Below are 57,671 nucleotides of genomic sequence, written 5' to 3'. Positions count from 1 at the left end.
TTGAGTTTTAGTGGAAATTTTATGCAGCAAGGTGTTGCAGATATGTTGCAATTGAACATTGTAAAAGGTGATAAAGACGGATTAAAAGATAAAAGCTCAATATTAATTTCTGAATCTACAGCTAAAGCTTTATTTAATAAACAAAACCCAATAGGTAAAATTGTAAAGTTAGACAACAGAGATAATTTTTCTGTGGTTGCTGTTTATGAAGATTTACCAGAAAGTTCTTCTTTTTCTGATACACGTTTCATTGCGCATTGGGATTTTTATTTAGCCTCTCAAGGTTGGATAGAAAATTCTAAAACACGATGGGGTAACAACTCCTTCCAAATGTTTGCTCAAATTAACGACAATACAACAATGGAAGGTGTTACTGCAAAAATAATTGATGTTAAAAAGAAAGCTTCTCCAAACGAAGTAGAATTTAATCCACAGATATTTTTATTACCAATGAAGGATTGGTACTTACGTTCTAATTTTGAAAATGGTGTACAAACAGGTGGTAGAATAGAGAATGTATGGTTATTTGGAATTATTGGTGCTTTTGTGTTATTGTTGGCGTGCATCAACTTTGTAAATTTAAGTACTGCAAGATCAGAAAAAAGAGCTTTAGAGGTTGGTATAAGAAAATCTATTGGTTCTAAAAGAGGACAGTTGGTATCTCAATTTTTAAGCGAATCTTTTCTTATTGTAGTTTTAGCTTTTGTTGTTGCAGTTGGATTAACCTTATTGTTTTTAAATGGTTTTAATGAACTGGCAATGAAAGAAATTACTTTTCCTTGGTTGAAAGGAAAGTTTTGGTTGGCTTCATTTGTTTTTATTATCATCACATCTGTTTTAGCAGGAAGTTATCCAGCCTTATACCTATCCTCTTTCAACCCTGTAACTGTGTTAAAAGGTACTTTTAAAGTGGGGCGTTATTCATCCTTACCAAGAAAAATATTAGTTGTGGGTCAATTTTCGGTATCTGTTGCCTTGATTATTGGAACTTTGGTGGTAATCAATCAAATTGATTTTGCAAAAAATAGACCTGTAGGTTACAATAAAGAAGGATTAATACAAATACCGACATTTAGTTCAGATTTTACTGGAAAAGCAGAAACCATAAGAACCCAGTTTTTAGCTTCTGGAGCAGCTGTTGAAATGGCAACTACAAGCAGCCCAACCACACAAGTTTGGTCTAACAGAAGTGGCTACATTTGGGATGGCAAGCCAGAAGGTTTTCAAGAAGATTTTGCACACACTTCTGTGTCATATGATTTCGTAGAAGCTTTGGGTTTAAAAATTATTGAAGGTAGAGCCTTCTCTAGAGATTTTCCCTCAGATTCTACAGCCGTAATTTTAAATAAGACTGCTGTAGATTATATGGGAATCACTGATCCTATTGGAAAATTTATTAGAGATGATAGCGAAAATGATCCTGCACCACCTTTGAAAATTATTGGAGTGATTGATGATATGATTGTGCAATCACCTTACACACCTGTAAAACAAGCAATGTATGTTTTTGATGCTTATGGAAACTTCAGTTACTTTAATGTAAGATTGAATCCAGAAAAAAGCACAAGTGCAAACCTTGAAATTATAGAGCGAGTTTTTAAAGAAAACTTTCCAAATCTTCCTTTTATTTATCAGTTTGTTGATGAACAATATGGACGAAAATTCAGATCCCAAGAAAGAGTGGCAAACTTATCACAAGTATTTACCATACTTGCCATTTTTATCAGCTGTTTAGGGTTATTTGGATTAGCCTCTTTTGTGGCAGAACAACGTACCAAAGAAATAGGAGTTCGTAAAACTTTAGGAGCATCTGTAAGCCAACTTTGGATGTTACTATCCAAAGATTTCTTAAAACTAGTATTCATTTCACTTATAGTAGGTTCACCTATAGCATATTATATGATGACCAAATGGTTACAAAAATTCCCATACAGAACAGATATTTCTTGGTCAGTTTTTGTAATGGCTTGTTCAGGCGCAATTGTTATTACGTTGCTTACAGTTAGTTATCAGGCTATAAAATCAGCAACAACAAACCCTGTAGATTCTTTACGAACAGAATAGATTTCATCAACCAGAAAACAACAAATATGTATAGAAATTATATAAAAATAGCAATCAGGAATTTATTTAAAAATAAGGTGTATTCACTTATTAATATTTCTGGTTTAGCCATTGGTATTACTACAACTCTTATGATTGGTTTATGGATTAATGATGAGTTAAGTTATAATAATCATTTTGAAAATAAAGCTACAATTGCACAAGTTTTACAAAATGGGACTTACAATGGTAATACAGAAACAGGAACTGCAATTCCAAGGCCTTTGGAATTTTCTTTGCGTAAGGATTACAATGATAATTTTAAATATGTAGTTATGTCTTCTTGGACATTACCTAGATATCTAGAATATGGAGAAAAAAATCTAAACTTTCAAGGTAATTATATGCAAAAAGATGCTCCAGAAATGTTGAATTTGGAAATTATTGCTGGAATTAAAAATGGAATAGATGACCAAAAGTCAATTATGATTTCTGAATCTACTGCTAAAGCGTTGTTTGATGATGAAAATCCAATTGGTAAAATTGTAACCCTAAATAGTACTGATGATGTATCTGTAAGCGCTGTTTATAAAGATATACCAAGTAACAATAGTTTTTCTGATTTAGAATATTTGGCTTCTTGGGATTTTTTCTTGGCGACAAATAAATATGCAGAAAATGCAAAAACGCAATGGGCAAATGACTCTTTTCAATTATTTGTCGAAATAAATGAAAACATAACTATGGATGCAGTTACATCAAAAATTATTGATGTAAAAAAATTAGCATCCACAGATGAAGCAGCATTGGACCCTCAACTATTTTTATTCCCAATGAAAGATTGGTACTTGCGAAATAATTTTGAAGGGGGAAAACAAGTTGGAGGAAGAATTGAGAATGTCTGGACGTTTGGAATTATTGGTGCTTTTGTGTTGCTTTTGGCGTGTATCAATTTTGTAAATTTAAGCACTGCAAGATCAGAAAAAAGAGCCATTGAAGTGGGAATTCGTAAATCGATTGGTTCAAAAAGAAGTCAATTAATTTCGCAATTTTTAAGTGAATCTTTCTTAATTGTGTTCTTATCATTTGTATTATCAATTGGGTTAGTGTTATTGTTTTTAAACGGCTTTAATAATTTGGCGAGTAAAGAAATTGTGTTCCCTTGGTATAATAAAAGTTTTTGGCTAGTTTCCTTAATTTTTATTGCAATTACTTCATTATTATCAGGTAGTTATCCAGCTTTATTTTTATCGGCTTTCAATCCAGTAACTGTGTTGAAAGGAACTTTTAAAACTGGACGAAATTCTTCTTTACCAAGAAAAATATTGGTTGTAAGTCAATTTACAGTATCAGTAGCATTAATAATTGGGACTATTGTTGTAATGAATCAAATTGATTTTGCAAAAAACAGACCTACAGGCTACAACAAAGAAGGGCTGATACAAATACCTGTAATGTCATCAGAATTTAAAGGAAAAAGAGATGTAATGCGCAACCAATTCATAGCTTCTGGAGCAGTAACAGAAATGGCAGGTACAAGTAGCCCAATGACCGAGATTTGGTCTAGTAGAAGTGGTTATACTTGGGATGGAAAACCTGATGGGTTTCAAGAAGAATTTGCACAAACTTCTGTTTCTTACGAATTTGCAGAAACGTTAGGGTTAAAAATAATAGAAGGCAGAGGTTTTTCTCGTGAATTTCCATCAGATTCTACAGCAGTGATTCTCAATAAATCTGCTGTTGCATATATGGGATTAGAAAATCCAGCAGATAAATATTTAAGAGATAAATATAATGCTGTTTCTTTAAAAATAATTGGAGTAATTGATGATATTATTATACAATCTCCTTATTCGCCAGTAAAGCCATCTATATATTTATTTGAAAAAGGAAATTATGTTAATTACTACAATATAAGAATGAATCCAACCAAAAGTGTTGCAGATAATTTAGCGATTATTAAAAGCACTTTTAAAGCAAATTTTCCAAACTTACCTTTTGTTTATCAATTTGTTGACGAGCAATATGGACAAAAATTTAGAGCAGAAGAAAGAATTGCAAGTCTTTCTAAAGTATTTACTTTATTAGCCATTTTTATTAGTTGTTTAGGTTTATTTGGGTTGGCATCTTTTGTGGCAGAACAACGTACAAAAGAAATTGGAGTTCGTAAAACTTTGGGTGCTTCAGTAAGCCAATTATGGATGTTATTGTCAAAAGATTTCTTAAAACTAGTGGTAATTTCTTTAACTATAGGTTCTCCAATTGCTTATTTATTGATGACCAAGTGGTTGCAGAAATTTCCATATAGAACTGATATTTCTTGGACTGTTTTTGTGCTGGCTTGTTCAGGAGCAATTATCATAACTATCATAACTGTGAGTTATCAAGCTATAAAATCAGCGACATCTAACCCTGTAGATTCTTTACGAACAGAATAAAAAATAAAATATGTTTAAACACTATTTCAAAATATCAATAAGAAGTTTAATAAAGAATAAAACATATTCTTTAATTAATGTATTTGGGCTTACAGTTGCAATGGTGTGTTTTATTTTTATAGCATTGTACGTGAAATTTGAATTGAGCTATGATAAGCATCATCATAACATAGATAATATATATAGAGTACTAAACAACGAAACTGAATTCGAATCAGAGGCTAAAGATGTTTACATAGCGTCACCAATGCCATTATTTAATAGATTACAAAAGGATTTTCCTGAAGTTGAAGAAATAACAACAATGGCTACTAAAGAAGCAACTCTTGGCAGCAATGAAGAGTTATTTCTAGCAAATGGACTTTTTTCAGATGAAAATTTATTTGACATTTTCGATATTGAGTTAATTTCTGGGCAAGACAAAAAAGCTTTAAAAGACCAGAGCTCTATTTTATTGACACAAACTACTGCAAAAAGAATTTTTGGAAAAGAGGTTGCTATAGGCAAAACAGTTTCTTTCAATAATAAAAATGCGTTAATAGTAAAGGGTATAATTGCTGATGCACCCAAAAATCAACATTTTAAATATGATTTTATAGCATCAAGAAATCTTTATCCAAATTACGAGAGAGATGTTAATGATTGGTTTAGTTGTGAACAAGCTGGTTATATTCTGTTAAAAGAAGGGCAAGATTATAAAGCTCTAGAGGATAAAATGATAAAGTATGAAAAGGTCTTAAAACCTGCTTACAAAAATGCAGGATTTAGTTTTTTTCCAAAATTTACGTTGCAGCCAGCAAAAGATATTCATTTATATTCAAATTTAGATGATGAGTTTGAAATAAATAGTAATATAAACTACATCTACTTTTTTTCTTTTATTGGATTTATTATTCTGCTTTTGGCAGCCATCAATTACGTTAATTTAGCAATATCAAGATATACAGAAAAATCAAAAGAAGTAGGCATTCATAAAGTGCTTGGAGCCAAAAAAGGCAACTTAATTTTTAAGTATGTTAATGAGTCTATAATACTTACAGTGTTAAGTTTCTTTGTGGCAATTTTACTTGTAGTTGCATTACTTCCATTATTTAACCAGTTTTTGGGTAAAGAAATCGTATTAAACTTTATTGATGATGCTTGGTTTCTTATGTTAATGTTTTTAACTGCACTGTTAATTGGTGTCATTTCAGGAATTTATCCCGCATTTTTTTTAGCAAAAATAAACTTGGTAAAATCGTTAAAAGGTAATGTATGGCAATTTAAAGGCAGACAATTTTCACTTAAAGATGTATTAGTAATTGGTCAATTTATTGTGGCAATAGGTTTGATAATAAGTAGTTTTGTAGTATATAAACAACACAATTTCTTAACCAAAAAAGAGCTTGGATATACCAAACAAAATATACTTTATATGCCATACAAGCAAAAAGGATTGATGGCTAAAAAAGATTTAATTCGTAACGAACTGCTAAAACACCCTAATATTACTCAAGTTTCTATAAGTTCTCAATTGCCAATTAATATTACAAGCAATGGTCCTGTAGAAAATTGGGAAGGAAACTATCAAAAAAAATCAATGAATTTTTACAGATCTTATGTTGATTATGATTTTATAGATCTTGTTGATATAGAAATGGTTCAAGGTAGGTCTTTTTCTAAAAACTATGCTACAGATTTTAAAGACGCTTACCTTATAAACGAAGCAGCAATGAAAAAACTAGGATGGAAAACTGCTGTCGGAAAAGAGTTTTTTCGCGGAAATGTGATTGGCGTTGTAAAAGATTTTCACTTTCAGTCATTGAGTTCAGAAATACAACCACTTTTTATGACAATTAGAAAAGATGAAGATACCTACAAAGGAAATATAATTGTTAAAACCAACGAATCTGACTTCACTAACACAAAATTGTTTGTAGAAAAAACAATGAAATCTATTGTTTCATCAGAATATATAGAAGTGAATTCTTTGGAGGATACTTATAATTATTTTTATGAAGCAGAAAGTAAGTTGGGATATGTATTTAATATATTTGCGTTCATCGCTATTTTTATAGCAGGTATGGGATTATTTGGCTTGGTTTCTTTTCATATTGTAAAAAGAACCAAAGAAATAGGAATACGAAAAATATTAGGATCTACATCAATCCATATATTATGGATATTATCAAAAGAGTTTATCAAACTCATCGCTATTGCCTTATTAATCGCAATACCAATAGCTTATTATTCAATGAGTAATTGGCTCCAAAATTATGCCTATCGTATAGAAATAAATATTGCTATCTTTTTGTTGGTGGGTGCAATTGTACTTGTAATATCACTTCTTACTATTTTGATAAAGGCCTATAAAGTAACTATTTCAAACCCTGTTAATGCTTTGCGAACCGAGTAAAAAACTAATCAATGTTTAAAAATTATATAAAAATTTCATTTAGAAATCTTTGGAAGAACAGAACGCTTTCACTTTTAAATTTAATAGGTTTAAGTATTGGGATTTCTAGTGTATTAACATTACTGTTTTCAGTATATGCCTATTATATTGCTGATGAACCTATACCCAATAAAGATCAAATTATTTATTTAAAAACCGTTTTAAAGAATGGTGATGATTACAATGAAGCTCCATATCCAATGATGGAAAAAGTCTTGAGCACAATTCCTTCAATTGAAGCTGGAACTCATATGCACAGTTGGGGAAATATTTGGTTGGAAAATGATGGTGAAAATTTTCAACACAGAACAGATTATGTAGATTCAGAATTTTTTACTGTTTTTGATTTACCACTGAAATATGGAAATTCAGCAACCGCTTTAAATCAAAAAAACTCCATAATTTTAACAGACAAAGTAAGTCAGCAAATTTATGGAGATATCAATCCTGTTGGGAAAACCTTAATTGGTGCAGATTCTCTAAATTTAAGAGTAACTGGAGTTTTAGAGTCTATAAGCCCATATTCCTCATTAAGACTTGGTGTGGTTTTACCAAATACATTACTTGAAAATAATGCTTCTTTTCAAAAACAAAATAATTGGGGAAATAGTTTCTCACCAGTGTATTTTAAAATAAATCCCGATGTTGATACATCAACATTGAAAATCCAAATTGAGGCATTAGTACAAGAGCATTATACAGATCCAACTGTCATAGATCGAATGGAGATTATACCATTTACAGAACTGCGTACAGATGCTATTCCAGTAGTAGATATTATTATTAGTAGTTCTATTGTAGCATCATTTTTTATCTTACTCATTATATTAGTAAATCTTTTAAACTTAAATACTTCTACAATGTTAAGTAGAACCAAAACTATTGCCATTAGAAAAGTATTGGGGAGCAGTAAAAAGAGCGTGATTTTTCAATATCTCACTGAAAATGGAATGTTGGTAATGATATCAATATTAGTGTCAGCTATTCTATTTTTAGGAATCAATTTACCTAGATTAAATGATACTTTTGGACCTGAATTTGGTAGAATTTCATTTGATATCACAAGAGATTATCCTGTAGTGATAGGTATAGTTATTGTTGGTGTTTTATCCACTATAATGGTTTCTATATTTCCAAGTTTACGTTTCATAAAAATTCCAGTAACACTTGGCATAAAAGGTAAAATTAATCAAGTAAAAAGTAATTTTTTATTACGTAACTCGTTCATCATTCTTCAATTTAGTATTGCTATTTTATGTATTTGTGTCTCTATTATTTTAAATAGGCAAATCAGCTATATGAAAAATGCTGATTTGGGTTTTGATCGTACAAATGTTTTGGTTGGGAATATCGATTTGGATTACGAGAATATAGATGTGGCAAAATCAAAGTTCAATGCTTTATTGAATGATTTAGAAGCTAGTCCTTATGTAAAAAGTGTGGCTACAAGTCAGTCTATTCCATCAGACTATAATTTCAATTACTCACCCTATTATGATCCAGAAAAGAGTTTAGATGTTAGAATGAGACGTTCTTATGCAGACCATAATTATTTTAACAGCTTACAAGTTCCTATAATTGAAGGGAGAAATTTTGATAGAAATTTAGATCAACCAGACGAATATCCTGTAATTATTAATGAAGCTGCAATGAGAGCTTTTGGCTGGAATTCAATTAAAGGGAAAAGACTAAAATTTAAAGGAAGTAATTTTGTGGGTATGCCAATTATTGGCTTGGTAAAAGATTTTCATTATCAAGATTTACAGAATAGAATTGAGCCTTTAGTGCATATTTATAGAGAAAAAGAGGCTTTAGCAAATCATCGATTTTTAACGGTGAGTGTTGTGGAAGGTCAAGAAGCTTATGTAGAGAATTTAATTACTACTGCTTTTGAATCTATTCTATCAAGAAAACGATATGTACAAGAACGATTAACAGATAAAGTTAGTGGTCAGTATCGATTGATTGAAGGTATTTTACAATCTGTAAACATTACTGCTATTTTAGCAATTTTTATTTCTTGTCTTGGCTTATTTGGTCTAATTTCTTTTACAGTAAAACGTAAAGTAAAAGAAATTGGTGTGCGTAAAGTATTAGGAGCAAGTATTTCTAGAATTGTAATATTACTCTCTAAAGATTATATCATTTTAGTAGGTATTGCTGCAATCGTCGCTTTTCCTTTAGCAGGATATTTAATGAATTCGTGGTTAAACAGTTTTGCATTTAGTATTTCCATTCAATGGTGGATGTTTGCTTTAGCAGGGATCATAGCATTAATTATCACTTCATTTACTTTAGGTATTAGAGTTGTCAGAGCTGCAATTGCCAATCCTGTACATAGTTTAAAAACAGAATAATTTTACAATAGTTTTATTTAAAGGTGTTCGTTTATGAACAAAATCTGTACCAAAAACGAACACCTTTAAATAATATTTATTATGTAAGTATTTGATATTTAGCATATTGAATTTGTGGCATCATCTTCACTATACTTTTAAGTAGTACAAGTAGAAATAATGTAAGAATTAATCAAAAAATAATGAGCACTTTAGTTAACATACAACAAGCTTCAAGAACCATAAAATCTGGGGGAAATTCCATCAATTTATTAGATAGTATTGATTTAAAAGTAAATGAAGGAGATTTCATTTCTTTAATGGGGCCTTCTGGTTCAGGGAAATCTACCTTGTTAAACTGTATAGGAATGTTAGATAATTTTACAGAAGGAAATTATACCTTTTTAGATGAGCCTGTGCATAAAATGAAAGAAAAAAACCGAGTAAAATTATATCAAGAATATATAGGTTTTGTATTTCAAGCTTATCATTTAATTGATGAATTAACAGTAGAGGAAAATATTGAAACGCCTTTATTATATAAAAATGTAAAATCTAAAGAACGCAAAGCTTTAGTAGCAGATATGCTAGATAGATTTAATATTGTTGGGAAAAAGAAATTATTTCCAGAACAATTAAGTGGAGGTCAGCAACAATTGGTGGGTATTGCAAGAGCTTTAGTAGCAACTCCCAAATTAATTTTGGCTGATGAACCTACAGGGAACTTAAATTCAAAACAGAGTCAAGAAATTATGGAACTTTTCGCAAAGTTAAATAATGAAGGAGTTACCATTATTCAAGCTACACATTCAGAAGAAAATGCTTCTTACGGTTCTCGAATTGTAAATTTATTAGATGGCAGCATTGTAAAATCTTAAAAGTTAACAGCGATGAAAATAAATTTATCTTTAGTGATTGTTTTGTTATTTTATAGTTCTATTTTTTCTCAAAATCAAGAGAAGAAAAAGTATAGTTTAGAAGATTGCATTCAAATAGCAATTGAAAATAATTTAGACTTAAAATCATCTAAATTTAATGAAAAATCAGCAAAAATAAATTATAAACAAGCTAAAACAGATTTATTACCTAGTTTAAATGGAAGTTATAATTTAGGAGTGAATAATGGTAGAAGTGTAGATCCTTTCACTAATGATTTTATCGAACAAAGATTAGTTTTTTCTAGTGCTAATTTAAGTTTGAATGCTACTATTTTTAATGGTTTTCGATTGTTGAATACACTAAAGCAAAACGGATTAAATGCAAAAGCATCAAATTTAGAAGTAGAGCAAAGCAAACAAGATTTAATTTTATCTGTAACATTAGCATATTTACAAGTTTTGAATGCTACTGAAGTTCTAGCTCTTAATATAGAACGATTAGAGGTTACAAAAAAACAGTTGAAAATTCAAAAAGATTTATACGATCAAGGAAGAGAGAACCCTGCAGATTATACAGATTTATTAGGACAAAAAGCATCAGATGAAACAAATATATTATCCTCTAAAATAACACTCAACAATGCCAAATTAGAGCTGTCAAGGTTAATGAATTTAGAGAACAACACTAATTTAGAAGCAGAAAAAATTTTATTAAATGTAGATGGATATAAATTTACATCAGATGATATTTATAATGATGCACTACAAAATTTAGCAACCTTTAAAGCTAGTGAGTTAAGGATTGAAGCAGCACAAAAAGGAGTAAGTATTGCAAAATCTCAATATATCCCTGAAATCTCATTATTTGGGCAACTAAATACCAATTACTCAAGTGTTGCAGAAATGTTTACAGAAACAGGCTCATCTATTGTAAATACAGGAGATTTCGTTACTATTAATAATCAAAATATACCTGTTCAAACCAATCAGAAATCATTTAATGCCCAACAAATTAATTATCTAGATCAGTTTGATAATAACTTAAATTCTGTTGTTGGTGTTTCAGTAAGAATTCCTTTTTTCAATGGTTTTAGAGCAAAAAATAATGTAGCTTTAGAAAAAGTGAGAGTTGAAGAATCTCTGGTTCAATTAGAAAGAACACAATTAGAAATTAGAAATGCGATTAGACAAGTTCATTTTGATATGGAAGCTGCTTATGCTAGGTTTCAAAGTTTAGAAAATCAAGTTAAAGCCTTCCAAAAATCTTTTGAAGTAAATGAAGTACGATTTAATAATGGTGTTTCTAATTTTCTTGCATACATTACAAGTAAAAATAATCTTGAAAATGCTCAAATAAACTTATCTATAGCTAAATATGATTATTTTTTGCGAGTAAAAGTTCTTGAATATTACAGAGGTAATAATTTTAAAAGCTAGCTTTTAGCTGATTATCAGACTTAAACACAAATAAACGTTAAATTTTTGAAGCTAAAAATTTAATGTTTAATATTTTAATATATTTGTTAAACAAAATATGTTCTTATGAAGTCATCAAATTTTAAGTCTATTCTTTTTTTATTTATTATTTTGATTTGCCTAAATATTAATGGGCAGAACTTTCAAGGTAAAGCTATCTACATGCAAAAATCTAAAATGGAACTTGGAAGATGGGGAGCAAGAATGAGTGAAGCACAGAAAAAACAAGTTGCAGCTCGTTTAAAAAGTAGGTTAGAAAAAACATATACTCTTACTTTTAATATGAAAGAGTCAATGTTTTTAGAAGATGATCAAATTGATGCTATTTCTGGAGCAACTGATTCTTGGGGAGGCTACTTTTCTAGAGGAGACCAATATAAAAATGTTAAAGAAGAAAAATTAGTACAAGCTCAAGAGTTTTATGGTAAGCGTTTTTTAATAAAAGATAATTTACACAAGATTGATTGGACTATGGGTACTGAAACAAAAAAAATAGGAAATTATACTTGTTATAAGGCAAAAGCCTTTGTGCCTAATAAAGAGTTAAGTTGGTATAGTTTTTCTTGGAGTGATTTAAGAAAAAAAGAAAAAAAAGAAGACGAAACTGAAGAATCACAAGAAAATATGACAGTTGTAGAGGCTTGGTACACACTTCAAATTCCAGTAGCCCAAGGTCCAGCAGAGTTTTGGGGTCTACCAGGTTTAATTTTAGAAGTAAGTTCTGGTAATACAACTTTATTATGTACTGAAGTTGTTATAAATCCAAAAGAAAAAATAGAAATAGAAGCACCAGAAAAAGGAACTAAAACTAACAAAGATGATTATGTAGCCATAGTTCAAAAGAAAATGTTGGAAATGCGTAACAATAGAATGGGCAGAAGAAGAGGTCGTTAAAATTAAAACTCTTTTGCACCAAACTCACTTTTAATAAATTTTGATTTATTTTTATTCGAATTAAAATTGTAGGATAAGTTTAGCATAACCATATCTACTTCATACACATAATTTGTAGTTGTAAAAAACGAACCTTGTTTTGAGGTAGTGATTCGTTGTTCATTAGTATTTAAAAAACCTAAATCTATGTTTTGCCATTGTATAGTGGCAGTCAATCTATTATCTAAAAATGTCTTTTGAAACGTCAGGTTTGGCGAATAAAACCTGGAATCTTTTCCTTGTGCAGTAACTCTTTCTGATAAATAATTTAATGTGAATTGCAAAGATGTACTTGTATTAAATTGATATGTAGAATTTAGATTTACAGAATATTGAGTAGCATTATTATTTATTTTTTCAGAAAAAATAGTTCCATTTTCTTTATAAACAAAATTGCCATCAATATCTAAATTATAGATATTAAATCCGATAAAATTACTCCATTTTTCTGTAGGTTTTAATTGAGCTCCTAATTCTAAACCAAAAGATTTGCCTCTGCCCACATTTGAGTAAATTCGATCTAAAATACTATCATTAAATACTTTATTTACTCTATTTACCAAGTTCTTGACATTTCTGTAATAAGCAGTTGCATATACAGAATTTCCTTTTTTATAACGTTTTGAGATTCCAATTTCAAGCAAATCTACAAATTCAGGTTTTAGGTTTTTATCTCCTTGTTCTAAAGTTTCAGAATGCTCTCTTTCACGAAAAGGATTCATTTTAAAAGTAGTAGTTCTTTGCACTCTTCTACTATATGCAGCTTTTAATTTCGTTTTATTTTCCATTGAATATTGCACACTTGCAGAAGGGAATAATTGTAAATAATCAAAAGGAATTACATCAGGTATTAATTGATTATCTCCTTGAATTGTTAACTCTCTATCCATTTTTTCCAAACGAACACCAGCAGCATATTCCCATTTTTCTTTTTTACCTGATAAATTAACGTAACCAGAATGTAAAGTTCTTTTCAAATCGATGTCACTAGTAAATTCAGGCACAGGATCAAAAACTCCTGTGTTGTTGTTTCTTCTGGTGTAATCAAAATCTCCTTCGTGATCTAAAAAACGATATTGATATCCTGTTTCTAATTTTCCAAAAGAAAACTTTGCAAATTCATAATCTACACAAATAAAGTACCAAATAATGGATTGTCATTGGTATTAAATTCATCTTGAATAATTTCTGAAGTATTTGGAAAACCTAAATTTCTATTGGTTGTTGGGCCACCTAAAAGTGTGTATTCATATAAAAATGAGGCAGATAATTTAGATTCATCAGCAAATTTATGAGCATAATCAAAGCTTCCTAAAGCAAAATCACTCTTTCTAATACGTAAGTTTTCATTAAAGTATTGAAATGTGTATAATCTATTATTGCTATTTGCAGGTTGTACAGCATTATTATCAAAATATACAATGTCTGCTCTTCTGTCTTTGCTTCTTTTTCCTGCAAAAAAACCTAAAGAAAATTCATTATTTTCGTTCGGAGTATAGTCTAATGTAATATTTCCACTAAAATTTTCTTCATCAAAAGAACGTTCTCCGTCAGAAGGAAAACTCGTTTTTATGTCATTTTGAATGGTAAAAACATCACCTTCACGTCTTCCAGATTTGTCATTTCTTTGGTAGCTAGCACCTAAAGAAAAATTCCATTTGTCTTTTCTGTAATTGTAAGTGGCATCAATTCCATAACGTTTTGCGCTTTCAGAATTGTTATAATCTTCAATAGAAGGTACTCCAATTCTTGTATTTATTTGTGCAAAAGTTCCGTTTAAAGCTCCTTTTTTGGTAAAAATATTTAAAATTCCTGCTTTTCCTTCAGGATCGTATTTAGCTGATGGTGCAGTAATTACTTCCACTTTATCAATGGCATTTGCAGGCAACTGATTCAGAATTGTTGCAGGATTTCCTTGTACAGGTTTTCCATTTAGTAGAATTACAAAACCTGTGGTGCCTCTCACAGCAATATCTCCAGTTCCATTTATTGAAACTGATGGTAAATTTTTAATCACATCTGTTCCTGTTCCTCCTTGACTGTTCTGGAATTTTGTAGCATCAAAAACTTGCTTATCAATTCTACTTACAACTGCAGCTCTTTCTGATTTTATAACGACTTCGTTTAAAGAATTACCTAACGATAATTTTAGAATTCCTAAATCTTTTTTAGTTCCAGAAAAAACAATATTCTGAACTTTTTTAGGCTGATAACCAATAAATGAAACTTCAATACTGTAATTTCCTTTCTTTAATTTATCAAAAGAAAAAACACCATTTGAATCAGTAATTACTCCTGTAATTAATTTTTTTGGAGATTTTTTATATAAAGCAACAGTTGCATATTCTAGTGGAGTTGCATCATTGGCATCAATAATTTTACCTGTTAATTGTGCAAAATTGATTTGACTGATGAGTAATAAGACTACAAACAGAAAGTAATCTTTAAAGCTTATTTTCATAACATTTTTTATTCTGATGCTAACATTTCTGGAGTAACCACTGTTCTAAAACCCATGTGGTCAGAACCAGAATCTATAGCTACTCCCATTTTTGCAGAAATTCTATAACTCGCACAATAAGAAGCATGGCACAAAAAAGAGCCACCTTTCATTACATGTTCTGTTTGATAAGGATTACTAGGGCTGTATGACTTTTTTGCACCTTTTGGATTTAAAATAGGTTTAGAAGTATCTAGTTCTTGGTAATGATTTACATTAAATAAATCGCTAGTCAACTCCCAAACATTCCCAGTCATATCATACAAACCAATACTATTGGGAGCATAAGATTTTACTGGAGAAATAAGTTCAAAACCATCTTTAGATTCATTTTTTGTAGGAAAAACACCTTGCCAAGTATTTGCATTAGAATTTAAAACAGTATCATCATTTCCCCAAGTAAAAATAGCATCTGTATTTTTTCCTTGGGCAGCAGCTTCCCATTCAGCTTCAGTTGGCAAACGCCTATTAGCCCATTTACAATAAGCTAAAGCATCTTCTAAAGCTATATGAACTACAGGGAAATTATCTTTTCCTTCGATTGAAGATTCTGGGCCTGAAGGATGTTTCCAATTTGCACCAATTTTCCAAGTCCACCATTGTGTGTAGTTTTGCATATTTACAACAGCGTTTATGTTTTTATTGAAAATTAAACTTCCAGGTTGTAAAATAGAATCGTGAGGTTTTGGAGTTCCTGATGGGACTTGTTTTTTCATTTCTCCCCAATCAATTTTGCGTTCTGCAACAGTTACGTAGTTAGTTTCTTTTATAAACTCTTTAAATTGTTTGTTTGTTACTTCTGTAGCATCTATGTAAAAACCATCTACTGTAACTTTATGTGCAGGTTTTTCTCTTGGCATTGCATATTTGTCATTATCTTTTGCTCCTTGTAAAAAAGTTTTACTTTCAATCCAAATCATGCTTTTTGGAGTATTAATTTTTGATGTTATAGCTTCTGATTTGTCAGAGTTTTTTGTTTTAGGTTTATTTTCTTTTTTACAATTATAAAAACATACGATAAGCAATATTAAAATAAGGTTATATGTGGTTAATGTTTTTATAGAATATAAATTGATAGGCTTAAACATATTAGGAAATTATTAATTGTTGTAAATCAAATTTATTTAATTTAGAGACAAGTTTAATTAAATAAAAATAAAGTTTTGTAAAAAGGAAACAAATTATTAAAACTTGTTTTAATCTAATTCTTATTAATAAACAATTATATTTTTGGTAATCTATATTTAGAATTTTTATTGATTATATCAATTTCATGATAAAGTGATTTTTTTCTTACAATTCATTAACTAAATCACTAAATTTTTATAAATGGAACTGAAGAATCTATTAAACCCAATATCATCAACTAAACAAACAATAATATTGGACTGTTTTTTCTATTGTTATTTGCAAAAAACAACAAAAATGATAAAATGGAACATAACCTTATTCTTGACATAAGGTTAGATTCTAGCATTTTTAATATTTATGCAAAATAAATATAAATTCCAATAACGATTACACAAACAGCAATACCAGTAACTTTAAGATATTTCCAAGGCGTAATATCTACTTGGTTTGTATAGACTTGTTCGTAGGCAACTTCTCTTGGTTTAAATTTACCAATGAGTAACATGATGATAATATTCAACACAAACAAAATTGCCATAACATGTAAAAAGTGAGGATAATTTACCTCTCCAACCATTGGTTTTATTACAAACTGACTAATAATATATAATACAGCACCAGAAATAACACCTATTTTGGCTGCAATTGCAGGCACATATTTAGTAAGATAACCAACAACAATAATTGTTAAGATTGGAATACTATAAATTCCATTAGCTTCCTGTAAATATCCGAATAAACCATCAGAAGCATACACTAATAAAGGTGCAATACACATTGATACCAACGCTAAAATAATTCCGAACTTTTTACCAGCCCAAACCACTTCCATTTCTGTTGCATCTTTTTTAAAATAGGTTTGATAAATGTCTATCCCAAATAAAGTTACAGAACTGTTTAATGCTGAATTAAATGAACTCAAAATTGCACCAAATAAAACCGCAGCAAAGAAACCAACTAAATAATCTGGTAAAACTTCTGTTACCAACATTGGATATGCTTCATCTGGATTGTCTAATGTTGTACCAAACATATGAAAAGCTATAACACCTGGAAGCACTACAATTAATGGTCCTAATATTTTAATAAAAGAAGCCAACAGTAATCCTTTTTGCCCTTCTTTTAAGTTTTTTGCACCTAATGCTCTTTGAATAATAGCTTGATTTGTTCCCCAATAAAAAAGTTGTACCAACATCATTCCTGTAAAAATAGTTGCAAACGGAATTGAAGAATCTTCTCCTCCAATAGAATTAAATTTCTCTGGATTTGACTCAATTAACGTTGACATTCCTTCAGAAATACTCCCATCTCCAATAGCCATTAATCCAAAAAACGGAATCAGTAAACCTCCAATTAACAAGCCAATAGCATTTATTAAATCTGATACTGCAACAGCTTTTAAACCTCCAAAAATGGCGTAAATAGAACCAATAATTCCTATTCCCCAAACAGTAATCCATAATGCTGTATTTTTTGAAACTCCTAGCATTTCTGGGACAGAAAACATAGAATTTATAGCTAAAGCACCAGAATATAAAACGATTGGTAAAAGTATTACTGCATAACCAGTTAAAAATAACCCAGAAGTTACGGTTTTTGTCATTTTATCATATCGTCTTTCTAGAAATTGAGGTACAGTTGTAATACCACCTTTTAAATATCTAGGTAATAAAAAAACTGCTGTAACAACCATAGCAATTGCAGCTAGAGTTTCCCATGCCATTACTAGAATACCTTCTTTAAAAGCAGCTCCATTTAAACCAACAATTTGTTCTGTGGATAAATTTGTTAATAGTAAAGATCCTGCAATTACTATTCCTGTTAGGCTTCTACCTCCCAAAAAATAACCATCTGAAGAATTTTCATCAGTGTTTCTAGTTTTTAGATAGGCAATTACAGCAACTAAAACTGTAAAACCTAAAAATGTGATGATTTGCATAATATGGTTTATTTATTTATTTGACATAAAATTAAGTTTACAACTTATAAAACTAGGGTATATAATGGATAAAAAAAGGGGTAATATTATTTAAAAATTACTTCTTTAACTCCTTTTTGGTAATTTTCTCTTCTTAAGTTGATAAAAGTTTGCTTCATTTCATATAGTTTTTCAGGATTTGATTTTGCTAAATTATTTTGTTATCTTTTATTTTCTTTTATATTATAAAGCTAATTAGTATCTTATAAAGATATTAATTGTGACGTCCTGAAATAATGATACAGGATTAATATATTATAAAGGTAGTAATTTTAGGTTATTACCTTTTCTTTTTTGTATTGTTTTCTTTTCAATGTTTTTTGATTGTGCATTTGTTTAGGAGTTAACATATAATAAACGTGAGTTCAACTTACTCATGTCTAGGTTAGGTAAATATCTTTGAATTTTAATACTAGGTTTTTTTATCAAGAAAAGAATAAGCTGTTAAACCTGCGATTAAATTTCCTAAAAAGTTATCAAATAATCGATGTCTAGAATGTTCTATTTGGCAAGTATTTTTTAGCACATCGTTCACAGATTCTATAATCGCTCTTTTTTTAATATAAATTTTATCCATAAAATCGAGTGCTTTTTTCTTCATATTCTTTCTTAATTTGGTTACTAAAAGAATACCGTCAACAAACAATTTATCAAATAAATCTTTACCCAAATATCCTTTATTACCATATATTTTTCCAAATATTTTATCGTGAAAGTTTTTATTTTTAAGTGGATATCTATCATCTACATTTGCTTTAGTAATCGATAAATCTATAATTTACCCCTTGTTATTACTTACTAAATGTAATTTAAAGCCGTAAAACCAACCTAATGTTCCATAACTTTTTTCAGCAATTCCTTGAAAAACTTTGTTCTGTTTTTCTCTTTTGTAATGACATACTTTAAGAGTTGTAGAATCGATAAAAGAAATACCAGAACATTTGCCTAAACCACAAAGCTTTAAATAAACAGCTAAAGGTTAAATCACTGATTTTTGTAATTCAACAAAACGATTATAAGAAACTAAATCAGGGAAGTAATCATCCATATGTTTAGATACATAATAAAGATGAAAGTGCTATAGATTACGATGTGATTTTAAATGAAAAATAACCATAATAGTCATTACCTCACTTTTACTCATTTTGAATTTTCTATTACGTTTTTTTGTGGTTGAACTATCAGAAATATTATTTTTATCTAGAATTGAGTTAAATTCTTTCATAAAATCATCCAAAGAACAGAAAATTTCTATAATTTTATCATCAGAAATCATGAGCAGAGTATTTATTAATAAATTGAAAATCAGTACTTTGATTTACTAAATATTCTGCTTTTTTCATACTAATAAATCATCTGTTTTACATCGAACTCATGTTATTTATTATCTGTAGATTATTGAGCATCTTATATTTATGTAAATAGTTAACTTCTTCAAAAAGAGTTTTACCGTAAACATCGCTCCCTATAGAAAGATTTATATCGTAATTAATAAAACGTTCTATTAATTTTTTTTGATGTTTTATAATATTACTAAATCTTTCTTGGCTAAACTGTAACTGATTATCTACTCTTATGTTTGCGAATTTTTTTGAAATAGAAGCAGTAGTTATTATACTCAAATTATTTTCTTTTGCCTTTAATAAATCTTGATTAGATAAAGTGTAGTTTCTTAAAGTTTCAAAATCTCCATTCCAGGAATATCCTGGAAGATGAGCTACTACATTAACACCAATATTTACTGCAACTTTAAAATCAAAAGCTGTTTCTATGTGAGCGAAAACTCTTAAATTATTTGCTTTGGCTTTTTTTACTACATATTTTGCTACTTCTGGCGATAAACCCTTACCACCTAATTTATTTTTATTCTTGTGTAATGAATCGTAACGATTTGAAAATAATAGCATTATTTTAATAACATCTGGCTTGGTTTTCAGCAAATTGTTCCATTTATTATCTACATCTTTTATATTATCGAAAAACCAGTAAGCATCATTTTCTGCTAATCTACTATCTCTTATTTCATCTTTCCGTTTTTTTAATTCAGTACCTATAAAAATTCCCATTGCTAATGGTTCATATATTGTGTAAGGATGACCAAGTGTACAAGTTATTCCGCCATTTGAATACCTAACTTGTAATTTAGATGCTATCACTTTTTCTTTTACATCTATTCTTCTCCTTTTTGTGAACCACCTAATACTTGTATGTATAATATTCCTTGATTTTTATATTCCTTTAACAAATAATCTATACCATAATTATTAGAAAGATTGTGTGTATGTGTTTCACCATAAGGAGGTAAAATAAATTTATCATTTAGATTAATTATTTTATGTATTGTATCTGGTTTATAGAACGTAAATTTCCCGTTTTTAATGAATATGTTTTCTTTTTGAAATTTTATACCATTAAACCAAGATGCATTTTTAATTTCTATATTTTGAGAATTGGAAGAAAAACTTATTGTAAAAAATAAAAGTATGATTATATTTTTCATATTTTAATTTATTTGTCAAACTTCATTTTTTTAGCTTCTTTGTTTATTCGTCTAGCACCGAGCCAAGAAGTTAAACCAGTTGCCAGCATTACAATCCACCAAAAATATTTCATCTCAAAAAAACGAACACCTATTTCTGCCCAAAAAGCACAATACAATCCTACCACTGACCAACTCATAAAATAGAAATGTTTTCTTAACCAATTTTTCTTTTTTCTAATTGCTGCTAAAACCCCAATAATAGTAGTTATTAAACTTGCAGCTGCAAAAAAATGAAACATCGAAATTCTGCCAAAATTATAAATCATAAAGGCTGTAACGTTTACAATAAGCATACTAATTACATAGTAGTAACCTACTCTTTTGTGCTTTTTCGTACCTTTTTTATTTAATAAAACCATTGTTCCAAAAACCATTGATAAGATTGCAAAAATGGTATGTATTAAACCAATTGAACTGTTAATGATGTGAAATTCTTTTAAAAAATCCATAATAATTGTTATTTAAATATTTATTCTATATAGTATTTTAAAAGTGTATTAAATATATTTTGCAATGCTTTTATATTTTTTCTTTTAGATTGATCAACACCATTACACATCATAAAAATGCCTATTTTTTTATCTTTCATTAGAACTGTATTTGATAAGATTCCAGGATCACCACCACTATGATTTGGATTACCTTTGTTCGATATTTCCCAGAAAATTCCTGAATTACCAATTTTATCATTATTCTTTGTAAATATTTCTTTGTAAGAAGTATTGTTTAATAGAGTTCCATTGCCATTAAATCCTTTTAAAACTTCTTGAAGGTATTTACTAAAGTCATTAGAACTTGTTATTAATGCTCCATCAGCGTTTGTAATTAAATCATAATCTGGGACTATTAATCCTTTACCATTAAAGTATTTTATTGCATATTTAGAAACGTCAAGGTTGTTTAAATCCCAACCTGTATTATTCATTTGTAAAGGATTGAAAATAATCTCTTCTGTGAATTTTTCATAAGGCAAACCGACTGCTAATTCTATAATATATGCTGCCAATGAAGCCCCTACATTACTATAATTGAATTCACTACCAGGTTTTTTTTTATTAAAGCTATTTTTTGTATACCACTTTCCTTTTTCAGAAAGCATATTTTCTAAAAATTGAGCATCGTCAATTTTTATATTCGCTGACATTCTATCTACGTATTTTTTAATATGCTTTGGTAGATAAGACAAGTCTTCATTTCTATTTTTTAGTGCATAAGATTTATCATAAATCTTTCCATCTATGATACCTGATGTATGATTTGTTAAATGTCTTATTGTTATTGATTGTAGAGGATATTTAGGATGCATAACCTTAAAAGGTAGGTATTTATTGATATCATCATCTAAATTCAATTTACCCATTTCTACTGCTTTCATTAAAGCTAACGCAATAAATGTTTTAGAGATTGAAGCAATTGTTTGAATGGTTTTATTCGTATATGGAATTTTACTAGAGATATTTGCATAACCTAATGATTGTTGATATAATATATCTTTTTCATCTACGACTACTATTGTAAAGCCTGCAATACTTGCTTGTGAAAATATCTTTTCTATATTTAATATTAGTTCTTCTTTAGAGCTACTCGTCGCTATTTTTTGACTCTTACAAGAAAAACCAAATATTATAAGAAAGATAATTGTTGAGTTGACAAGTTTGATATTGTATTTATTCATTTTAAAATTTATGTTCAATGTAAATGAACTAAAAACTTAATAAAATGAAGTGCCAACTGAAGCAATGGTACCTATTTATAATTAGAATTTATAAAATGAACAATATCATCTTTAGACATATTGTCTAAAACTTCTTGTTTAATGTGTTTATCTGGTATTACTGGGTTTTTATCTGCTTCATTACCATTAGCTCTAATAAAGATTGCTGATGGAATCCATACATAAATACCAGATTTCTTAAATTTTACAGCAACAATTTCTCCATAATCATTTATTACCTCTCCTGTTTTTTCTCCAATAATTGTTGCCATATTAAAATCTTCAATAGCATTTGCAAAAATGTTTGCACTACTAAATGTGCCATTATCTACTACTAAATAAATGTTACCTGAAAATCTTAAATTGTTCTTTTTTGGTTTCTTTATAAGATAGTTTGTAGTCTTGTTTAATATAGTGTTATTTGGTGAGTTAAAATATTCTTTTATAGTTGTATCTGACTTTAAGAAAGGTCTTGCGTAAAACGGAAACATTTTTTTAAAATGTTTTTTATAGGCTTTGGAAACTTTCCATTTTTTACCTCCTGAATATCGAAAAGGTTTATCATTTATGTAATCAATCATTTTTTCACCTATAACACTATTTCCTCCAGGATTATTTCTTACATCAATAACCAATTTTTGGATCTTGTCTTTTTGAATATTGCTAAAAACAGTTTTTAAAAATTCTTCATAACCCTTTAAGTTTTTATAAATATCCATTCTTTTAAAACTAATATAACCTACTGAATCGTTTATTTTTTGGTAATTGATTTTATTGCTGAAGTTAAAAATTACGGATTTTTCTGATTGGTGTTTTTTATCAAAATCTTTATAGATGGTTTTTGTATTTTTTGTTGTTTTTACATCAAAAGGACTCTTGATATCATTCAGCCATAAATATTGGTTGAGATTTTTTTCAACCATTGTTTTTTTCCAAACTTCTGTACCTCCGATATATTTATAGAATCTATTTAGTAAAGAGTCTACTCTTTTACCATTAATACTAATAACTTCATTACCAATATTATATTTATTCGTTTTATTTGTTATTACTATTGAATTATTTTTAATTTTGAATTTAAAAGGTAATTTATTGTTTTTGATTTCTTCTTTATAGTTTTTATAAGGAAATGATAGATATAAATGAGCAATATTAAAATGACCTATAAGAATTAGCATTTCTCTAAAGAAATCTTTTACAGAAATATTTTCGTAACTTTTTAATGTATTTATCTGATGTTTTATCTTATCTACATTTGCTAACTGATATGGGTTTAATGTTATTTCTTCTAATTGATGTATAAAGAAATCTACCTCTTTAGAAATCTCTTTTTTAGTTAGTTTGTTTTTTGAAAAATAAGTTTGATTTTTATTAAAAATAGCTTTTTCTACAGAACAGCTTTCACACAGAAAAGTCGCTATTAGTAAAATCAGGAAAATTGATTTAAATTTCATAGAAATACACTTTTTAAAATTAAAAGTCTGAATTATAATGACGATTTGGTTTAAGGTAGATTTGAAAATTGTTTAAGTCAATTATTGCATTAAAACGTTTTAAAATATTGTTTCCTAAAATATCATTGTTCAAGATTCCCTTTGGATCTTTATCACTAATAAATAGTGTTAAATTTGATATGACGAAACTCCCAATATTCAGTTGTTTAAATTTGTGTTTTTTTGTTTTCCACAAAATACCCTCACTTCCTGATGATTTAGAGATACCTATTTCTTTTAAATTGGTTAAATAATTTTTTGATGCAAACTCTTGACTTAATTTTAAAGTTCCACTATACCCAGAATCGTACTCTAACCAGCCTTCATAAGTTTTATTATTAACTTCTAAAACTCCTTTTATGTAAGGTAAACCTCTAATCCAATCAGTATCAATTTTTTGATACTCTTCTGGTATTTTTTGTAAAGATTTACGAACAATTATTAGTTGTTTGTCATAATTTATTTCAATTACTTTATTTTGAAAAGCAACCCAGCCTAAAACTGCATCAAATTCGTAATCCTTGTAATCTATAGCTGTAAACGGAATATCATCCCAAATTAAATCTTTAATCTGAAGCGTATTTTTTGAGCTTCTTTGTTTCATAGATGCTCCATCACTTCCAGAATTCAAAACTTCGCTGTCCATATTCATTTTTACTTTTTTGTTTAAAATAGATGCTTTGACAGCAAAAGCGTTTGCACCAGTATCAAAAATTACATTAAGATTTTGTGAATTATTTATACTTGCTTTTATATAAATTCTGTTGTCTTTGCCAATTTTAAACGGAATTGTATCTGCTAAAGATTGCTTATTTTTATCCTGATAATGATATTCTATAGTTTTTTCTGGAGTAATTGAAACCTGTTTTAATGTATCTGTATTAATTCTTGTATGGGCTTTTTTGTTATTGTGTATAATCGAAAAATCATAAATTTTATTGGGCTTTACAGTAAATGTAATAGTATCAATATCAGATATAAAACTTACATCTTTTTCTCCATTAAATCTTTGAGGTACAAACTCATCTAACTCGACTTCTGGAGAGATTGTCCAGATATCACTATACAGAATAGCCCCATCCTTAATGCTCACAGTTTTTGATTTTGTTTGCAAAACAAATTTTTTTGTATTGCTTTTACAACTTGTAAGAATGGCTAAAATAATGACAAATAAGTTTGATCTCATAACTATGTTTTATTTTGAACTTTTTTTATAAACCTCTTCATATAAAGATTCATAAACAACAGAAATTTCAATTAATTCTTCTAACTTTTTAATATTTGCAAGGTTGTAAAATTGATGTTCATCAATTTTCTTTACTGACAATTCGAATAGTTTCACTTTCTCATTTTTAGACAAAATCGCTCCATCAGAAAAGCTAGTGATCTCATCTATTTTTAATAAATTCCTAAATTTTTGATTTTTTTGTATGAAACTTTCAATTTCTATTTTTTTATCTTGATATAAAAAATCAACAGATTTTAAAATTGCAGGACCTAAACCTTTGTTTTCTAAAAAAATATTATAAATAATAAATTTGTTGCTAATTGTATCTTGAGAACTGATGATATTTTCTATTCTGGTGCCATATTCTTGACTGAAAGAAATTCTGGGAGCTACAGAAAGTCTACTTTCGTTGTGCTGTAAACTAATTTGATACACAAATAGTATTAGTGTTAGTAAACTAACAAGCATTGCAGAAATTGCAATAATTTTATCAGCCTGTATTTTTTTCTTTCTTTTCTTTTTCATTATTGCCATGTATATGTTGCAACATCAAACTCGCTTAAACCAAAATATCCATAAGGGTAATTTTCTGAATTTGTAGTATTTACGCAATTCCCAAAAACATTTACTGGTGGAGAAGCAAAAGGGTCAAAACCGGCATCGCCTTGTGCATTTATTAGTGATAAATAATTACTAAATCTCTCGGAAATACCAAATAATGAAATTTGAAAAACTTGATTTATAGCTATTTCTTCATATTCATTAAAATCTACTAATTCATTACCATCTTCAAATTGATCGTCATAAATTGTATAATCAGAATCAATTGAAGCTCCATTATTTTCAGACCTTTCATATATTATTCTGTAAAAATTTTCAATATTTGGTTTATCATCAAAAAACACATTTATTTCTGGTTCAGTTGTGCTGTCACCATTTTCAATAGTTTGTGTAATGTTGTTGATATCTGGAGCTTCAATTAAAGTTTCTGATGCTACATAAACTTCATTTTCGTAAACAATTGTTAAGGTATAACTCTCGTTAACTGATGGAATAAAATTATTGGTTTCATAAATACCATCAGCTATTTCATTAAATACAAATACAGCTCCATTTTGATTGCTAATTTTTACATCTGCATTTTTGGCTGGTAAAATTGAATTGTCATAAAACGATGCTGTTTTACTCAATTTTATTGTTTGATTATTACCAGAAGTTCCTTTTTGCCATTTTATCAAAGCTTCAATTACTAATCGTTCTTGATCATCTTCAAAATCTAAATTAATTACGGTTTCGCAAGCACTAAAAGTAATTAGGATAATAATTAAAAGGATTATTTTATTTTTTATCATTTTTTAAAATTTAAAATTATAAGTTATAGAAGGAATGATTCCGAAAATAGAAGTTTGTACGGCTTCGTTATTTAGTGTCGTTTCGTTTTGTCTAAATCGTATTGAATTGGCATTTTGTCTATTATATATGTTGTAGATACCAAAAACCCATTCGCTTTCCCATTTTTTATTTTTGTTGTGTTTAGGAGTATAAGTTGCTGAAATATCTAATCTATGATAAGCAGGCAAACGTTCTTCATTTCTAGAAGTAAACACAGGCACTACAAGACCTTCAAACTGATATTGTCCATTTGGATACGTTGTTGGACGACCTGTTTGGAAAACAAAGTTGGCGTTTAAACTCCATTTTTCTGTTAAAGAATAGTTGCCTGTAATTGATAAATCGTGCGTTCTATCTTGTGGAGTATTGTACCAAATTCCATTGTTAATTCCTGTTTCATTAGGTGATCTTCCGGAAACTCGTTGCTCTGATTTACTTATTGTATAACCCACCAATCCTGTAAATCGTCCTGAATTTTTACGCAGTAAAAATTCAAGTCCATAAGCTCGTGCATCACCTTGTAAAATTTCTGTTTCTATATTGTTATTAGCAATTAATTCTGCACCATCAATAAAATCTACACTGTTTTTTATGGATTTATAATATGTTTCAACTTCTATAGAATAATTATTTTCTTCGAAGTTTTTAAATAAACCTAAAGCAAATAAATCTGAATTTTGAGGTTTAATATACTTTCCACTTGGAGCCCAGATATCTAAAGGAGTTGGTGCATTTGTGTTTGAAATTAAATGAATGTACTGATTCATTCTTTGATAACTTCCTTTTAAAGAAGATTGTTCATTAAGTTGATATACCAAAGAAAAACGAGGTTCTATATTAAAAAACGAGGTTGTTTTTTTAGCTTCACTTTCGCTTTGAACTCCTATAGGTTTTGCTGATTCGTAACTATTTAATTCTTCATTAAAAACTACAGGTAAATCATTAGTATAAGTATTCAAAGGTTTGTTGCCCAGTCTAAAAAAAGAACTAAATCTAAAACCATATCTTGCAGTAAATTTATCAGACAATTTGTGTTCTGCTTCTAGATATATTGAAGGTTCAAAAGCAATTTTATCATCTAACTTTTCTTCATTAATAGGTGACGAATTAGAGTTAGCAATAATTTCTCCGGGATTGAAATGATAGTTAAAAACATCTGTACCAAAATTGATTTTTAAGGTGTTATTTAAGTAGTAATTAAAGTTGTATTTTAAGTTAATGTTATTAATACTTGAAGCCCACTCAAAACCCTCTGAAACGAATTCTAAATTATAATCATATTCGCTATAAATTAAAGATAAGTTAGAAAACAGCTTGTTATTAAAAATATGATTAAGTCTCGTATTTATAAAAAAGTTTCCATAAGAATTTTTGAATGAATCTGATAATTTTATCTTGTCTTTACCAAAATATCCTGAAAAATAGATTTTATTGTTATCGTCTATTCTATAGGATAATTTAGTATTTAAATCATAAAAAGAAATTCTGTTGGGTTCGTCTGCTAGACTTAAAAATAGATTAAGATAAGAAGTTCTACCTGCCACTAAAAAAGAACCTACTTCTTTTCTAATTGGTCCTTCAACCATTAATCTACTTGATAGTAAACCAATTCCTCCTGTAAATTTTGTATTATTATAATTACCATCTTTTTGATGTACTTCTAAAACAGAAGATAATCTACCACCATATTTTGAAGGAATACCTCCTTTATATAGTTTGATATCTTTTATAACATCTGTATTAAAAACAGATAAAAAACCTAATAAATGAGATGTATTGTATATTGTTGCTTCATCTAAAAGCACTAAATTTTGGTCTGTGCTACCACCTCTAACGTTAAAACCCGCGCTACCTTCGCCAACATCAGTTACTCCTGGTAATAGAGTAATTGTTTTAACCAAATCAGACTCACCTAAAACTGTAGGCGTTTCTTTAATGGTTTTTGCTTTTAAAACTGTAGTACTCATTTGAGGTTTACGAATATTATTTCCACTATTGTTTTTACTTTGAGAAATAATAACTTCATCTAAAACATTTTCTTCTTCAGCTAATTTGATATCAAGTTGTAAACTATTGGTCAATTTTATCTCTTTTTCAATTGTTTTATAGCCCAAATAACTATAAGAAATTGTGTAAGTATCATTTGGTATGGTTATGGAATAGAACCCATAGTTGTTTGTAATAGTTCCTAAACTTTTATTTTTAATAGAGATATTAACTCCGATTAATGTTTCCCCAGTTTTTTGATCTACTATTTTTCCACTTATAGTACTTTTTTGGTTTTGACTAAAGGATAAAGTGCTAAAAACGATAAGAAAAAGGAATACTAATATTTTATTCATTATTTATTTTTTGAACAAACAAAAACATAAATAGCTGAATTATAGTTCCAATAGAAGCATTGGTACTACTTTATGCGCTAATATTTATAAAATTAATTAGTAAGTAAAAGCTGAATAGCTAGTAATGTGTACTTATTACGATGTTTTTTAGAATAATCATCATCACCATTTTTTAGAATTTTATTCCATTTTCCTTTTTCAAAAATCCAGCAATTACCATCAGCATCTGATGGGATTGTACCAAAACTGGGGTCATAAGCAACTGCTTTCATTTTTTTTCTAGAACCTTCTTCTCTATAAGTATATTCATAACTATTTTCTTGAATAATAAACCACTCCACAGATATAAAAAAGCCTTTTTTTGGAAATAAAATATCTAAATGAGATAAATCTATAGTTGTTAATTTATTTCCTTTTCTGGCATAACCTATTAGATTTTTATCATAAAGATAATTACCTGGTTTTCCATTTTCATCTACTTCATATAAACGCACATTAAATTTTGCGTTTTTAATATCACTCATTGTATAAAATTGAATTTCGCTTAAGAAAGGAGTTTCATTTATCTTTTTATCAAAAGCAAAATATCTGGCTCTAATTTTAGGCCTTTCTCCACATCCAAAAAATTTATTGATTTTTGATTTCTTAAATTTACCTAATATTGTGTTTTTCTTTTTCGTTTTATCTAAAACAATTTCATCTAAAATGATTTCCTCTGGCGACATCTCAATAATAGAGCTGTTAGCATCCCAATTTTTTCTTGTTGTTTTGTAACCTATAGCTGAAAAAATAAGAATGCTATTTTTCTCTTTAGTTTCAAGTTTAAATATTCCATTTTCATCAGAACTAGTCCCTATATCTTTATTTTCAATCCAGATATTACAATAGGGTATTGGTTTCTTGGTTTCACCATCTACAACTTTTCCATTGATTTGTGATTGTAGAGCTATAGAAGCGAATATTAAAAGCTGTGTGATAATCTTTTTCATTATTACTATACTTAAGACCAAAACATTACAGCAAACCACCCCATACTTACACAATAAGTACAAATAAATATATTTGCAAAAACCGCTAATAAACAGAATAGTTTATAAAATTTTCTTTTTTCAAATTTGATGCGTTTTCTTTCTTTATAAATCATCCAAATACATAGTATTGGAAATAGAACTGTAAGCATAAATATCGATACAGATGTAATTGTTATAGTGCCAAGATTGTCTATTTTATTAAAACTTAAATTATTAATTGCAAACAAAACAGATAATAATATACATATAAAAGGAAGAGATAATCTTAATAACTGTAATACAGTATTCTTTGTTTTTTTTACAAAAATGAATCGTATGACATTTATAATAAGTACTATTATCGTTAGTAATAATAAAACTATACTAAATATTAAAAGTGTCCTTAATATAGAGTATGAAATTTTATTTGTTGGGATATAAGTACTGTCATAGTAATAAATCGATTTTTTACCATCAAAATCGGTTAAGTATACTGTTGGAATTTTCTCTTCTAAATCTTCATTTAAAAATGCATTACCACCAACATTCTTGTATCTATATTCACCATCTTCAATGTCAGATATTATAAGAAAATTATCTTCTATTTTTACAGTTTTTGTTCTTACAGGAAAATTGATAAAGTTCCAAATCTCTTGAGAATCATTTAACTCTCTATGTTCACCTTCCCAATCTTCAAATTCGGATAAGTCTCTTGTATTTGTGTTATAGCTGTAGTTAATTGATTTTTGTTTGCAAAAATTGTTAATCAATAAATTAATAATTTGCTCATTACTTCTCATAAATAAATTTGTACTTACAAAAACACCAATATCTAAATCTCTACTGTAAATAAAGTTAGAAACAAAACCATCTGTTAATCCGCTATTACCATAAAACAGAAATTCCTTGTCTCCAAATATTCTATCTTCTAGGGCTAAATTATAACCTGTTTTTATTTTGTTTTTTTTATCAAAATCGGAATGTAGCTTTTCCATATTTAAAATTCCATCTTTACTTAAAATAGCTGTGCTGTTTTGTGATTTTTGATTTAAAAAAAACTGCAAAAATTTAGACATATCATTAACATCACTAATTAATCCTGATGCTCCTAGCTGAAAGTTTTCAATCTCTTTATTCGATAGTATAAGTTTACCTTGATTTAGAAAATAACCTTTTGTTAAAAGAGATTTTACTGATGTACCAAAATCATTTTTAAAGCCTGTATTAGTAATTTCCAGCGGATTTAAAATATTTTCTTTTATATAATCTTCATACGTTTTTCTACTGATTTTTTCAATAATATATGCCAAAACAATATATCCTGGATTTGAATATGTAGTTACTAAACCTGGTTTAAAATTGGTTTTTAAAGCAGATTGTAATGCTAAAACTTGATCAAAAATATTTTTAGCTTTTTCAGATTCATATCTTTTGGTAAGATGTGAATAACTGAAATCACTGAAACCCGACTTGTGTTCCAGTAGATGTTTTATTTTTACAGGATGAGAATTAGACCACTTATTTTTGAAAGGAACTTCTGGAACTACAGAACTTAAATTATCATCTAATTTTAACTTTCCTTTCTCTACCAGTTGCATAATAGCAATAGCTGTAAATGTCTTGCTTATGGAAGCAATCTTAAAAAGATTTTCGTCAGTAACCTTTTCTTTTCTGTTTAAATCTGAATGACCAAAAGCTGTTTTAAATAAAACAGAATCTTTAGTAACTACAGTAACTACTCCTCCAGGAATTTGCTGTTTATGGATAATAGCTTTGATAGAGTCTTTTAACTGTTTATTTGATAATGTTTGAGCATCACTAAAAATTGAAAATAATAGTAATATGACTATAATATAATGTTTCATTTGATTGATTGTTTTTTGAACACTTATTTTTTATTTAGGTTAAAACCTAAATTGAGTTGTAACATTATTGGCCATATATTACCATTACCTTTTGTGTCAAAATAATATTGAGGACCAATATCAAAAAGGAAATGAAAACTTTTGCCATACTTCCTTTGTATGCCCCAAGTTGGACCAAAAGCAAAATCTAAATTAGATGTTCTTGTTACATTTTCTGTAATGGAATTGCCTCTGGTAATTAACCTGAATGAAAAAAAATTACCAGAATTGTTTTCTGTATTTTTATTTTTATCTCTTCTTTTTTTAAAATTATAAAACCATTTTTGTTGAAAATCTAAAAAAGGACTAACAACATAAATAAATCCACTAGCATTAGAAGTTAAATCTGGATAACCGCCATTATAACCGACACCTATTGCAGATGAAAATGTTGAATTTTTACCTGTTGGGAACTCTAATTCTATGGCTGGATTTAAAAAATTTACACGCCAAATTTTTTCTGTATATGTATCACTCTTGTCTTGTGCATAGTTACTTATAGCAATGAAAAAGAATAATAAAGTTAGTAACTTGTTTTTCATTTAATTTTTATTTTATTTTTTGAATTATACAACTACTTGTATTATCGAATATTAATTAATTATCTGTTTTAAAATATTTGGGGTATCTATTCAAAATTTTTTTTATTTCTATAGATTGAATTTCAGCTTCATCATCTTCACCATAAGTTATATTTTCCAAACTTGTATAGCCAATGCCAAGTTCTGGGTAAAAAAACATATTTGCATTAGAACCCATATTACCTCCATTATGTCCCATTCTATTTTGATTGAAAATCCACCAAAAAAGACCATTCTTCAACCCTTTATAATCTCCTTTTTTTTGTTCAAATTGAATACTCATTATTTCTTTGTATGAACTAGGTTTTACAATTGATCGTTCATCAGAATATCCCTTTATCCAATGCATAAGATATTTAGACAAATCAGTTGTATTCGAGTAAATGCCACCATCAGGATATGTAGGAGATATAATTCTAGGATATTCATTTTTACCACTCCCATATTTTAATGAATTTATTTTCTCTTTTTTAGGGTTATATCCCCAAGTTGTATGTTCTAATTTTAGTTTATCAATAATATTTTTTTCTACAAACTCATTATAAGGTTGCTTACTAATTATTTGTACTATATATGCAGCAAGTGTTGCACCAACGTTAGAGTAATACCATTCTTTTCCTGGTTTTCTCTTAAAGAAGTTCTCCTTTGAATAGTTTTTCCCTTTTGGTAATAAATACGATTTTAGAAAAGCTTCCATCGTTGTTTCTTTATTGCCCATGATGCTTTTATAGTATTTACGTCTTTCTTCATGTATATATTTAGTTTTATTTTTTTCGAAAACTTCTTTATTTTCAATCCAAGCGAAATTTTCGTGTTGATTCCTATCATTAATAGAAGCTGTGTGAGTTGCTAAATGTCTTAAAGTAATTGGTTTTTTTGGATAGAACGGGTTGTTAACCCTGAAAGGTAAATAATCATTTATATCTTTATCTAAATCTAATTTACCTTCTTCTACTAAAAGCATTATAGAAAGTCCAAGAAATGTTTTAGATATAGATTCTATTTGTTGAATCGTATTAATTGTGTAAGGAGTTTGTTTTTCAATATTCGCAAAACCTTGACCATTTGAATACAAGATTTTTTCTTTATCAACGATACTTACAAAAAATCCAGGAATATGATTCCCTTTTCCAATCAATTTAAAAACTTTATCAAGATGAGAAGTAATTGAATTACTTGATGAAATGAATTCAATTGTATAGGAACCCTTTTTTTCTTCTTTATTTTCGCCAAGAGGTATTATTTTTAATTTATAAATACCTGATTTATCTGCATCAATTAAAATAAGTTCACTACCAAATGCCCCATTAGGTGTATCAAATTCTTCAATTTCTTTTCCTTCAGGATCATAAGAAACAATTTTAACATCCATTCCCTTCTGTTGTAAATGAATTATACCAAATTGCCCTTTTTTAAGAGATAAATTATATTCGTGTTTGCTATTTATTAGAATATTATGCTCTGTCTTGTTTCCTTCCGTAAGGTTAAATTTTGGTTTTTGAGTTTTCAAATAGCTAATACAGCTAGTAAATGCTATGAGTAATATTAAAAGTTTCGTGTTTTTCATTAATATTATTTTAAAGTTTCTTTTAATTTATTTTTTAATGTTAACCCTTTTAAATTTTTTCCGATAATAATCCCATTCTTATCAATTAGAAAATTTTTAGGTATTTCATCTATGCCATAGATCAAGCATGCCCTATTATTACTGCCTTTTAAATCACTAACATGAATCCAATTTAAATGGTCTTGTTTAATCGCTTTTAGCCAATTATTTTTATTACCATCTAAAGAGACTGCAAATATTTCAAATCCTTTTGGTTTGTATTTTTTATAAGTGTTGACCAAATTTGGATTTTCCTTTCGACAAGGGCTACACCAAGAAGCCCAAAATTCTAATAATATTGCTTTTGCTTTTGTATCTGATAGTTTTTTAGGAATACCAGTGTTATCTAACATTTCAAAATCAATAAAATGATCTCCAATTTTTAATTCTTTATTCAGGCTAACAAATTGGGCTATTTGTTTCCCATACTTTGAATTTTTGTTTTCCTCAGATAGTAATTCATATAAGTTTTGAACTTTATTTCTACCCAAAGTAGAAGAATTCGATGAAAGTATAGAGGCACTAATAATACTACTTGGATGTTCTTTAATAAACTCTATTTCTAAATTTAAAATTTCATTATCAGTTAATGAATCTGTATTTTTATAAAGATTAAAATTTAGTTCTTCAGACTTTGAACCTGTGACTATGGCATTCTTAAAATTGGTTTTTCTAGCGTCAAAAGTCATTGCTTTATTTTCTAACCATAGATAGCGATAGTGTGAATAATTTTTAGTTCTTAAAAAAACATCTAAAGGTGAAGTGGGTAAAACTGTATGAAACTCAAAGGAGTTATTTTTTACTTTGGTGGAATCTATTAAAGTATTATTATTACTTAAATATAAAGTAGTCCCATCCTTAAATTTATTGGTTTTTCCTTTCAAAGAAAATTTAGTTACTGAAGTTTCATTGCAGGAAGAAATCAACAAAAACAGAAGTAATAGTTTATACATTCTTGTCTTAAGTAAGTACTCATTTAATAACATAATTTTAGTTATTTGTGTAAATAGTTTTTGAAGTATCATTTTTTGTGTTAAGCTTAAATACTCTCATATATTTAGCTCTTTTAATATATCTGATTTATTAACTTTTTTTATCATATAAGCTCCTCCTAAAAAAATGAAGCTAAAAAATATTGTCGTTGGAATTATAGAACTCCAGTTTATTCCTTCGCTTATTTTTCCTGTAATTATCGGTGCGCTTTTTTGATTTAAAATACCTGATCCAAAAGCAAGATTTATGAATCCGTGAATAATGGATGGAATAATAATATTATTTGTTCTTAACATTAAGCCTCCAAAAAAAAAACTAATAGACGTAGCAAAAAAAACTTGATTTGTAATACCGACTATATTTCCTGGTTCTTTAAGAATATTAAAAAAATGAAGCCCACCAAAAATTAGTGAAGTACATAGAACACTAATAAATAAAACGTTTTTTTTAGCTTTGAAATGTTTTATAAAGAGAGGTAGTATAATACCTCTAAATACTATTTCTTCAGCAAAACCGACCGTAAAAACTGATAGAATAAATAATAAAAGTAAATAAATTTGAGTGTTTGTATAAGTGTACCAATTACTAATTATTCCAGATAAAATGAATACAAAAGGAATAGCTAATGCTTGAATATTATTAACTCTCTTGGATGTACTTAACCCATTATAATTTTTTATTTTTTTTATATTAATTAGCTTTATAGCTAAAACTATAATTGATAACCGCATAAATATACCTGCAATAAATCTAGAGTTTAATTCAGGTAAATTGTTATCTATTAAAAAAAATCTTATAGGTTTTGCAATCCATAAAAGAAATAAAAAACCAATAAAAGTGATAATGATTAATTTTATTTCTCTCTTCATTTCAAACAAATTTATTTTGCATAAATAATTTTATATAACTAGGTTATACCAAGTTTATAATATTTGCGAAAATAAATTTATAAGAATTTATAAAGGTGCCATCGCTTCTTTTGGCACTAATTTATATCAAATTAAAGTGAACTCTTAAATTGTGAGGGAGACATACCTGTTTCCTTTTTAAAAATTCGATTGAAACTAGTTTTAGATTTAAAACCAGCATCATAAGCAATTCCTAAAAGTGTAACGTTATTGTATTCATTTGAATTCATCATCTTTTTAACTGCATTGACTCTATGTTTATTAATCAAATCATAAAAAGAGATTTTTAAATATTGATTTAAAAAATTAGATAATTTTTTATCTGTTAATGAGAGTTTTTCTGCTAGCTTTTGTAAACTCAAATTTTCATCTAGATAAGGTTTCTCTTTCTCAAACAATAGGTCTAAATTCTTTTCTATGGTTGCAGCTTCTTCTTTATCAAAATTTAGTACAACTTTTTTAACTGGTGTTTCACTAATAGTTGTCTCTAAATTATCAATCAAAAAATTAGGTAGTAGTACTTTTTGTTGCGAAATTCCATAGTAACCCAAATAGAAAATTAACAACATAGCAGGTATAAATAAAAACAAAACTGCATCTACATCTATATTAAAGAAGTCTAATATGGTTAATATTAAATCTAAACACCCAACAATAATAAGACCTATTAATAAGTGTCGAACCCAGTTAAAATCATTATCTGTAATATTAGAAAAATTAGATTTATAAGCAGTTTTAAACTTCTCGAACTTTATGTAAGCCATTATAAAATATACTAGCATATAGAGTGTAAAAAGAATAAAAATGAAATCTTTATGGACATTTAAAAATTTGAGATAATCAAATACAAACTCTTCTTTTAAGATAGAAACCATTATGGGAATTGATATCAACGAGACATATGTTAAAGGAAAAATTAGGTGAGGATAATAATTTTTGAATTTGTAATTTTTTATAAATATAGCATTGACATACATGAATATGATTGGACCAATGATGATTTCAGTAACATCGTCAAAAATAAAAGTCAAAAAATTTAAAATATCTAAATCATTAAAATCTGCGTAAGTATTAAGGATATAGAAAAATATAAATCCAAAAAAACAAAGCAATATATTTTGTGGTAAAGCTCTCTCTTTCTGTCTAAAAAGAAGAAATAAGATTAAAATAGACATTAAAATACCACCAACTAGAAAAAACTCTGTTATTAATTTCATCTAAATATTTATAATTTCATAAAAACGTAAATTTGAATAAAAATTATCTCTACAACTGTTAAAGTTGTGTAAATTATGCTAAAGTTTATGAACACTAATTTAGAATTTTAAAGGGATAACTTTTATTAGGTATATTTCCTAAAACTACTTTAAAGCATATAGCTTAAAAAAATAAACTTATGAACTTTAATTAAATACTCGTTGTGCATTTTGATAAAACTCTGTCAGTTTGAGTGAATTTTATGATTGAAATGAATAAAAATTATATCGAGAACAAGAATTTTGCGATTATATAGTTCTCAATATGATTTTTCATCTCTCTCAAAGTCACTCGAATCGACATCATCGATTAAAAATTAATCATAATGCACAATGGGTATTAAAATAAAATGTTTTAAACTTAAAATATTATCAAATTTTGAAATTTACTTTTTAATGTAAAGCTGGTGTTATTTATGGTTTAAATTTCTTAAACTTCACAGTATTATCTTTTAAGTCTTTATCAACCAAATTAAAATCAGGATCAATTGTTATAAAATCTGGTTTTCTATTGATGAGTAATTTAAATTCTTGGCTTTTATTAATATCTGTAAATTTAATTTTTTCTTTATAGAGTTCTAAACCTTCTGAATTATGAATTAGAATTGTAATATAATCTTTAAGTGGTACTTCTGTTTCTTCTCCATAACCATTGTCACGAAACTTATTAAGATCTAGAGAAAAACGTACTTCATAATCAAAATCTTCAGTTCTCATGTAAGTTGCTTTTTTTATTTGATTATCATAAAGAATAATATCATCTAACCAATCATCTACGATATATTTTAAACTATCAGGTGCAGCAGCTCTGAATTTTTTATATAATTCTCCTGCATGTGTATAAGGATTGTCTCTATACGAATTGTTTTCTAAAAAAGTTTTTAAAACATTATCTACAGTATTTTTTCCAAGATAATTTCGAAGCGCATTCATAACAACAGCTCCTTTGTTATAATGTATATATTGTTGTCCTTTTCTAATACGAATTAGCGGTTCTTCTTTAATAGTTTCAAATTGTCTTAACAATAAATATCTATTGAGTTCAAATTTTACGTAATTTTTAATTTGATCATGACCATATTCTTCCTCAATAACTCTAAGTGCAGAATATTGAGCTAAAGCTTCTATTAAAAAGTTAGATCCTTCTACATCACCACTCATTATTTGATGAGCCCACCACTGATGTGCAATTTCATGTGCAGTGACAAAAAGTGGTATATTTCTTTTGGCAACAGTAAAATCGAATAACGATAAATCATCATTAATATCCCTTTCTAAATTGTAGTTTAATTTCCTTAAATCACTCGTAAAACCAACAGACTCAGAAAAAGGAACTGTATTTGGAAACGATTGTGCAAAACTTCCAAGATATCTTGGGAATTCTATAATTCTAAGCTGATTATATTGATATGGAGTGAAGTTTTTTGAGTAATAATCAAATGATTTTTTCATAGCTTCTAGCATAATATCAATATTAAAACTATGCGCTTTATGATAGTAAATTTCTAATGATACCCCTTTATAGTTTTCTTTTTTTACTTTGTATTTTCCAGAAGTAAAACAGTAAAAATTTTGAATGGGTTTATTCATTATATAATGATAATATGCTCTATCATTTTTTTTCCACTCTTTTTGAAGATAACCAGGCGTAATTGCAATTTCGTTTTCATTTGTACTTATAATAGCTTCAAAGTTTACGAAATCTGAAAAACGACTTAGCATACTATTATTAATACCAATAGAATCATTGTATGATGGTGGATCAGTTTGTTTTGGTTTTAATCCATACAATTTTCTAATTTCATTCTGTTGTATTTCAAATGCTGGATTGTAACCAAATGAAGGTAAAATACTATTTCTTAAAAATGTATTATTTTTTGAAATACTCATTTTAACGCCTTTGTTTGAAAATCCTTTAGGTTGACTTTTAATACGATAATCTAGTTTTATGGAATCTCCAGGTTTTAAAGAAGTTTCAAAATGATATAATCCTAAATTTAAATCAGCATCATAAAACTCATTTATGGCATTATTGCTAAATGAAAAGGAAGTTTCTTTATGCTTTTTGCTATAATTTAATGCGAGTTTTTTTATTTCTTTATCAGACTTATTTTTCAACCAATAATATCCTTTAACTTCATAACTTTTTGTTTCAGGATATAAGTCAATTTCTACATATACATCAGTTACTTTTGGAAGTGTTAAGTTTTGTAAATAGTTGTATTTTTTTTCATATTCAACACTAATTTCTTGTGTAGAAATTCGTCCATTTCCTTGAAGATAAATATTATAAAATATAAAACTTCCTATACACAAAAATAGAATTGATGAAATTCGAAGTAAAAATTGTTCACTTTTAGTTCCTTTATTTTTGATTTTTTTTAAAATATCTTTCCAATGAAAACTTAAACCTCTTGGCCATAACTTTGACGCAAAATATATTATGATACCAGAAAATGCCAACCAATAGAATTTAAATAATAAATTAGGATATAAAGAACCTCCATAGCCAGTTAAATCTGAGTAAATATAAGATGAACCACCTCTAAAATGAAGTAATTTGTGAGGAAGTAAACTGTTTAGAAGATAACCATCAAGATAATAATAAAGAATTAAAACAATAATTGCTAAATACTTATTTTGAACTAACGAAAAAATAAAAAGTGTAAAAAATAGTAACGTTATGTGAGTAGGATAAGCTAAAAGAAAAATTTCTGCATAAGTGTGAAAGCTATACTCATGAAAGTTAAGATTTATTTGAGCTCGGATACTTAATAAAACTACTAATAGATAATAAAAAAAAGGAATTAACGATAAAATTGGCACATATGTACTAAGTAAAAAAAGATTAGAAACTGGATAAGTATCATTAATTTTATTTACGCTATATCTTCTATCTCTCCATAACAATTCTCCAGCAAACCAAATAATTGTCAATACAATAAATAGATTTACAGTTTGCAAATATTTGACGGCAACTAAATAGGTAAAAGGATAAGAACTAGTACCCCAAGCACTACCAAAAGCTCTAATATTTGACTTTGCATAAAAATAAGCAGCAATTAAGAGAATAATAAAAAAAGGATTTTTAAGTACTCTAAATATATGACTAAAATTCAGTCGGAGCCATAAATTCCATTTTGATTTAAAACTAAAATCAGGAGAAATTTTTGGTAGCTTTATTTGAGTAAAAGCATCTGCAACATCAATATTTTCTTGTATTTTCTTTTTTCTAAAGAAGTTTAAAATTTTAAATTTAGATTGTCTTGTAAATAAATTGAGTTTAAAATATGTAAATACCAGTATTAATATTCCTAAACCTATGTATATTAATCTGTTAATTAGAAGTACTTGTGTTATAGGTAAAGGTTCACTATTAATTTCGCCCATAGAAACCTTTTTTATTGCATATTTGTCAGTAACAATTGCTAAAGGATCTAGTAAAGCCATTAGATATTGAAAAGATTCTAAATCTGGATTTGCATAAATATTGTATGTAAATTGTGAAAGGGCATAAATTAGAATTATAACTAGCCAATTGAAAATTGTGTTTTTTAAAACCGTACTTAAACAGAAGAAAAGTGCACTTGAAAAAAATAAAAGCGGAACAGTTTTAAAAACAAAAGAGTAGAGGTAAAATTCAAATTGAGATGCTCCAAAATTTATTTTAGAAGTCCAAGGCACAACAATACCTAAATAAAATCCAATATATGGAGCTACACAAATAAGCAAGCAAATGCTAAAAGCTCCAAAAAAACGTCCTATTAAATAATTAAATTTAGAAGAAACACTGCTGAAAGTAATAGAAAATGTATTGTATAAAAAATCTTTGTATACAGACATTCCTATGATTAAAGAAACAATTAAAGTAGCCGCCAAACTAGATCTACTCATATAGTAACTTACAGAAATTGCACTATCAATTTTTCTGTTGGAAAAAAAGTAAGTACCTGTATCTAATGCGTGTCCAAAATAGTTTGTAATTAAAAAACCTATCAAAAACATTAGCAGAAAATAAATGTAAGTAGTTTTATTCCTTATCCAACTTTTGAATTCAAATGAAAATATCTGTGCAATCATAAAAACATAAGATTTTGATTTTAGTAGTTTTTAATTTATTATTTATACCAAAAATTGGTTCGATTTTTCTACAAAACTGAAACGATAATTTTATAAAGAAGCATAAGGAGAGTTTACGCTATAAAAGTAAACATCCTGTAAATCAGGTTTTTTATATTGAAATGTTTCGTTTGGTTTTTGCTTATTATAAACATGAATTACTGGTGTGCTTTCCTCAAGTTTAGTAAAAATTACTTGGTGCTCTTTTTGATATTCAGGAAGCTCTTTTTTGGTAATGGCTTTTTTCCATATTTTTCCATCTAAAGAATTTTTAAGTTCACTAGGGTTTCCACTAGTTAAAAGCTTTCCTTTATTTAAAATAGCCATTTGTTTACATAACTCATTAATATCATCTACAATATGAGTACTTAAAATGACTATTATATTTTCACTAATTTCAGACAATAAATTATTAAAACGAACACGTTCAGCAGGATCTAAACCAGCTGTAGGTTCATCTACAATAATCATTTTAGGATCTCCAATAAAGGCTTGGGCAATCCCAAATCTTCGTTTCATGCCTCCAGAAAAGCTACTTAATCTTTTATTTCTAAACTCGAATAAATTAACCTGATGTAATAAATCATCAACTAATTTTTTTCTGTTTTTACTTCCAGAGATTCCTTTTAAAGCAGCATAATGTAGTAACATTTCTTTAGCTGTGACTCTTGGGTAAACTCCAAAATCTTGTGGTAGATAACCTAAAATCTTTCGGATTTCAGATTTGTTTTTTAAAATATCTATATCTCCTAAAGTTGCTTCCCCTTCATCAACGTCTTGTAAAGTAGCAAGAGTCCTCATTAAAGTAGATTTACCTGCTCCATTTGGTCCCAATAAACCAAACATTCCCTTATTAATAGTAAGGTTAACATTTCTTAGAGCTTGAACTCCATTTGGGTATGTTTTTGAAAAATTTTTAATTACTAGTTTCATTGGAGTTATTGTTTATTGTATTATTTTTATAATAACGATTAAAGAAGTTATTTAAATTTTTAAAATGATATTATATTTTAAAAAAATGATGTTTCGTTACAAGAAAATTTAAAACCATTTACAACCAAAAACAAGTAATTTTTGGTGTAATTTTTAATTTTGAATATTATAACAGTTTCTAGTTATTCTTTTTCATTTTCTTCTGTGCTTTTTTTCTAGCTTCTTTTAGTATAGAATCTAAGTTTATATTCGAGCCCTTCAACACATTTTTTAGCGAAGCCATCTTTTCATCTTGTTCTTCTTTTTTTAAATCACGATATTGATTCTTACTAATAACTTTAGTTGATTTATATTGGTTTAAAAAATCTTTGAAAACATTATTACCTGTAGCTACTTTTTCTATTTTTACAGCTTTAATAGATTTGCTTCGTAAATCCATCTGCAAAATGACACCTTTTATTCCTTTTAAATGATAAGGAGAAATTGCTTTAATTTCATCAGTAAACCAATAAGATTCTTTAGTGCCATTTTTATGTTCTATTACTGCCTCTTTAGCAGTATATCCTAGTATCTTTTTTTTATTATCTGTAATTTTAACTACCCTTGGTGCTTTAGGTATATTTAAATTTACCCTAAAGTCTTTCTTAAAAATTTTGGCAACTCCAATTCGTTTGTATTCTTTATAGTCCCACAAACTAGTTTCAAATTCATCGTAAGGGAAAGATCTATTTTTCTTATTAAAAGAACCACTTTTAAGCATAATACTTTTTGACGAAAACATCATTCCTGCAGCTTTTTCTCTTTTTTTCTTCTGATATAAAGCATATCTTTTATTACCAAACCACTCAATTTTTTTATTATTGATTTTTGACATTAATTTAGCTTTCGATACTTCAGGAGGTAGAATACCATTTACTGATGTAGAAGTTATTTTCTGCCCTTTATTTTTAACTTCATAGGTTATTTTAAAAGTTTCTTGAGAAAAAATTAACGAGTTGTAAATAACTAAAAGTAAAAAGATGTTTTTTTTCATAATTATGGTCTTTATTTAGTGTAAAATTATGTTTTTACTTTTACTGTTTGTGTTAATAAATGTTAACTACTGTTAACTATAAAAAATTTTTAATTTCAAACTAAATATTTTGCTTTGTAGATAATAAATTGATTAATAAGCTTAACCTGTTGTGCATTTTATATAATGCTAATCTTCTTAAGTAATTGTTATTTGGATTTTCTAAAAGATATTTTAAGTATTTGTCTATCCCTCTTCTAGATTTATATGTTACCTTGTCAATAGATTTACTAATTGTGACGTCTTGAAATAGCGTTACAGAATTATTATACTAAAGGTAGTGGTTTTTTATAATTTATAGCTCTTTGGGAGTACCTACCAATAAAGAGTTTAACAAGTAGGACAGTTTTCACTAATCTTTTTTGTCCTATTTTTATTTAATTTTTGATATTTTAAAACGCTTAAAATCAGAGTATTGTACTTTTGATTACTCCATATTTACATAATCAATATTCTTGTAGTTTTTTGATGTCCTTTTTTATAAAGCTATTTTAATGTGATTTGTTCTTATTAATTTTTTAAAATAGAAACAAATGGAACAAATTATTCCAAAATTGTCGGTAGAGAATACAGATTTAAGGTATGAATATCTTTTAAATGATATTTTAGTAGGGTTAGAATTAGCTTTAAAGAATAAAAAGATAATTGCAAACAAAGAAGTATTTAGTAAAATCAAAAACTTATTTTATGAAGCTAAAAAAATACCATTTCCAAATTGGGATAGAGTTATAGATTTAAATAATCAATTATCTGTTGATAACATTGGGCTTGATGCCCTTGAAATTATAAGAGAAATGATTTATTAAAACAGTTATTAATCTTTAAAGGGTTTATAAAAGTTTATCTCAATTTTAAATTTGAAAAAACCCTTTACAAACTTAAACAATCTGATTGCAATTAAGCCAATTAGCATAATAGCCAACCAAATCAGAATTAAATAAAGAAAACCCTTTAGCATTTTTTAGTTATTCAAATATTGATAAAATTCGCTGAATAGTGTTTTTAAGATTATCAGCAATTAAATCAATAAATACTTTTTTATTATTTTCTGTTTGTGCAACTTCAAGAGCATTATAATACGCTAATCTACTTTTGCCATCGCCTTTTAAAATAGCAATAGGATAGCCATTTTGCAATAAGATTAAATTCATTAACAGCCTTGAAGTTCTGCCATTACCGTCAATAAAAGGATGAATTGTAACCAGTCTTTCGTGCATTTCAGCAGATAACTCAACAGGATGTAGGGTTTCTTTATTTTCATGGTACCATAAAATCAAATCTTCCATTAGTTTTGGCACTAAAAAAGGTTGAGGTGGTTTGTGTTTTGCTCCACTTATCATAACTGGCACTTTTCTATAAATTCCAGCATTTGGCTTGTCTATTCCTTGTAATATTAAACTATGAATTTGTAAAATATCTCTTTCAATAATTGTGTTTTTGGTTTGAGCAAGTTCTTTAATATAGTCTATTGCTTGAGTATGGTTAATTACTTCTAAATGTTCATTCAAAGTTTTACCTCCAACTGTTAAGCCTTTTTCAATAACCAAAGCAGTTTCTCGAAGCGTTAAAGTATTGCCCTCAATCTTATTGCTTTCATAAGTATATTCAATTTCTAAAGCCTTTGTAACTTTAGGATGCTCATTTTTACGATATTCATTTAAACGGTCTTTTAGAGCATCTAATTTGGTGTATTTAGTCATTACAATCAAATAATAATTTCTTACAAATCACAATATAAAACAAAACCTCATAAATTTTATATTTATGAGGTTTTTTATTGTGGAGACGCCGAGAATCGAACTCGGGTCCAAACAAGCAGCAAATTGGCTTTCTACATATTTAGTTCTTTCTTAATTTTCGATGTAAAGCTGATTAAGAACAATCCATTTTACACTTAACTTCTTTAGTTTCGGAAACTTAACGAAGTAATAAATCTCCTATGTTTATTTTTACGATGCCCAAAAATGAAACGCCATAAACCAAGGCTTTTCGTGGACATAAAGCTTGCTCACCTTGTGAGCCTAGGCTAATCTTACTATAATTCAGATTATGCAGCTAAAGCGTAGTTATCTTCGCCGTTTAAAAAGTTGAAATAAGTTTTACAAGTATCATTTCACTCCTTGATATGCTTACAAATCCTCTGACCTTGCTGTCAAAACCAGTCGTCCCCATTTTCCTGAACTTGATTCAGGATTTATTTCAAAAACCATATTATTTATTCAAAAATAATACTGATAGTTTGGGCGTTACTTTTTGCCAAAAGCATTTGGCAATAAAGTCAGGCTTTCACTACTCGTTTTTTATTCCATTATCATTACATAAAAGAACTCAAACAAATCGTTTAATCCTTAACGCGGTTTGCAAAAATACAAAAATAGTCAAGTTATCAATTTATAAACTGTCATTAAATAAATGTTAAAACGAATTCGGTTAAAAAAACTATTTTTTGAGCAAAAAAAGAATTCCATCCAATAGTAATTTTGAATAAAACTAATAGTATGATTAAAACAGGAACAAAAGTAAAATGGAGTTGGGGAAATGGCACAGCACAAGGAAAAGTAATAGAAACCTACACTAAAAAAGTAACAAAAACCATAAAAAGAAATGAAGTTACTAGAAATGGAGAACAAGGCAATAAAGCATTGTATATAGAGCAAGAAGATGGAGGTAAAGTATTAAAATTAGAAAGTGAAGTAGAAAGAGCATAAAATTTCTACAGAACTATTTTTGAATGCTTTTTTCGGTTTATCTTTATAAATTGAAAGAAGCATTTATAATTTATAGAAACTATGAAATTCGGAATCATAAAAGAGCGTAAAAATCCACCAGATAGAAGAGTGGTATTTTCTCCTGAAAAGTTAAAGAAACTGCAAAAAAAATACCCAGAAGCAAGTATCAAAGTAGAAAGTTCAGATATTCGAGTATTTTCTGATGAAGCTTACAAAGATGCTGGATTAGAAGTAACTTCAATTATGTCAGATTGTGACGTGCTTTTTGGCGTAAAAGAAGTGCCAATTGATGCTTTAATTCCGAATAAAAAGTATTTCTTTTTCAGTCATACTATTAAAAAACAGCCCTATAATAGAGAATTATTAAAAGCTATTTTAGCTAAAAATATTGAGTTGTATGACCACGAAACCATTACAAAAGAAAATGGTGCAAGATTAATTGGTTTTGGACGTTATGCAGGTATTGTTGGTGCTTACAATGGTTTTAGAGCCATTGGTTTAAAAACCGAAAAATTCAATCTACCAAAAGCAGAAACTTTAGATAGCCAGAAAGAATTGATTGATGAGCTTCATAAAATCAATTTACCGAAAATAAAAATTCTACTAACAGGAAATGGGAAAGTAGCATATGGAGCTAAAGAAATGTTAGATGCTATGAACATAAAACAAGTTTCTGTAGATGATTATGTATCTAAAAACTTTAATGAAACTGTATATTGCTTTGCAGATGTTTTAGATTATAATAAACGCAAAGATGGGCAAGTCATCAACAACAGAGATTTTTATAACAATCCACAAGAGTATGAAGCGAACTTTATGCGTTTTGCCAAAGTAACCGACTTTTTTATTGCTGGTCATTTTTTCGGAGATGGTTCACCTTATTTGTTTACCAGAGAAGATGCCAAACATCCAGATTTCAATATCAAATATGTTGCAGATATTTCTTGTGATATTGATGGTCCTATAGCTTCTACAATTCGTTCTTCAACCATTGCAGATCCAGTTTATGGGTATCATCCTGAAAAGGAAATAGAAGTAGATTATAAAGATGAAAATGCAATAGTTGTTATGGCTGTAGATAATTTACCTTGTGAATTACCAAAAGATGCCAGTAAAGGTTTTGGAGAAATGTTTCTAGAAAATGTAATTCCAGCATTTTTTAATAATGATAAAAATGGAGTTTTAGCAAGAGCAAAAATGACCGAAAAAGGAAAACTTACTGAACGTTTTTCCTATTTGCAAGATTATGTTGATGGCAAAGAATAGATGAAAATCATTAAGAAAGTAGCAAAAGGAATCTTGTATTTTTTACTAGTAATTTTAGCTTACTTACTTATTTCTGTTTTAGTAAGTTATATAACTGTGAATAGTAATTCTGATGATTCTTTAGATGAGAAAACCATTTTTCTCTCTACAAATGGTGTTCATTTAAGTGTGATCATTCCTAAAGAAAGTTTGACTCAAAATGTACTAGAAGATTTACAATTCCATAAAAACCATCAATATTTTATGTTTGGTTGGGGCAATGAAAATTTTTACCTAAATACACCCACTTGGAATGATTTTAAATTGAAATACGGTTTTGAAGCTTTGTTTTTAAACAGCCCAACTGCTATACATTTAACCACATTTTATCAAAAAAGAAAAAGTTGGATTGCTGTAAAATGTAATCAACAAGAATTGAATAAATTGAATGTGTATATTTTAAATACATTCAAGAAAGATAGACAAGGTAAAAAAATAATAATTCCACAAAAACTGTATGCTATAAATGACACTTTTTATAAAGCAAATGGAAGTTATTCCCCAGTAAAAACCTGCAATACTTGGGTAAATTCAGGTTTCAAAGAAAGCGGATTAAAAGCAAGTTATTGGACACTTTTCGACTTTGGCTTATTAAATAAATACGATTGATTTATGGATGAGAACCAGCAATTCTTGTTAGATTTAGCCAAAGCAAAAATGCCTTTTGGGAAGTTTAAGAACCAATATTTGATAGATTTACCAGAACATTATTTAGTCTGGTTTAAAAATCAAGGTTTCCCAAAAGGGAAATTAGGTCTGCAGATGGCTAGTGTTTATGAATTAAAGCTGAATGGTTTAGAGGATATTATTAAAAAACTTCAATAAAAAATAATTTTAAGATTAATTCTGAAATAAATTATATTTGTATTGCAAAACTATCAAACTACTATAGTTTTATAAATTTTAAATTGACGCTAAACGAATTATTAAACAATCCTGTTTTTACTAAAACAGCCTCTGTTTTTTTTCTATTTCTTATTGTTTATGTTATTGTAAAAATTTTACAGAAAGCTATCATAAAAGTAGCCAAAGATAACAGTTCTAAATATAAACTTAAAAAATTAATAAATTTTTTAGGTTATTTACTTTTTGTTTTTGGATTACTATATATTTTTAACACAAAACTTTCTGGAATTGGCACAGCTTTAGGAGTTGCAGGTGCAGGAATTGCATTTGCATTACAGGAGGTGATTGTTAGTATAGCTGGTTATGTAACTGTTTTTTCTAGTAACTTTTATAAAGTTGGTGATCGTGTAAAATTAGGTGGAATTAAAGGCGATGTAATTGATATAGGACTTTTAAGAACCACTTTAATGGAAATTGGAGATTGGGTAAATGGCGATTTATACAATGGTAAAATGGTTAGAGTTGCCAATAGTTTTGTCTTTAAAGAACCCGTTTATAATTATTCTGGCGATTTTCCTTTTCTTTGGGATGAAATCACAATACCCATTAAGACTGATGGAGATTATAAATATGCAAAACAAATCTTTCTCGAAATTTTAGAAGAAGAAGTTGGCGATTTTGCAAAAACTTCTCAAGTTGCTTGGGACAAAATGATAGGAACATATAGCATAGAAAACGCAAGAGTAAAACCTATGGTTTCTATGACTTTTGATGAAAATTGGATTACCTTCAATTTAAGATATGTGGTAGATTACAAATCAAGAAGAGGTACAAAATCTATTTTATTTGATAAAATTTTATCAATCATCCAAGAGTCAAAAGGTAGAATACAAGTAGCTTCTGCTGCTTTTGAAATTACAGCTTTCCCAAAAAAATAATTTACTTTATATATTTTAAAATAACAATTAATATTAAATTATGGTTTTAAATTACGTTTATTTCGGACTTTCCATTTTAGGTATTTTTCTCTTTTTCTTTTTGTTAAAAAAGTTCTTTAAATGGTTACAATCCAAAGCAGATAAATTAGACAGAAATGTGCTTTTTAAAAAAGCAGAACTGGTCAATTTTTTTAAATTTATTACACCTAGAAGAGAAAAACACATTTTAAAATTCACTATAAGAACTTTAAGAATAGCTATTAGCATTTTCTTTTTGGTTTTTTATTTACCATTTGTATTTCATTTTATACCTGAAACCCAAGAAATAGCAGATACCATTTTCTCTTATGTAATGAAGCCAGTAAACTTTGTAATACAAGGTTTTTTAGCATTTATACCTGGTTTGTTTTTTATCATAGTCATTATTTTTGCGACTAAATATTTATTAAAGTTTTTAAAGTATTTAACAGGTGAGCTAGAAAGAGAAGCTGTACGTTTGGATGGTTTTCACGCAGACTGGGCAAAGCCAACCTTTAATTTGGTAAGAGTTGTAGTTATAGCATTTGCAGCCATTATTTGTTTTCCTTACATTCCTGGTTCTGATTCAGATGCCTTTAAAGGAGTTTCTATTTTCTTTGGAGTTTTATTTTCTTTAGGTTCTACATCAGCAATATCTAATATAGTAGCAGGAATTGTAATAACTTATATGCGTCCTTTTAAATTAGGAGATCGCGTAGAAATAGGAGATACTATTGGAGATGTTACAGAACGAAGTTTATTGGTAACTCGAGTTAGAACTATTAAAAATTTAGATATTACCATTCCTAATTCATCTATTTTAGGTAATCATATCATCAATTTTAGCAAAAATGCAGCAGAAGATGTGGGTATCATTTTACACACCTCTGTTACTATTGGTTATGATGTTCCTAGTGGAGATGTTATCAAAGCTTTGGTAAAAGGTGCAAAAAATACTCAAATGATTTTGCAAACTCCTGAACCTTTTGTATTGGTAAAAAGCTTGGATGATTTTTACATCAATTATGAAATAAATTGTCATACTAAAAACCCAGAAAAAGAGGCTATAATTTATTCGTATTTACACGAAAGTATTAAGAATGAACTGCATGATGCTGGTATAGAAATTCTGTCTCCACATTATAATGCTGTTAGAGATGGAAATGATTTGACAGTTCCACCAGAAAACAAGCCTAAAGGATATCAAAAACCAGGTTTCCAAATTGGTGATTTTAAAATAGGAGGTTAATTATTTTGCTGTTGTAAAATTTTTAGAAAGTAATAATAGTAGATATAAAAATGATCCAAAAGCGATGGTAATATACCAAGTTTTTGGGTCATTTATGCTTAATAAACTTTTCTTTAAAACTGTTATTGGAGTCGTAAAAACATCCCAAGAATTGAATCTTAAAAATCTGCCAAGGTATATGCCAAAGCCACATAAAAATGTAGCAGATAGAGAAAAATAGTTTGCGGATTTTGTATTCCATTTTTGTTGAATAATTTTATAAATATCAGTTATTGAGATGATTGCTAATAATAATCCTGTAAATGAAAAAGTGAAAAGTAGAAAAATATCTAACCAAATTAAGGTTGATTTTATATGATGTAAGTGAATAAAATCGGTAATTATATATGGCGCATTTGGTAGAAATAGCAACCAGATAAAAAGGATGACTATCAATTTTAATTTAGAGCTATTTTGGAACTTCTTTTTCACAATTAATGAAATAAAATAAGGAATAACTGCTAAAAAGAGATTCCAAACCAAAAATCCGAAGAAAAGAGATTTTGTAATATATATTCTAATGCTATACAAAACCAAGCAAAAGAGTATCAGTAAGAATAGATTTTTTTGAATTTTAGTCATTTTCTTTATATTTTTTGTCATTTCGACCTTGCTTGTGCTGAACTTTTTTCAGTATGGAGAAATCTTTTAAAATTATTTAAAATTTCTCTATTCCACTGCGTTTCAATGGAAATGACACCTCAATTTTTCAATTAATATTACAGTTGCAATTCCAAGCGTGTAAGCCACTAAATCTCCCATGCTAAAAGAAGTGCCTAAAACAAGTTTTAGAGTGTTTGCATATTTATCAGGATAAAAGTTTTTAAGATTTGAGAGTTGTAAAAACTCAACAACATAAGCAATAAGTAAAACTAAAATTGCAGTTTTAATCACAGATATTTTTACAAAACTTTTGATGATTGCATACAAAAGCATTACACATAAATAATCTCCAATTGTGTGTCTTATAAATCCTGTTGTGTATTTGGCAATGCCTATTTCAATAAGAAATAATACAATTGCAATGACAAAATAGGTTTTATTGAATTTCATATTTAATTAGAAATTATTTAAAAAAATATAGAATTATAGAGAAAACAACTGATGTTAATATTATTGTATAAATTATTTCTTTTGAACTGTTTTTTAAGTTTAATAATTCAATTAATAATTTAGATAAAACGAATGAAATAAACATACTTATGCCTAAAATAAGTATTGCTAAAATTATTGTTATAAAAAACATTTTATTCTTTTTTAAAGAGCAAAACCTCATAACAATAGAGGAGGTTTTGCTCTAATCAACCAACTACTAACTAACTCTCTCTCAATCTATTTTTTACTTTTATCAATTTTATTTCCAGTTTTGCAAAGCCAAATCCAACTTTGCATCAATGTGAAAAATACTGTAATAGCAAACATAAATTCTGGTTCATCAAAATTAGAATTCACAACAAAAAAGCAACAAATACCAAAAATAATTATTGCATAATAAGGAAAGTATTTTTGAAACATTTCATGACTATTCAAATCTTTTTTCTCCAATAAAAACAATGGTAGAATCGTATATAAAACTGCTAAAGAACAAATAATAAATATTGGAATAATCGAAATGATAATAATTGCTATTATAAAATAACCCTTTTCAAATTTTTCAGATAAAATCAATGTCCAAAACAGCACAGTTGCAAATAATGCTGCTTTTAACAAAATAGGCATCATATTATTTGTTGAATTCATTCTGTAATTTTTACGTTATCAAAAACCATTTCTTGCCAAGAATTATCTCTTAATTTTCGAATGTAGTTATTGTGTCTAACATCAATATCAAACTTATCATTGTTATTTAGATTGCCTTTTTCAGCATAACCTTTTAGTAAAAAAGTATTGTTGTCAGAAAGATTTATCAAATATTTTAAATCTAGTTGTTCAGCATAATTGATATTGTAATAGGTAATGAATTTATCCCAATTTAAGGTTGATGACAAAATGAGCACTGCAAAAGCAATTTGTGTGTTTTTACGAAACAAATACCATAAGTTTTTAGTTTTTTGAACTTTAAAATATGTTGACATCAAACCTAATGAAGTCGCCATTAAAAAGAATAAAACTCCAATTCTTTTGTATGTAAAGCCAAATGAATTGATGTACTCCATATTTTTAATTGCAGTAATTAAGATGACAGTTAAGTTTAAAAATATCCATAGAAAAGAAGCGTTTTTTATACCCTTGTTTTTATCATAAAAATTAAGGTTTCCTCTAAAGAAATAGAGAATAATTGCAATAGCCAAAAGATTTGAAAATATCAAAGCGTTAACTCCTGTATGCACTTGTTTGGATAATTCTGGAGCAGTCATTTGATATAATTCTGATAAGTACAAAACATCAGTAATTAAAAACAGAATGATGAGTGCATTCAATAGATACAAAAGCACAATCCCTAATTTGTTTTCTTCTTTTATTTTTTTTGGAGATAAATGTTTTATTTCGTTTTTATTCAGATAATTACCAGTATTCAAGTCCAAAGAAGTTGCAGGATCAATAGTTATGGGATTTGTAATGTTATAAAATAAATAGTAGCCTAAACCTGTAAAAAGAATCCATTGTAGATTGATGAAACTAAAATCAATCTTTAAAATCAATTCGTTAAATTTTGGGTTTCCATTTCTATATAAGCTGATAAAAATGATTAAAAATAGAGCTGGAATTCCAATAATTTTCAACCAATAAACATAATTTATTTTATTTTTTTTTACAGTTTGAATTTCAGTTGTTTGTTTATCAAAATACAAGGAGAATGCAGCAACAATTGTGGTGTAAATTCCATTCATAAATTTTATATAAATGGATGATTTGAGTTCAGAAATGCTTCCAATTAATGTAAAAAATGCAATAATGTTAGCTATAATTGTTAAATCTGATTTGTAAAGAAATACAACTACTCCTGTTATAAAGTAAGCAAAAATCTTAATAATATAAATTTTTGTTTTTATTATAGTTTTATTATTTATAACTAAAACTATAATAGTAAGTAGTGTAAATAAAGATAAATTTAAACCAATACCCTGTCTATAAAAAAGAGTGCTAAATAGAATTGCACTAGTCAATAAAATTAAATTTTTCATTTTAAAATATTTAAAGTACTTTGAAATACAAAGTTTAAGATTAAAAAAATATACTATTTGTTTTTAATTAATTTTTCAAGTGCATCAATATGCTTTTTAAATTCTTGCTTCCCCAAATCAGTTGCAATATATTTTGTGTTAGGTTTTCTACCAATAAATTGTTTTTCTACTCTAATAAATTCAACTTTTTCCAAAGCTTTTGTATGGCTTGCTAAATTGCCATCAGTAGCACCTAATAATTCTTTTAAAGTATTAAAATCTGCATACTCATTAACCATTAAAACAGACATAATTCCCAGTCTAATTCTATGATCAAAAGCTTTATTTATATTTAGGATGATGTTTTTCAAAAACTTCTTTTTAAGTTACGAATTTACATCTAATTTCTATCATATTTATAGTACATAGCAGCTCCGTAAATAATATGCATAAACCCAAAACCAACTACCCAGAACCAAAATCCATAACCAGGAAAAACGGCACAAAGTAAGCCTAAAACAATTTGGGTGTAGCCTAAATATTTAATATCACCTAAAGTATATTTCGATGCATTTAGTAAAGCCAAGCCATAAAATAGTAACATTAATGCTCCTGTTTGTCCATATCTCTGTTGTTTTAGTATGATGATAATATAAATTCCACCAGCTAAAAGAGGAACTATAAAACTTGTTAAAAGCCTTTTAGTTAGAGCATCCCATATCTTTTCTTCGTTCTTTTTTGCTTTTTTTGTGGTTAAAAAAATAGCAGTTCCTATACTAAAAAGACCTACAATTAATAAAGTTAAAATAACTAATTTAAAGGTTTTTCCTTCTAAAATTAGATAATCTCTACCACTATTACTCACAAGCCAATATGCATATCCTGCTCCAATTAAAGCATAAATGCCTGCTAAAATGCCAGACAAACCACTTAATGATATAAATCTTGATGATTTACTCATTAACGTTTTAATTTCTGATATGTCTTTTAAATAATCTTCTGAACTCATTTTTAAAGAACTTTGAAATACAAAGTAAATGAATATTTTTTACATCAGCAACAAAAAAATTAAAAATCTAATTAAAATTGAATTTTTGAGAAATCTCAATATATCAATATAAAGAAGAATGTATTTGTGAGTTTTACCTAACTACAAAACCATAAGTAATATGTGCAAGTCCTAAAATAAATAAAGATGAGTGCCAATAACTAGGAATAAAAATACATAAAACACCTAATAAAACAGTAATACCAGATAAGATAAGTAAGCCTCTTCTTTTTTTATTTTTATTTAAAAAAATCAATAAACCATATAAAAGTAAAAATGTGGGTGTAATAAAATCTATAAAGCCTAAATTCATTAATAAAATAAGCAATAAAAAAATTCCGATAAAACTTAAAATAAGCAACCAGAAATTCTTTTTGGTTTTTGAGTTAAAGAGTTTGTAGTCAAGTTTTTTAGCATTTCTTTTTCCTTTAAAATAGAGGGCTAATCCAGACAACAAAAAAGTGAAAAAAGTAATGACTATTATTAATATTTCTATGATTTCTGCTGATAACATTCCTGCAGCATTATCATCAATTAAAAAACCTTCTAAAAAAGTTTTAATTAAATATGCAGCCAATAAAAAATAGATCCCTATTTGAATACTTGCATTTCCTTTTAAAGAAAAATTAACCTCCAAATTATCGTGTTTATGCATAAATTTTATAACTTTCGCTAATATACAAAAAATGAAACCTGCTGAAGCATATATATTAAATCAACCAGAACCTTTCAAATCTATTTTGTTGCATTTGCAAATTTTAATAGAAGGCACTTTTCCTAAAGCTGATTTACAGTTTAAATGGAAAATTCCTTTTTATTATTTGGATGATAAACCATTTTGTTATCTAAACCCATCAAAAAAGAAAGGTTATGTAGATGTTGCTTTTTGGGTATCAGCTCATTTAACCAAATACAACGAATTCTTAATTTCAGAAAATAGAAAAGTGGTGAAATCTTTACGTTATTATCAATTAGAAGATATTAATGAGTTGGTTTTATTAACGGTTTTAGAAGAGGCACATCGATTAAAAGACAAAGGGTTTTACAAGAAAAGTTAATTATCTCACTCTAACTTTAAAATGTAAAGCATCTTTTTGATTGATATATAATACCAAATCAGCATTTCTTTTAGGATTTTTTATTGATATTGTAGATATTTTATTAGCAGTAGTTATTAATGGTTTTTGGGCATATTTATTACCAGACATTGCATAGAAAATTATAGCATTAGAATCTAAATTTTTAAATTTCAATAGTATGTTTTCTGATGATTTTAAACTTATAGTTCCTTTTTTAGGTAATAACAATTCAGTTTGTAAGCCTAAAAAAGTATTGGTATAAATTGGTTGATTGTAAAATTCTTCTAAACTCATTCTGCCAAATCGCAATACCCATAATTTATCTTTTGGATAGTGAGTTTTAAACATTTTATCTTTTGGAATATCAAAAAAGTAGCCATTAAATCTGCGAATCCATTTGCCATTATATTCATAACCTGCTGCCCAAGTTGCATCTAAAATTAACCACTTCTCATTAATTTTTACTGCATTCCAAGCATGGTTTGTACCTCTAGAAATAGTTCCGATTTCTCTGGCTTCGTTTCTAACATTACCTTTTAAAACAGCAGCTTCTATACCTAACAAATCACATACTTTTTTAAAAGCTTGCGCATATTCTTCACAAACACCCATTTTTGTTCTAAACGCTTTAGCTACAAATTGATCTTTTATAGCTTGAATTTTTTGCAATCGGTCTTCTTCAGAAGAAAACTTAAAACGATAGCTTCTTTTTTTTCTTGGGTTGTAGAGTTCTTTTAAATTATAGCGTATATTTTGAGTCAACCAAAAAAAAGTAGCCCTTGCCTTATCTATATCTTTGGTAAAATCTTTTTCAATCTTTTTTGCAAGAGCTTCTACTTTAGAAAAACGAGGATAATTTCTTACTAATTCATCAACTTTTGCGAATTTTTGAGCATTTAAGTTTGTGCTGATAAATAGTAGAATGATTAATAATTGTTTCATGTTAAAGTATAAAACAACTATTATGCCTAAAAATTGTGATTAAAGACTATTAATAGTTTTACGAATCGCGACTAAATTTGTGAGTAGTTGCTCTAAATTATCTAGATGTAACATATTTGCTCCATCAGATTTTGCATTTGCTGGGTCAAAATGAGTTTCAATAAATAAGCCATCAACATTGTTTACAACTCCAGCTCTAGCAATAGTTTCAATCATTTCAGGTCTTCCACCAGTAACTCCAGCAGTTTGATTTGGCTGCTGTAACGAATGCGTAACATCTAATACAGTTGGGGCAAATTCACGCATTTCAGGAATCCCTCTAAAATCTACAACCATGTCTTGATAGCCAAACATAGTACCTCTATCTGTTATCCAAGCTTTATTAGATCCAGCATCTTTTACTTTTTGTACAGCGTGTTTCATAGCTGCAGGACTCATAAATTGCCCCTTTTTTAAGTTGACTACTTTTCCTGTTTTTGCAGCTGCAACTACTAAATCTGTTTGACGCACTAAAAATGCAGGAATTTGCAAAACATCTACATATTCAGCAGCTTTTGCAGCATCAGTAACTTCATGAATATCTGTAACAGTAGGTACATTAAAAGTTTCTGAAACCTTGCGTAAAATTTTTAATGCTTTTTCATCTCCAATTCCAGTAAAACTATCAATTCTACTTCTGTTAGCCTTTTTAAAACTGCCCTTAAAAATGTATGGAATTTCTAGTTTATCAGTAATTGTAATTACTTTTTCTGCAATACGTAAAGTCATTTCCTCACCTTCAATTGCACAAGGTCCACAAAGCAAAAAGAAATTATTAGCATGGGTGTGTTTTATATTCGGAATTTCTGATAATACCATTTGTAAAATTTTAAACAAAAATACGGAATTATATTTGCTATATTTATCCTTTAAATATTATTAAAATTATGAGAAAAATAATTTATACTGTATTCATATTTGTATTTGTATTAACGAGTTGTAAAGTAACTCAAAAAGGCAATAAAGGTAAAGATGGTGTTGATGGGGTTACTTATGTGAAACCAAGTAAAACAAAAAAGGAAAAACCTTCTTTTTTTATAGATTCTGCATCCGTAAGAAAACATTTATATACACTTGCTTCTGATGAAATGCAAG

49 protein-coding genes, 1 other RNA gene and 1 pseudogene (2 of these 51 cut by a window edge) are annotated in these 57,671 nt (G+C 27.8%); 16 read left to right on the top strand and 35 right to left on the bottom strand.

From position 1 onward, the window contains the following. From BTO18_RS08930 to BTO18_RS08900, 7 genes are all read left to right on the top strand, one after another. On the top strand, positions 1-2,064 hold the 3' portion of the coding sequence (locus tag BTO18_RS08930; protein ID WP_105015887.1) for an ABC transporter permease. Its footprint begins 336 nt before the window's first position; 2,064 of the gene's 2,400 nt are visible here — the last part of the coding sequence; its start codon lies beyond the left edge, outside the window; its stop codon occupies positions 2,062-2,064. A gap of 26 nt (positions 2,065-2,090) precedes the next feature. Further along, complete coding sequence (locus BTO18_RS08925) at positions 2,091-4,481, top strand: ABC transporter permease (RefSeq protein ID WP_105015886.1); 2,391 nt, start codon at positions 2,091-2,093, stop codon at positions 4,479-4,481. Positions 4,482-4,491: 10 nt separating this feature from the next. Further along, the gene (locus BTO18_RS08920; protein ID WP_105015885.1) at positions 4,492-6,876 is read left to right on the top strand and encodes an ABC transporter permease; all 2,385 of its coding nucleotides are present in this window, start codon (positions 4,492-4,494) and stop codon (positions 6,874-6,876) included. 11 nt (positions 6,877-6,887) lie between these two features. Further along, positions 6,888-9,272: an ABC transporter permease gene (locus BTO18_RS08915; RefSeq protein WP_105015884.1), complete on the top strand. Its 2,385-nt coding sequence runs from the start codon at positions 6,888-6,890 to the stop codon at positions 9,270-9,272. Between the two features lie 182 nt (positions 9,273-9,454). Next, complete coding sequence (locus tag BTO18_RS08910; protein ID WP_105015883.1) at positions 9,455-10,129, top strand: ABC transporter ATP-binding protein; 675 nt, start codon at positions 9,455-9,457, stop codon at positions 10,127-10,129. Between the two features lie 12 nt (positions 10,130-10,141). Further along, positions 10,142-11,566: a TolC family protein gene (locus tag BTO18_RS08905; protein WP_105015882.1), complete on the top strand. Its 1,425-nt coding sequence runs from the start codon at positions 10,142-10,144 to the stop codon at positions 11,564-11,566. A 105-nt stretch (positions 11,567-11,671) separates the two neighbouring features. Continuing rightward, positions 11,672-12,499 (top strand): GLPGLI family protein, encoded by an 828-nt coding sequence (locus BTO18_RS08900; protein WP_105015881.1) that lies wholly within the window; start codon positions 11,672-11,674, stop codon positions 12,497-12,499. A 2-nt stretch (positions 12,500-12,501) separates the two neighbouring features. Here BTO18_RS08900 and BTO18_RS18010 read toward each other — a convergent pair whose 3' ends face one another. From BTO18_RS18010 to BTO18_RS08785, 24 genes and pseudogenes are all read right to left on the bottom strand, one after another. Next, on the bottom strand, positions 12,502-13,674 hold the full coding sequence (locus BTO18_RS18010) for an outer membrane beta-barrel family protein (protein WP_226789120.1): 1,173 nt from the start codon (positions 13,672-13,674) through the stop codon (positions 12,502-12,504). Then, on the bottom strand, positions 13,665-14,999 hold the full coding sequence (locus BTO18_RS18005) for a TonB-dependent receptor (protein ID WP_226789104.1): 1,335 nt from the start codon (positions 14,997-14,999) through the stop codon (positions 13,665-13,667). Before BTO18_RS18005 ends, BTO18_RS18010 begins: the two co-directional genes overlap by 10 nt. 8 nt (positions 15,000-15,007) lie before the next feature. After that, positions 15,008-16,126, bottom strand: coding sequence for a formylglycine-generating enzyme family protein (locus tag BTO18_RS08890; protein WP_105015880.1), 1,119 nt, complete (start codon positions 16,124-16,126; stop codon positions 15,008-15,010). A gap of 398 nt (positions 16,127-16,524) precedes the next feature. Next, positions 16,525-18,108 carry a solute:sodium symporter family transporter gene (locus BTO18_RS08885; protein ID WP_105015879.1) on the bottom strand — a complete coding sequence of 528 codons (1,584 nt, stop codon included), beginning with the start codon at positions 18,106-18,108 and terminating at the stop codon, positions 16,525-16,527. Positions 18,109-18,559: 451 nt separating this feature from the next. Continuing rightward, positions 18,560-19,423: pseudogene (locus BTO18_RS18220) on the bottom strand (IS982 family transposase). A gap of 85 nt (positions 19,424-19,508) precedes the next feature. After that, entirely contained in the window at positions 19,509-20,303 is a 795-nt protein-coding gene (locus BTO18_RS08875) for a hypothetical protein (RefSeq protein WP_105015878.1), read from the bottom strand. 14 nt (positions 20,304-20,317) lie between these two features. Continuing rightward, the gene (locus BTO18_RS08870; RefSeq protein WP_105015877.1) at positions 20,318-20,647 is read right to left on the bottom strand and encodes a hypothetical protein; all 330 of its coding nucleotides are present in this window, start codon (positions 20,645-20,647) and stop codon (positions 20,318-20,320) included. Between the two features lie 8 nt (positions 20,648-20,655). After that, complete coding sequence (locus tag BTO18_RS08865; RefSeq protein ID WP_105015876.1) at positions 20,656-21,138, bottom strand: DUF2306 domain-containing protein; 483 nt, start codon at positions 21,136-21,138, stop codon at positions 20,656-20,658. Between the two features lie 20 nt (positions 21,139-21,158). Then, positions 21,159-22,364, bottom strand: coding sequence for a serine hydrolase domain-containing protein (locus tag BTO18_RS08860; RefSeq protein ID WP_105015875.1), 1,206 nt, complete (start codon positions 22,362-22,364; stop codon positions 21,159-21,161). A 71-nt stretch (positions 22,365-22,435) separates the two neighbouring features. Beyond that, positions 22,436-23,857, bottom strand: a complete 1,422-nt coding sequence (locus tag BTO18_RS08855) for a S41 family peptidase (RefSeq protein WP_105015874.1) — start codon at positions 23,855-23,857, stop codon at positions 22,436-22,438. 19 nt (positions 23,858-23,876) lie between these two features. Then, positions 23,877-25,082, bottom strand: a complete 1,206-nt coding sequence (locus tag BTO18_RS08850) for an aspartyl protease family protein (RefSeq protein WP_105015873.1) — start codon at positions 25,080-25,082, stop codon at positions 23,877-23,879. Between the two features lie 9 nt (positions 25,083-25,091). Next, entirely contained in the window at positions 25,092-25,649 is a 558-nt protein-coding gene (locus tag BTO18_RS08845; RefSeq protein WP_105015872.1) for a hypothetical protein, read from the bottom strand. After that, positions 25,649-26,476, bottom strand: coding sequence for a DUF4249 domain-containing protein (locus BTO18_RS08840; RefSeq protein ID WP_105015871.1), 828 nt, complete (start codon positions 26,474-26,476; stop codon positions 25,649-25,651). Before BTO18_RS08840 ends, BTO18_RS08845 begins: the two co-directional genes overlap by 1 nt. Before the next feature lie 3 nt (positions 26,477-26,479). Further along, on the bottom strand, positions 26,480-28,858 hold the full coding sequence (locus BTO18_RS08835) for a TonB-dependent receptor (RefSeq protein ID WP_105015870.1): 2,379 nt from the start codon (positions 28,856-28,858) through the stop codon (positions 26,480-26,482). Positions 28,859-28,950: 92 nt separating this feature from the next. Further along, the gene (locus BTO18_RS08830; RefSeq protein WP_105015869.1) at positions 28,951-29,847 is read right to left on the bottom strand and encodes a carboxypeptidase-like regulatory domain-containing protein; all 897 of its coding nucleotides are present in this window, start codon (positions 29,845-29,847) and stop codon (positions 28,951-28,953) included. 11 nt (positions 29,848-29,858) lie between these two features. Next, on the bottom strand, positions 29,859-31,733 hold the full coding sequence (locus BTO18_RS08825; protein ID WP_105015868.1) for a serine hydrolase domain-containing protein: 1,875 nt from the start codon (positions 31,731-31,733) through the stop codon (positions 29,859-29,861). 23 nt (positions 31,734-31,756) lie between these two features. Further along, positions 31,757-32,314: a hypothetical protein gene (locus BTO18_RS08820; protein WP_105015867.1), complete on the bottom strand. Its 558-nt coding sequence runs from the start codon at positions 32,312-32,314 to the stop codon at positions 31,757-31,759. A 55-nt stretch (positions 32,315-32,369) separates the two neighbouring features. After that, positions 32,370-33,920: a serine hydrolase domain-containing protein gene (locus tag BTO18_RS08815; RefSeq protein WP_105015866.1), complete on the bottom strand. Its 1,551-nt coding sequence runs from the start codon at positions 33,918-33,920 to the stop codon at positions 32,370-32,372. A 5-nt stretch (positions 33,921-33,925) separates the two neighbouring features. Further along, positions 33,926-34,843: a TlpA disulfide reductase family protein gene (locus BTO18_RS08810; protein ID WP_244905140.1), complete on the bottom strand. Its 918-nt coding sequence runs from the start codon at positions 34,841-34,843 to the stop codon at positions 33,926-33,928. Between the two features lie 165 nt (positions 34,844-35,008). Further along, positions 35,009-35,821 carry a CPBP family intramembrane glutamic endopeptidase gene (locus BTO18_RS08805; RefSeq protein ID WP_105015865.1) on the bottom strand — a complete coding sequence of 271 codons (813 nt, stop codon included), beginning with the start codon at positions 35,819-35,821 and terminating at the stop codon, positions 35,009-35,011. Positions 35,822-35,952: 131 nt separating this feature from the next. Next, entirely contained in the window at positions 35,953-37,077 is a 1,125-nt protein-coding gene (locus tag BTO18_RS08800; protein WP_105015864.1) for a helix-turn-helix domain-containing protein, read from the bottom strand. A 453-nt stretch (positions 37,078-37,530) separates the two neighbouring features. Next, a complete protein-coding gene (locus BTO18_RS08795; protein ID WP_146106902.1) occupies positions 37,531-41,196 on the bottom strand; it encodes an ABC transporter permease/M1 family aminopeptidase in 3,666 nt (1,221 codons plus the stop codon). Positions 41,197-41,286: 90 nt separating this feature from the next. Beyond that, positions 41,287-42,168 carry an ABC transporter ATP-binding protein gene (locus BTO18_RS08790; protein ID WP_105015862.1) on the bottom strand — a complete coding sequence of 294 codons (882 nt, stop codon included), beginning with the start codon at positions 42,166-42,168 and terminating at the stop codon, positions 41,287-41,289. 178 nt (positions 42,169-42,346) lie between these two features. Beyond that, positions 42,347-43,201 carry a hypothetical protein gene (locus tag BTO18_RS08785; RefSeq protein WP_105015861.1) on the bottom strand — a complete coding sequence of 285 codons (855 nt, stop codon included), beginning with the start codon at positions 43,199-43,201 and terminating at the stop codon, positions 42,347-42,349. 572 nt (positions 43,202-43,773) lie between these two features. Here BTO18_RS08785 and BTO18_RS08780 point away from each other — a divergent pair. After that, positions 43,774-44,046 carry a hypothetical protein gene (locus BTO18_RS08780; RefSeq protein ID WP_105015860.1) on the top strand — a complete coding sequence of 91 codons (273 nt, stop codon included), beginning with the start codon at positions 43,774-43,776 and terminating at the stop codon, positions 44,044-44,046. Positions 44,047-44,205: 159 nt separating this feature from the next. Here BTO18_RS08780 and BTO18_RS08775 read toward each other — a convergent pair whose 3' ends face one another. Together BTO18_RS08775 and ssrA are read right to left on the bottom strand one after the other, a co-directional pair. After that, on the bottom strand, positions 44,206-44,940 hold the full coding sequence (locus BTO18_RS08775; protein WP_105015859.1) for a Fic family protein: 735 nt from the start codon (positions 44,938-44,940) through the stop codon (positions 44,206-44,208). Positions 44,941-45,017: 77 nt separating this feature from the next. Beyond that, positions 45,018-45,410, bottom strand: a transfer-messenger RNA (tmRNA) gene (gene ssrA, locus BTO18_RS08770). A 328-nt stretch (positions 45,411-45,738) separates the two neighbouring features. On the opposite strand from ssrA, the gene BTO18_RS08765 reads away from it, so the two are divergent. The 6 genes from BTO18_RS08765 to BTO18_RS08740 all read left to right on the top strand — a co-directional run bounded on the left by BTO18_RS08765 (position 45,739) and on the right by BTO18_RS08740 (position 50,325). Beyond that, the gene (locus tag BTO18_RS08765; protein ID WP_105015858.1) at positions 45,739-45,948 is read left to right on the top strand and encodes a hypervirulence associated TUDOR domain-containing protein; all 210 of its coding nucleotides are present in this window, start codon (positions 45,739-45,741) and stop codon (positions 45,946-45,948) included. 81 nt (positions 45,949-46,029) lie between these two features. Then, positions 46,030-47,235 (top strand): NAD(P)-dependent oxidoreductase, encoded by a 1,206-nt coding sequence (locus tag BTO18_RS08760; protein WP_105015857.1) that lies wholly within the window; start codon positions 46,030-46,032, stop codon positions 47,233-47,235. After that, complete coding sequence (locus BTO18_RS08755) at positions 47,236-47,883, top strand: DUF2459 domain-containing protein (RefSeq protein WP_105015856.1); 648 nt, start codon at positions 47,236-47,238, stop codon at positions 47,881-47,883. 3 nt (positions 47,884-47,886) lie between these two features. After that, positions 47,887-48,099 carry a DUF3820 family protein gene (locus BTO18_RS08750; protein ID WP_105015855.1) on the top strand — a complete coding sequence of 71 codons (213 nt, stop codon included), beginning with the start codon at positions 47,887-47,889 and terminating at the stop codon, positions 48,097-48,099. 83 nt (positions 48,100-48,182) lie between these two features. Further along, complete coding sequence (locus BTO18_RS08745) at positions 48,183-49,058, top strand: mechanosensitive ion channel family protein (protein ID WP_105015854.1); 876 nt, start codon at positions 48,183-48,185, stop codon at positions 49,056-49,058. 40 nt (positions 49,059-49,098) lie between these two features. Continuing rightward, positions 49,099-50,325, top strand: a complete 1,227-nt coding sequence (locus BTO18_RS08740) for a mechanosensitive ion channel family protein (RefSeq protein ID WP_105015853.1) — start codon at positions 49,099-49,101, stop codon at positions 50,323-50,325. Here the strand turns inward: BTO18_RS08740 and BTO18_RS08735 are convergent, their stop codons facing one another. The 7 genes from BTO18_RS08735 to BTO18_RS08705 form a co-directional block, all read right to left on the bottom strand. After that, positions 50,326-50,946 (bottom strand): DUF1361 domain-containing protein, encoded by a 621-nt coding sequence (locus BTO18_RS08735; RefSeq protein ID WP_170063254.1) that lies wholly within the window; start codon positions 50,944-50,946, stop codon positions 50,326-50,328. A gap of 102 nt (positions 50,947-51,048) precedes the next feature. Continuing rightward, on the bottom strand, positions 51,049-51,417 hold the full coding sequence (locus tag BTO18_RS08730) for a ribosomal maturation YjgA family protein (protein WP_105015851.1): 369 nt from the start codon (positions 51,415-51,417) through the stop codon (positions 51,049-51,051). A gap of 279 nt (positions 51,418-51,696) precedes the next feature. Next, the gene (locus tag BTO18_RS08725) at positions 51,697-52,104 is read right to left on the bottom strand and encodes a hypothetical protein (RefSeq protein WP_105015850.1); all 408 of its coding nucleotides are present in this window, start codon (positions 52,102-52,104) and stop codon (positions 51,697-51,699) included. Further along, entirely contained in the window at positions 52,101-53,489 is a 1,389-nt protein-coding gene (locus BTO18_RS08720; RefSeq protein ID WP_105015849.1) for a DUF4153 domain-containing protein, read from the bottom strand. The genes BTO18_RS08725 and BTO18_RS08720 overlap by 4 nt, the downstream gene beginning before the upstream one ends. Positions 53,490-53,542: 53 nt before the next feature. Then, on the bottom strand, positions 53,543-53,839 hold the full coding sequence (locus BTO18_RS08715) for a winged helix-turn-helix domain-containing protein (protein ID WP_105015848.1): 297 nt from the start codon (positions 53,837-53,839) through the stop codon (positions 53,543-53,545). A gap of 29 nt (positions 53,840-53,868) precedes the next feature. Further along, positions 53,869-54,477 carry a hypothetical protein gene (locus BTO18_RS08710; RefSeq protein ID WP_105015847.1) on the bottom strand — a complete coding sequence of 203 codons (609 nt, stop codon included), beginning with the start codon at positions 54,475-54,477 and terminating at the stop codon, positions 53,869-53,871. A 133-nt stretch (positions 54,478-54,610) separates the two neighbouring features. Next, a complete protein-coding gene (locus tag BTO18_RS08705; RefSeq protein ID WP_105015846.1) occupies positions 54,611-55,171 on the bottom strand; it encodes a hypothetical protein in 561 nt (186 codons plus the stop codon). A 31-nt stretch (positions 55,172-55,202) separates the two neighbouring features. Here BTO18_RS08705 and BTO18_RS08700 point away from each other — a divergent pair, with 31 nt between their 5' ends. After that, on the top strand, positions 55,203-55,574 hold the full coding sequence (locus BTO18_RS08700) for a DUF1801 domain-containing protein (protein WP_105015845.1): 372 nt from the start codon (positions 55,203-55,205) through the stop codon (positions 55,572-55,574). On the opposite strand, the gene BTO18_RS08695 is transcribed toward BTO18_RS08700, so the two are convergent. Together BTO18_RS08695 and kdsA are read right to left on the bottom strand one after the other, a co-directional pair. Next, on the bottom strand, positions 55,575-56,537 hold the full coding sequence (locus BTO18_RS08695) for a transglutaminase domain-containing protein (RefSeq protein WP_105015844.1): 963 nt from the start codon (positions 56,535-56,537) through the stop codon (positions 55,575-55,577). It abuts the gene before it with no gap. A 39-nt stretch (positions 56,538-56,576) separates the two neighbouring features. Next, complete coding sequence (gene kdsA, locus BTO18_RS08690; protein WP_105015843.1) at positions 56,577-57,395, bottom strand: 3-deoxy-8-phosphooctulonate synthase; 819 nt, start codon at positions 57,393-57,395, stop codon at positions 56,577-56,579. A 68-nt stretch (positions 57,396-57,463) separates the two neighbouring features. Here kdsA and BTO18_RS08685 point away from each other — a divergent pair, with 68 nt between their 5' ends. Then, positions 57,464-57,671, top strand: partial view of a M28 family peptidase gene (locus BTO18_RS08685; protein ID WP_105015842.1) — the 5' end (the start) only. Its footprint extends 830 nt past the window's final position; 208 of the gene's 1,038 nt are visible here — the first part of the coding sequence; the start codon lies at positions 57,464-57,466; its stop codon lies beyond the right edge, outside the window.

The sequence above is a fragment of the Polaribacter porphyrae genome (assembly GCF_002954685.1).
In the GTDB taxonomy this organism is placed as follows: Bacteria; Bacteroidota; Bacteroidia; order Flavobacteriales; family Flavobacteriaceae; genus Polaribacter; species Polaribacter porphyrae.
The sequence above is the reverse complement of the archived record's forward strand: the minus strand, read 5'-3'. Positions and strand labels throughout refer to the sequence as shown.

What these genes read in the sequence shown, in the direction of transcription:
- BTO18_RS08925 (WP_105015886.1), top strand. Translation starts at nt 2,091, where the DNA reads ATGTATAGAAATTATATAAAAATAGCAATCAGGAATTTATTTAAAAAT.
- BTO18_RS08920 (WP_105015885.1), top strand. Translation starts at nt 4,492, where the DNA reads ATGTTTAAACACTATTTCAAAATATCAATAAGAAGTTTAATAAAGAAT.
- BTO18_RS08915 (WP_105015884.1), top strand. Translation starts at nt 6,888, where the DNA reads ATGTTTAAAAATTATATAAAAATTTCATTTAGAAATCTTTGGAAGAAC.
- BTO18_RS08910 (WP_105015883.1), top strand. Translation starts at nt 9,455, where the DNA reads ATGAGCACTTTAGTTAACATACAACAAGCTTCAAGAACCATAAAATCT.
- BTO18_RS08905 (WP_105015882.1), top strand. Translation starts at nt 10,142, where the DNA reads ATGAAAATAAATTTATCTTTAGTGATTGTTTTGTTATTTTATAGTTCT.
- BTO18_RS08900 (WP_105015881.1), top strand. Translation starts at nt 11,672, where the DNA reads ATGAAGTCATCAAATTTTAAGTCTATTCTTTTTTTATTTATTATTTTG.
- BTO18_RS18005 (WP_226789104.1), bottom strand. Translation starts at nt 14,999, where the DNA reads ATGAAAATAAGCTTTAAAGATTACTTTCTGTTTGTAGTCTTATTACTC.
- BTO18_RS08890 (WP_105015880.1), bottom strand. Translation starts at nt 16,126, where the DNA reads ATGTTTAAGCCTATCAATTTATATTCTATAAAAACATTAACCACATAT.
- BTO18_RS08885 (WP_105015879.1), bottom strand. Translation starts at nt 18,108, where the DNA reads ATGCAAATCATCACATTTTTAGGTTTTACAGTTTTAGTTGCTGTAATT.
- BTO18_RS08870 (WP_105015877.1), bottom strand. Translation starts at nt 20,647, where the DNA reads ATGAAAAATATAATCATACTTTTATTTTTTACAATAAGTTTTTCTTCC.
- BTO18_RS08865 (WP_105015876.1), bottom strand. Translation starts at nt 21,138, where the DNA reads ATGGATTTTTTAAAAGAATTTCACATCATTAACAGTTCAATTGGTTTA.
- BTO18_RS08860 (WP_105015875.1), bottom strand. Translation starts at nt 22,364, where the DNA reads ATGAATAAATACAATATCAAACTTGTCAACTCAACAATTATCTTTCTT.
- BTO18_RS08855 (WP_105015874.1), bottom strand. Translation starts at nt 23,857, where the DNA reads ATGAAATTTAAATCAATTTTCCTGATTTTACTAATAGCGACTTTTCTG.
- BTO18_RS08850 (WP_105015873.1), bottom strand. Translation starts at nt 25,082, where the DNA reads ATGAGATCAAACTTATTTGTCATTATTTTAGCCATTCTTACAAGTTGT.
- BTO18_RS08845 (WP_105015872.1), bottom strand. Translation starts at nt 25,649, where the DNA reads ATGAAAAAGAAAAGAAAGAAAAAAATACAGGCTGATAAAATTATTGCA.
- BTO18_RS08840 (WP_105015871.1), bottom strand. Translation starts at nt 26,476, where the DNA reads ATGATAAAAAATAAAATAATCCTTTTAATTATTATCCTAATTACTTTT.
- BTO18_RS08835 (WP_105015870.1), bottom strand. Translation starts at nt 28,858, where the DNA reads ATGAATAAAATATTAGTATTCCTTTTTCTTATCGTTTTTAGCACTTTA.
- BTO18_RS08830 (WP_105015869.1), bottom strand. Translation starts at nt 29,847, where the DNA reads ATGAAAAAGATTATCACACAGCTTTTAATATTCGCTTCTATAGCTCTA.
- BTO18_RS08825 (WP_105015868.1), bottom strand. Translation starts at nt 31,733, where the DNA reads ATGAAACATTATATTATAGTCATATTACTATTATTTTCAATTTTTAGT.
- BTO18_RS08820 (WP_105015867.1), bottom strand. Translation starts at nt 32,314, where the DNA reads ATGAAAAACAAGTTACTAACTTTATTATTCTTTTTCATTGCTATAAGT.
- BTO18_RS08815 (WP_105015866.1), bottom strand. Translation starts at nt 33,920, where the DNA reads ATGAAAAACACGAAACTTTTAATATTACTCATAGCATTTACTAGCTGT.
- BTO18_RS08805 (WP_105015865.1), bottom strand. Translation starts at nt 35,821, where the DNA reads ATGAAGAGAGAAATAAAATTAATCATTATCACTTTTATTGGTTTTTTA.
- BTO18_RS08800 (WP_105015864.1), bottom strand. Translation starts at nt 37,077, where the DNA reads ATGAAATTAATAACAGAGTTTTTTCTAGTTGGTGGTATTTTAATGTCT.
- BTO18_RS08795 (WP_146106902.1), bottom strand. Translation starts at nt 41,196, where the DNA reads ATGATTGCACAGATATTTTCATTTGAATTCAAAAGTTGGATAAGGAAT.
- BTO18_RS08790 (WP_105015862.1), bottom strand. Translation starts at nt 42,168, where the DNA reads ATGAAACTAGTAATTAAAAATTTTTCAAAAACATACCCAAATGGAGTT.
- BTO18_RS08785 (WP_105015861.1), bottom strand. Translation starts at nt 43,201, where the DNA reads ATGAAAAAAAACATCTTTTTACTTTTAGTTATTTACAACTCGTTAATT.
- BTO18_RS08780 (WP_105015860.1), top strand. Translation starts at nt 43,774, where the DNA reads ATGGAACAAATTATTCCAAAATTGTCGGTAGAGAATACAGATTTAAGG.
- BTO18_RS08775 (WP_105015859.1), bottom strand. Translation starts at nt 44,940, where the DNA reads ATGACTAAATACACCAAATTAGATGCTCTAAAAGACCGTTTAAATGAA.
- BTO18_RS08765 (WP_105015858.1), top strand. Translation starts at nt 45,739, where the DNA reads ATGATTAAAACAGGAACAAAAGTAAAATGGAGTTGGGGAAATGGCACA.
- BTO18_RS08760 (WP_105015857.1), top strand. Translation starts at nt 46,030, where the DNA reads ATGAAATTCGGAATCATAAAAGAGCGTAAAAATCCACCAGATAGAAGA.
- BTO18_RS08755 (WP_105015856.1), top strand. Translation starts at nt 47,236, where the DNA reads ATGAAAATCATTAAGAAAGTAGCAAAAGGAATCTTGTATTTTTTACTA.
- BTO18_RS08750 (WP_105015855.1), top strand. Translation starts at nt 47,887, where the DNA reads ATGGATGAGAACCAGCAATTCTTGTTAGATTTAGCCAAAGCAAAAATG.
- BTO18_RS08740 (WP_105015853.1), top strand. Translation starts at nt 49,099, where the DNA reads ATGGTTTTAAATTACGTTTATTTCGGACTTTCCATTTTAGGTATTTTT.
- BTO18_RS08735 (WP_170063254.1), bottom strand. Translation starts at nt 50,946, where the DNA reads ATGACTAAAATTCAAAAAAATCTATTCTTACTGATACTCTTTTGCTTG.
- BTO18_RS08730 (WP_105015851.1), bottom strand. Translation starts at nt 51,417, where the DNA reads ATGAAATTCAATAAAACCTATTTTGTCATTGCAATTGTATTATTTCTT.
- BTO18_RS08725 (WP_105015850.1), bottom strand. Translation starts at nt 52,104, where the DNA reads ATGAATTCAACAAATAATATGATGCCTATTTTGTTAAAAGCAGCATTA.
- BTO18_RS08720 (WP_105015849.1), bottom strand. Translation starts at nt 53,489, where the DNA reads ATGAAAAATTTAATTTTATTGACTAGTGCAATTCTATTTAGCACTCTT.
- BTO18_RS08710 (WP_105015847.1), bottom strand. Translation starts at nt 54,477, where the DNA reads ATGAGTTCAGAAGATTATTTAAAAGACATATCAGAAATTAAAACGTTA.
- BTO18_RS08705 (WP_105015846.1), bottom strand. Translation starts at nt 55,171, where the DNA reads ATGCATAAACACGATAATTTGGAGGTTAATTTTTCTTTAAAAGGAAAT.
- BTO18_RS08700 (WP_105015845.1), top strand. Translation starts at nt 55,203, where the DNA reads ATGAAACCTGCTGAAGCATATATATTAAATCAACCAGAACCTTTCAAA.
- BTO18_RS08695 (WP_105015844.1), bottom strand. Translation starts at nt 56,537, where the DNA reads ATGAAACAATTATTAATCATTCTACTATTTATCAGCACAAACTTAAAT.
- kdsA (WP_105015843.1), bottom strand. Translation starts at nt 57,395, where the DNA reads ATGGTATTATCAGAAATTCCGAATATAAAACACACCCATGCTAATAAT.